The organism is Cyclobacteriaceae bacterium, from assembly GCA_025808415.1.
In the GTDB taxonomy this organism is placed as follows: domain Bacteria; phylum Bacteroidota; class Bacteroidia; order Cytophagales; family Cyclobacteriaceae; genus UBA2336.
In genome coordinates this window covers 634,387-685,000 of record CP075525.1, presented here as the reverse complement: position 1 = coordinate 685,000, position 50,614 = coordinate 634,387, and the positions used below count along the sequence as shown (strand labels likewise).

At 43.6% G+C, this 50,614-nt stretch carries 58 protein-coding genes (2 of these 58 running past the window's edge); 23 read left to right on the top strand and 35 right to left on the bottom strand.

Annotation, left to right across the window (positions count from 1 at the left end):
- The 7 genes from KIT51_03215 to KIT51_03185 form a co-directional block, all read right to left on the bottom strand.
- On the bottom strand, positions 1-743 hold the 5' end (the start) of the coding sequence (locus KIT51_03215) for a S41 family peptidase (GenBank protein UYN87301.1). It extends 907 nt beyond the left edge of the window; only the first 743 of its 1,650 coding nucleotides appear in the window; its start codon is at positions 741-743; its stop codon lies off the left edge, out of view.
- Positions 727-1,098, bottom strand: coding sequence for a ribonuclease P protein component (gene rnpA, locus KIT51_03210; protein UYN87300.1), 372 nt, complete (start codon positions 1,096-1,098; stop codon positions 727-729). Before rnpA ends, KIT51_03215 begins: the two co-directional genes overlap by 17 nt.
- A gap of 65 nt (positions 1,099-1,163) precedes the next feature.
- Positions 1,164-1,325 (bottom strand): 50S ribosomal protein L34, encoded by a 162-nt coding sequence (rpmH, locus tag KIT51_03205; protein UYN87299.1) that lies wholly within the window; start codon positions 1,323-1,325, stop codon positions 1,164-1,166.
- Positions 1,326-1,421: 96 nt separating this feature from the next.
- Complete coding sequence (locus tag KIT51_03200; protein ID UYN87298.1) at positions 1,422-2,417, bottom strand: adenosine kinase; 996 nt, start codon at positions 2,415-2,417, stop codon at positions 1,422-1,424.
- 43 nt (positions 2,418-2,460) lie between these two features.
- Positions 2,461-3,396 carry a glycerophosphodiester phosphodiesterase gene (locus tag KIT51_03195; protein UYN88483.1) on the bottom strand — a complete coding sequence of 312 codons (936 nt, stop codon included), beginning with the start codon at positions 3,394-3,396 and terminating at the stop codon, positions 2,461-2,463.
- A 74-nt stretch (positions 3,397-3,470) separates the two neighbouring features.
- Positions 3,471-6,272 carry a TonB-dependent receptor gene (locus KIT51_03190; GenBank protein UYN87297.1) on the bottom strand — a complete coding sequence of 934 codons (2,802 nt, stop codon included), beginning with the start codon at positions 6,270-6,272 and terminating at the stop codon, positions 3,471-3,473.
- Positions 6,273-6,300: 28 nt separating this feature from the next.
- Positions 6,301-7,077 carry a GLPGLI family protein gene (locus KIT51_03185; protein UYN87296.1) on the bottom strand — a complete coding sequence of 259 codons (777 nt, stop codon included), beginning with the start codon at positions 7,075-7,077 and terminating at the stop codon, positions 6,301-6,303.
- A gap of 183 nt (positions 7,078-7,260) precedes the next feature.
- On the opposite strand from KIT51_03185, the gene KIT51_03180 reads away from it, so the two are divergent.
- The 4 genes from KIT51_03180 to treF are packed head-to-tail and all read left to right on the top strand — an operon-like array spanning position 7,261 to position 12,146.
- The gene (locus KIT51_03180; protein UYN87295.1) at positions 7,261-8,679 is read left to right on the top strand and encodes a HAMP domain-containing histidine kinase; all 1,419 of its coding nucleotides are present in this window, start codon (positions 7,261-7,263) and stop codon (positions 8,677-8,679) included.
- Positions 8,676-9,362 carry a response regulator transcription factor gene (locus KIT51_03175; GenBank protein ID UYN87294.1) on the top strand — a complete coding sequence of 229 codons (687 nt, stop codon included), beginning with the start codon at positions 8,676-8,678 and terminating at the stop codon, positions 9,360-9,362. The genes KIT51_03180 and KIT51_03175 overlap by 4 nt, the downstream gene beginning before the upstream one ends.
- 41 nt (positions 9,363-9,403) lie before the next feature.
- Positions 9,404-10,666: an MFS transporter gene (locus KIT51_03170; GenBank protein ID UYN87293.1), complete on the top strand. Its 1,263-nt coding sequence runs from the start codon at positions 9,404-9,406 to the stop codon at positions 10,664-10,666.
- 1 nt (position 10,667) lies between these two features.
- On the top strand, positions 10,668-12,146 hold the full coding sequence (gene treF / locus KIT51_03165) for an alpha,alpha-trehalase TreF (protein UYN87292.1): 1,479 nt from the start codon (positions 10,668-10,670) through the stop codon (positions 12,144-12,146).
- Positions 12,147-12,198: 52 nt separating this feature from the next.
- On the opposite strand, the gene KIT51_03160 is transcribed toward treF, so the two are convergent.
- Entirely contained in the window at positions 12,199-12,801 is a 603-nt protein-coding gene (locus KIT51_03160) for an outer membrane beta-barrel protein (GenBank protein UYN87291.1), read from the bottom strand.
- Between the two features lie 2 nt (positions 12,802-12,803).
- The gene (locus tag KIT51_03155) at positions 12,804-13,442 is read right to left on the bottom strand and encodes a DUF4136 domain-containing protein (GenBank protein UYN87290.1); all 639 of its coding nucleotides are present in this window, start codon (positions 13,440-13,442) and stop codon (positions 12,804-12,806) included.
- A 187-nt stretch (positions 13,443-13,629) separates the two neighbouring features.
- Between KIT51_03155 and KIT51_03150 the strand changes: the two genes are divergently transcribed.
- Entirely contained in the window at positions 13,630-14,904 is a 1,275-nt protein-coding gene (locus tag KIT51_03150; GenBank protein UYN88482.1) for a hypothetical protein, read from the top strand.
- A 23-nt stretch (positions 14,905-14,927) separates the two neighbouring features.
- Here the strand turns inward: KIT51_03150 and KIT51_03145 are convergent, their stop codons facing one another.
- The 10 genes from KIT51_03145 to KIT51_03100 form a co-directional block, all read right to left on the bottom strand.
- Positions 14,928-16,031, bottom strand: a complete 1,104-nt coding sequence (locus KIT51_03145; protein ID UYN87289.1) for a beta-lactamase family protein — start codon at positions 16,029-16,031, stop codon at positions 14,928-14,930.
- A 33-nt stretch (positions 16,032-16,064) separates the two neighbouring features.
- Positions 16,065-16,493 carry a (4Fe-4S)-binding protein gene (locus KIT51_03140; protein UYN87288.1) on the bottom strand — a complete coding sequence of 143 codons (429 nt, stop codon included), beginning with the start codon at positions 16,491-16,493 and terminating at the stop codon, positions 16,065-16,067.
- A 196-nt stretch (positions 16,494-16,689) separates the two neighbouring features.
- On the bottom strand, positions 16,690-17,103 hold the full coding sequence (locus tag KIT51_03135; protein UYN87287.1) for an OsmC family protein: 414 nt from the start codon (positions 17,101-17,103) through the stop codon (positions 16,690-16,692).
- Between the two features lie 70 nt (positions 17,104-17,173).
- Positions 17,174-17,776 (bottom strand): nitroreductase family protein, encoded by a 603-nt coding sequence (locus tag KIT51_03130; GenBank protein ID UYN87286.1) that lies wholly within the window; start codon positions 17,774-17,776, stop codon positions 17,174-17,176.
- A 91-nt stretch (positions 17,777-17,867) separates the two neighbouring features.
- Positions 17,868-18,737, bottom strand: a complete 870-nt coding sequence (locus KIT51_03125; GenBank protein UYN87285.1) for a pirin family protein — start codon at positions 18,735-18,737, stop codon at positions 17,868-17,870.
- Between the two features lie 71 nt (positions 18,738-18,808).
- Positions 18,809-19,519: a pirin family protein gene (locus tag KIT51_03120; GenBank protein UYN87284.1), complete on the bottom strand. Its 711-nt coding sequence runs from the start codon at positions 19,517-19,519 to the stop codon at positions 18,809-18,811.
- Positions 19,520-19,631: 112 nt separating this feature from the next.
- Entirely contained in the window at positions 19,632-20,249 is a 618-nt protein-coding gene (locus KIT51_03115; protein UYN87283.1) for an NAD(P)-binding domain-containing protein, read from the bottom strand.
- A gap of 23 nt (positions 20,250-20,272) precedes the next feature.
- Entirely contained in the window at positions 20,273-21,205 is a 933-nt protein-coding gene (locus KIT51_03110; protein ID UYN87282.1) for a hydrogenase, read from the bottom strand.
- Positions 21,206-21,211: 6 nt separating this feature from the next.
- Positions 21,212-21,991 carry a DUF481 domain-containing protein gene (locus KIT51_03105; protein UYN87281.1) on the bottom strand — a complete coding sequence of 260 codons (780 nt, stop codon included), beginning with the start codon at positions 21,989-21,991 and terminating at the stop codon, positions 21,212-21,214.
- Between the two features lies 1 nt (position 21,992).
- Positions 21,993-22,751, bottom strand: a complete 759-nt coding sequence (locus KIT51_03100; protein ID UYN88481.1) for a type 1 glutamine amidotransferase domain-containing protein — start codon at positions 22,749-22,751, stop codon at positions 21,993-21,995.
- A 159-nt stretch (positions 22,752-22,910) separates the two neighbouring features.
- On the opposite strand from KIT51_03100, the gene KIT51_03095 reads away from it, so the two are divergent.
- The gene (locus KIT51_03095; protein ID UYN87280.1) at positions 22,911-23,273 is read left to right on the top strand and encodes a helix-turn-helix transcriptional regulator; all 363 of its coding nucleotides are present in this window, start codon (positions 22,911-22,913) and stop codon (positions 23,271-23,273) included.
- Here the strand turns inward: KIT51_03095 and KIT51_03090 are convergent, their stop codons facing one another.
- A complete protein-coding gene (locus tag KIT51_03090) occupies positions 23,274-23,975 on the bottom strand; it encodes an SDR family oxidoreductase (protein ID UYN87279.1) in 702 nt (233 codons plus the stop codon).
- A 12-nt stretch (positions 23,976-23,987) separates the two neighbouring features.
- The gene (locus tag KIT51_03085) at positions 23,988-24,968 is read right to left on the bottom strand and encodes a helix-turn-helix domain-containing protein (GenBank protein UYN87278.1); all 981 of its coding nucleotides are present in this window, start codon (positions 24,966-24,968) and stop codon (positions 23,988-23,990) included.
- 111 nt (positions 24,969-25,079) lie between these two features.
- Between KIT51_03085 and KIT51_03080 the strand changes: the two genes are divergently transcribed.
- Genes KIT51_03080 through KIT51_03050 form a run of 7 tightly spaced genes read left to right on the top strand, consistent with a single transcriptional unit; the run spans position 25,080 to position 28,450 of the window.
- Positions 25,080-25,505 carry an SRPBCC family protein gene (locus KIT51_03080; GenBank protein UYN87277.1) on the top strand — a complete coding sequence of 142 codons (426 nt, stop codon included), beginning with the start codon at positions 25,080-25,082 and terminating at the stop codon, positions 25,503-25,505.
- A 28-nt stretch (positions 25,506-25,533) separates the two neighbouring features.
- Positions 25,534-25,926: a DUF1801 domain-containing protein gene (locus tag KIT51_03075; GenBank protein ID UYN87276.1), complete on the top strand. Its 393-nt coding sequence runs from the start codon at positions 25,534-25,536 to the stop codon at positions 25,924-25,926.
- Positions 25,927-25,929: 3 nt separating this feature from the next.
- Complete coding sequence (locus KIT51_03070) at positions 25,930-26,532, top strand: dihydrofolate reductase family protein (protein UYN87275.1); 603 nt, start codon at positions 25,930-25,932, stop codon at positions 26,530-26,532.
- Positions 26,533-26,570: 38 nt separating this feature from the next.
- Positions 26,571-27,005, top strand: coding sequence for a VOC family protein (locus KIT51_03065; GenBank protein UYN87274.1), 435 nt, complete (start codon positions 26,571-26,573; stop codon positions 27,003-27,005).
- 6 nt (positions 27,006-27,011) lie between these two features.
- A complete protein-coding gene (locus KIT51_03060; GenBank protein UYN87273.1) occupies positions 27,012-27,848 on the top strand; it encodes a VOC family protein in 837 nt (278 codons plus the stop codon).
- A 5-nt stretch (positions 27,849-27,853) separates the two neighbouring features.
- Positions 27,854-28,066: a hypothetical protein gene (locus KIT51_03055; protein ID UYN87272.1), complete on the top strand. Its 213-nt coding sequence runs from the start codon at positions 27,854-27,856 to the stop codon at positions 28,064-28,066.
- A 15-nt stretch (positions 28,067-28,081) separates the two neighbouring features.
- Positions 28,082-28,450 carry a DUF1801 domain-containing protein gene (locus KIT51_03050; protein ID UYN87271.1) on the top strand — a complete coding sequence of 123 codons (369 nt, stop codon included), beginning with the start codon at positions 28,082-28,084 and terminating at the stop codon, positions 28,448-28,450.
- Here KIT51_03050 and KIT51_03045 read toward each other — a convergent pair whose 3' ends face one another.
- On the bottom strand, positions 28,451-29,272 hold the full coding sequence (locus KIT51_03045; GenBank protein UYN87270.1) for a hypothetical protein: 822 nt from the start codon (positions 29,270-29,272) through the stop codon (positions 28,451-28,453).
- Between the two features lie 125 nt (positions 29,273-29,397).
- Between KIT51_03045 and KIT51_03040 the strand changes: the two genes are divergently transcribed.
- Both KIT51_03040 and KIT51_03035 read left to right on the top strand, forming a co-directional pair.
- Positions 29,398-29,967, top strand: coding sequence for a Crp/Fnr family transcriptional regulator (locus KIT51_03040; GenBank protein ID UYN87269.1), 570 nt, complete (start codon positions 29,398-29,400; stop codon positions 29,965-29,967).
- A gap of 64 nt (positions 29,968-30,031) precedes the next feature.
- Positions 30,032-31,462 (top strand): NAD(P)/FAD-dependent oxidoreductase, encoded by a 1,431-nt coding sequence (locus KIT51_03035; GenBank protein ID UYN87268.1) that lies wholly within the window; start codon positions 30,032-30,034, stop codon positions 31,460-31,462.
- A gap of 6 nt (positions 31,463-31,468) precedes the next feature.
- Here the strand turns inward: KIT51_03035 and KIT51_03030 are convergent, their stop codons facing one another.
- Positions 31,469-32,125 carry an NAD(P)-binding domain-containing protein gene (locus KIT51_03030; protein ID UYN87267.1) on the bottom strand — a complete coding sequence of 219 codons (657 nt, stop codon included), beginning with the start codon at positions 32,123-32,125 and terminating at the stop codon, positions 31,469-31,471.
- Positions 32,126-32,268: 143 nt separating this feature from the next.
- On the opposite strand from KIT51_03030, the gene KIT51_03025 reads away from it, so the two are divergent.
- The gene (locus KIT51_03025; protein UYN87266.1) at positions 32,269-32,655 is read left to right on the top strand and encodes a helix-turn-helix transcriptional regulator; all 387 of its coding nucleotides are present in this window, start codon (positions 32,269-32,271) and stop codon (positions 32,653-32,655) included.
- Between the two features lie 8 nt (positions 32,656-32,663).
- Positions 32,664-33,098: a hypothetical protein gene (locus KIT51_03020; protein ID UYN87265.1), complete on the top strand. Its 435-nt coding sequence runs from the start codon at positions 32,664-32,666 to the stop codon at positions 33,096-33,098.
- Between the two features lie 134 nt (positions 33,099-33,232).
- On the opposite strand, the gene KIT51_03015 is transcribed toward KIT51_03020, so the two are convergent.
- The 5 genes from KIT51_03015 to KIT51_02995 all read right to left on the bottom strand — a co-directional run bounded on the left by KIT51_03015 (position 33,233) and on the right by KIT51_02995 (position 36,200).
- Entirely contained in the window at positions 33,233-33,592 is a 360-nt protein-coding gene (locus tag KIT51_03015) for a cupin domain-containing protein (protein ID UYN87264.1), read from the bottom strand.
- Positions 33,593-33,690: 98 nt separating this feature from the next.
- The gene (locus tag KIT51_03010; protein UYN87263.1) at positions 33,691-34,482 is read right to left on the bottom strand and encodes a helix-turn-helix domain-containing protein; all 792 of its coding nucleotides are present in this window, start codon (positions 34,480-34,482) and stop codon (positions 33,691-33,693) included.
- A gap of 271 nt (positions 34,483-34,753) precedes the next feature.
- Positions 34,754-35,548: an RNA polymerase sigma factor gene (locus KIT51_03005; protein UYN87262.1), complete on the bottom strand. Its 795-nt coding sequence runs from the start codon at positions 35,546-35,548 to the stop codon at positions 34,754-34,756.
- A complete protein-coding gene (locus tag KIT51_03000; protein ID UYN87261.1) occupies positions 35,545-35,715 on the bottom strand; it encodes an alpha/beta fold hydrolase in 171 nt (56 codons plus the stop codon). Before KIT51_03000 ends, KIT51_03005 begins: the two co-directional genes overlap by 4 nt.
- Positions 35,709-36,200 (bottom strand): alpha/beta fold hydrolase, encoded by a 492-nt coding sequence (locus tag KIT51_02995; GenBank protein ID UYN87260.1) that lies wholly within the window; start codon positions 36,198-36,200, stop codon positions 35,709-35,711. The genes KIT51_03000 and KIT51_02995 overlap by 7 nt, the downstream gene beginning before the upstream one ends.
- A 191-nt stretch (positions 36,201-36,391) precedes the next feature.
- On the opposite strand from KIT51_02995, the gene KIT51_02990 reads away from it, so the two are divergent.
- Both KIT51_02990 and KIT51_02985 read left to right on the top strand, forming a co-directional pair.
- Positions 36,392-36,877, top strand: a complete 486-nt coding sequence (locus KIT51_02990; protein ID UYN87259.1) for a hypothetical protein — start codon at positions 36,392-36,394, stop codon at positions 36,875-36,877.
- Between the two features lie 192 nt (positions 36,878-37,069).
- Complete coding sequence (locus KIT51_02985; protein UYN87258.1) at positions 37,070-38,161, top strand: serine hydrolase; 1,092 nt, start codon at positions 37,070-37,072, stop codon at positions 38,159-38,161.
- 19 nt (positions 38,162-38,180) lie between these two features.
- Here the strand turns inward: KIT51_02985 and KIT51_02980 are convergent, their stop codons facing one another.
- The 6 genes from KIT51_02980 to pxpB all read right to left on the bottom strand — a co-directional run bounded on the left by KIT51_02980 (position 38,181) and on the right by pxpB (position 43,206).
- Positions 38,181-39,341, bottom strand: coding sequence for a beta-lactamase family protein (locus KIT51_02980; GenBank protein ID UYN87257.1), 1,161 nt, complete (start codon positions 39,339-39,341; stop codon positions 38,181-38,183).
- Positions 39,342-39,554: 213 nt separating this feature from the next.
- Entirely contained in the window at positions 39,555-39,929 is a 375-nt protein-coding gene (locus tag KIT51_02975; GenBank protein UYN87256.1) for a hypothetical protein, read from the bottom strand.
- A gap of 141 nt (positions 39,930-40,070) precedes the next feature.
- Complete coding sequence (locus tag KIT51_02970) at positions 40,071-40,712, bottom strand: hypothetical protein (GenBank protein UYN87255.1); 642 nt, start codon at positions 40,710-40,712, stop codon at positions 40,071-40,073.
- Between the two features lie 45 nt (positions 40,713-40,757).
- Positions 40,758-41,501, bottom strand: coding sequence for a LamB/YcsF family protein (locus KIT51_02965; protein UYN87254.1), 744 nt, complete (start codon positions 41,499-41,501; stop codon positions 40,758-40,760).
- Positions 41,498-42,478, bottom strand: coding sequence for a biotin-dependent carboxyltransferase family protein (locus tag KIT51_02960; protein ID UYN87253.1), 981 nt, complete (start codon positions 42,476-42,478; stop codon positions 41,498-41,500). Before KIT51_02960 ends, KIT51_02965 begins: the two co-directional genes overlap by 4 nt.
- Entirely contained in the window at positions 42,475-43,206 is a 732-nt protein-coding gene (pxpB, locus tag KIT51_02955) for a 5-oxoprolinase subunit PxpB (protein ID UYN87252.1), read from the bottom strand. Before pxpB ends, KIT51_02960 begins: the two co-directional genes overlap by 4 nt.
- A gap of 180 nt (positions 43,207-43,386) precedes the next feature.
- On the opposite strand from pxpB, the gene KIT51_02950 reads away from it, so the two are divergent.
- The 3 genes from KIT51_02950 to KIT51_02940 are packed head-to-tail and all read left to right on the top strand — an operon-like array spanning position 43,387 to position 48,999.
- Positions 43,387-43,725, top strand: a complete 339-nt coding sequence (locus KIT51_02950) for a PadR family transcriptional regulator (GenBank protein ID UYN87251.1) — start codon at positions 43,387-43,389, stop codon at positions 43,723-43,725.
- 7 nt (positions 43,726-43,732) lie between these two features.
- Positions 43,733-46,327: an ABC transporter permease gene (locus tag KIT51_02945; protein UYN87250.1), complete on the top strand. Its 2,595-nt coding sequence runs from the start codon at positions 43,733-43,735 to the stop codon at positions 46,325-46,327.
- Between the two features lie 56 nt (positions 46,328-46,383).
- Positions 46,384-48,999 (top strand): ABC transporter permease, encoded by a 2,616-nt coding sequence (locus tag KIT51_02940; protein UYN87249.1) that lies wholly within the window; start codon positions 46,384-46,386, stop codon positions 48,997-48,999.
- A gap of 93 nt (positions 49,000-49,092) precedes the next feature.
- Here the strand turns inward: KIT51_02940 and KIT51_02935 are convergent, their stop codons facing one another.
- Positions 49,093-49,938 (bottom strand): alpha/beta hydrolase, encoded by an 846-nt coding sequence (locus KIT51_02935; GenBank protein UYN87248.1) that lies wholly within the window; start codon positions 49,936-49,938, stop codon positions 49,093-49,095.
- A 16-nt stretch (positions 49,939-49,954) separates the two neighbouring features.
- Between KIT51_02935 and KIT51_02930 the strand changes: the two genes are divergently transcribed.
- Positions 49,955-50,614, top strand: the 5' portion of a protein-coding gene (locus tag KIT51_02930; GenBank protein ID UYN87247.1) for an AraC family transcriptional regulator. It continues 222 nt past the right edge of the window; only the first 660 of its 882 coding nucleotides appear in the window; it begins with the start codon at positions 49,955-49,957; its stop codon lies off the right edge, out of view.

The window sequence follows — 50,614 nt, the reverse complement described above, 5'->3', positions numbered from 1 at the left end:
ATAAACAGGTTAACAATATTGACTGCCTCGTGCAACAAACCTCCCGGATTATCCCGAAGGTCGAGGATAATTTTCTTTGCGCCCTGTTGCTTCAGTTTTGTTATTGCATCGGCTACTTCCCTGGAGGCTCCCGGTGTAAAATCATCTAATTTTAAATAACCGATATCCGTCCCTATCAGTCCGGCATAGGCAAGATTATTGATTGAAATTTTTTCGCGTTTGATTTTAAAGATCAGGTCGTTCTTTTGTCCGTACCTTCTTATTCTAACTTCAACTTCAGTTTTTGACGGCCCCTTTAATAGTGCGCTTGTCTCTGCTGTTGTTTTTCCCTGAACAGAAACTCCGTTTACCGCAATCAACTCATCGCCAACCTTGATTCCTGATTTATTTGCGGGAAAATTTTTATAGGGATGTGTTATGACAATCTTTTTATTAATTACACCGATAAGCGCGCCAATGCCAGCATATTGACCTGTAGTTGCAATCCTGAAATTATCGAGGTCTTCTTCCGGAATAAAATCTGTATAGGGATCTAACGATTCCAACATGCTGTCAATACCATGTCGAATAAGTTTCTGTGGATCGACTTCATCGACATAATAAGTATTAACCTCTTTAAAAAGTGTGGCGAAAATATCCAGGCTTTTGGCTATTTCGAAATAATTCTCAGCTGGCTTTTTGAAGGCAAAAAAGCAAACCGACACTACCACTATCCCAACAACCCATTTAACCTTTCTCTGCATACTGATGTAAACGCTTAATTGAGTCTATTAATTTCTCTTGAATGGTATGAAAATCCAGTATTTCCCTGGGTGTATAAATATACGCCATTTGCAACTTTGGCGATTCCGGTAGCAGTGCCTTATTCAAACGGTATGCTTCCCTTATCCTTCTTTTGATCAAATTCCGGTCTACTGCCCTTTTAAAATTGCGTTTGGATACAGAAAAAAGGGCCTGGTGCTTACCTGACAAATCTTCACTTTTTTGCACCAATACCTTAAAAGGGTATAAATAAAAAGAGGAACCCTTGGTAAAGAGTTCCTGAATGCTATTGCGTTTGGATAATCTTTCGGATTTAGGAAAGCTGAATGAACCCATGTTACGAGGTTAATCAATCCCTGCCCTCGCGGCAGTAAAGCCTTCCGGGAAACTCCGCAAGGGAATTATTTCTTTTTAAAAGTAGTTTCGTCAGAAACCGTTAACTTTTTTCTTCCTTTTTTCCTGCGCGAAGCCAAAACCCTACGACCATTGGCTGACGCCATCCTTTCGCGGAAACCATGCTTATTCTTGCGCTTTCTTTTCGATGGTTGAAATGTGCGTTTCATGCTAAATATCGTTAACCCCACATCTATAATGGGGGCTGCAAAAATAATGAAGATAAAACGATTTACAACCCCTGAATTAAGAAATTAAGGGTGAAATCAGGCAACCAAATCGGCCAAAACCTTTTTAACCTGATCAGGCTGTAGGCGAGGGCCAAACTGCGAAACCACGCGTGATGACGCTAAAGAAGCCATTTTACCAGCCTCAGCATAGCTATGGCCATGGGTAATTCCATATAAAAAGGCTCCGGAAAACATATCTCCTGCCCCATTCGTATCAATAGCGCGTACCTTGTAGGGTTCAATTTCTATAAAAGTATCGCCATCAAAAATAAGGGCACCGTTAGCACCTAAGGTAATGGCAAATCGCTTGGCGGATAATTTGAGTTTTTCGCGAGCATCTTCCAATGTATTGGTGCCTGTAAAAATCAAGGCTTCTTCTTCATTGCAAAACAGTAAATCTACACTTGCCCCTACTATCTCCTCCATTTGTTTTGCGAAGTACTTTACCATGCTTGGATCAGAAAATGTAAGTGAGGTAAGCACCCTGCTTCGTTCAGCCATTTTTTTTGCCTCTTTCATAGCTTCAAATCCTCTTGGGCTTGCTACCAGGTAGCCTTCCAGGTACAAATAGGTCGAATTCTTAATTGCTACTTCATCCAGGTGCTCAGGTGCCAAAAATGAACTCACGCCCAAAAAAGTATTCATGGTACGCTGCGCATCGGGGCTGGTCATTACCAGGCATTTTCCGCTGTGTCCTTCCGGACATTTATCGTGTGTAAGGTTGGTATCCACACCGTTTCGTTTCAGGTCTTCCAGGAAAAACTTACCCAATTCATCTTTTGCAACCAGGCAGGATAAAAATGTTTTGCCCCCAAATTGATTTACCGCAACAATGGTGTTACTGGCAGAGCCTCCTCCTGACATGCGACTTTTCTTCATATCAATAGCCTTCAGCAACTCCAACTGTCGTCTTTCATCCACCAAGGTCATCACGCCTTTTTCAATGTTGTTCCTTTCAAAAAAGTCGTGTTCGACTTCTGTTACTATGTCTACAATGGCATTTCCTATGCCATAAACATCATATTTGCTCATACTGGTTTGGTAAGCCTGGTTATTTCAGGCTGCAATGATATAACTATTTTTTGTTTGAACCATTTTGGTTGGTTCCGTTTCGTTTCAGGCCTAAGCCAATTTCAGCAGCGCGGTTTGGATAGTCTGTAATTAGTCCGTCAACTCCCATGGTCTTTAATTTTTTCATGTCTTCTGTCTCGTTAACCGTCCAGGGTATTACCCTTACCTTGGTGTTTGAAGGTACTGTACCATTTGTAGGTGGTTTTGAAAATGAAAGGGTGTGCAGGTAATCAACCTGTTCTTTTGTAAGAAGTTTAAAATATGGGCTATATACCGATGGAATAAATCCCAGCTCTTCAAGATTTTTCTGAGGTGACTTTGCATTTTCTATTAAAAATGCCAAGCGCACATGCGGATAAGTTGTCTTCCAGTACTTCAGTACGCGTAAATCAAATGACTGTACAACTATGCGTTCCCACGGCAGATACTGGTCCACCAATTGATATACCTTATCAGAAAACTCCTGTGGTGTTGGATGGTAGATGTTGTCGCCATCCTTGCGGCTTTTAATCTCTATATTATAGTCAACCTCGTACCGTGAATTATTTTTTATGTAATCCTCAACTGCTATAATAACATCACTTAACAATGGTTTATGTGCCGATCGCTTTTCTTGCTCTGGAAAACGTGAATTCCCTCTCGATCCGCAATCAAATTTTTCCACTTCATCGTAGGTAAGCTGATAGATATTAAAATTCATTTCATCAGCTTTTGCAATTTCACTTCCATCGGGTTGTAAGCAAATTTCAGCCGACATCCAGGGTTCATGCGAAACGATTACTCGTCCATCTTTTGTTACGGCTAAATCAAGTTCAATAGTAGTCACGCCATAATCCAGTGCTTTAATAAAAGCTGGTATTGTGTTTTCAGGCAGGAGACCTCGCGCTCCGCGGTGACCCTGAAGATCGAATTTTGGAATGTACTGAGCAGTGGCGGCCATGGGTACAATTACTATAAAAAAAAGAAGGTGCACGAAAAACTTCATGCACCAAAGATAAAACGTTTCTGCAGTTGTCAGCGAATAATCTGCATGCGCATACCACCCCCACGTGGCCCTGCGCCCATCGGATTGAGATGCTTATTAAGGGCATAGGTGAAACTAATCATATAGTACCGGCCCAATGAGTTTTGAACCTGACGTTCGAAGTAGTTGCTCGAAGCAGTTTGTGAAATGCCCAAATTTTGATCGAGCAGGTTGTTAACTGAAAATTTGAACTCACCCTTTTTATTCTTTAATAAGAACCGTGATAACGATAGGTTTAGCAGGGGGATTGCCTCTTTGTAATTGGCTGATTGGCTGGTGTAAACCAGGTAATCAAATGCCGCGTTAAACTGATAGTTTTTCAAGAAGCTAACATTTGATTCAGCCGTATGGGTCTGGTTAAAGAATTCCTGTTCGGGTTGATCAAACTCATAGCTGGTTTTTTGTCGGCTCAGTTGTGTTGATAGACTCAAGTCTAAAATTTCCTTGTACCTGAAATTGTAACGGATATTCCCACCAACAATGAACTGATCAATTTGGCTTTCGATATCATTCAATAAATTAATGGTTCGCATATTGCGGATGTTGCTACCTATATTGAAGCGACTCTTCAGTTTTGTAATCGGGAAACTCAAGGTAGCATTAGCCATCATGCTCAGGTTATTGTCAACATTGACCGGTGTGGTGGTGCGTATACGCTGCTCATCAATATACTGGGCGTTGGTAATGGCGTTGGTGGTGTAGTCAACATCGGCAAACATAAAAAAGCTTACAAATGAAACCGGGTTAAATGTGGTGAAATTTGCCCGCCAACTTTGCTGATAGGAAGGCCGTAAAGATGGATTACCAACATAAATATTTAACGGATCGCTGTTGTCGATTACCGGCTGCAATTGCTGTATAGAAGGCTCACGTACCGAGGTTTCGTAATCAAAACGCAACCTTTTGGTGCTGGAAAATTCATAATTAAAACGCGCTACGGGTAATACATTGATAAATGTGCGGTCAATAGTAGCGCCCAACGTTTCCAGGTTACCCTTTAGGTTTGTGTGTTGGTAATTGCTACCGATAGTTATACTGTATTTAGGTTTATTCATTCGGAAGTTCAATCCAGCCCGTTGGTAGAGGTAGTCGCTGGAAAATTTGTTGCTCAGTGCAGTATTAAAAATCAACTCTTCGTTTTCAACATCATATACTTCGCGGTTAACTGCATTGCTGTTGACATTGACATTATAATTTGCCTCCAGGTATTTCCTGTTACCCAAAGGTTCGGTATAGGAAACCGTAGCTCCATAACTTGTGTTATCGGTGGTTTGTGAATTGCGCTGATCAATAACTTGCTGCTGAAACATGGGCGTATAAAACGTATTGGTAGCGTTAAGCGTGCCTGAACGTTCGGTGTTGCTAAGGTTTAAGGCCAGGTTGGCAGAAACAGTCCTGCCCTTCTTTTTGAAACGATGACGATAAAGAAAATTGGAATTAAAATTAAGGGTTGTCCCCGAGGCTAATGAGAGGTTTTCACTTTCGTTCTGAATTGTTCCGGCTGCAGTGTATGTTTCGCTGTTACTTACCTGGCGTGAATCTGTTTCATTTAATGTAAATCCGTTCGTCCACCGGAACGAGTTGGCCGAATCGATTTTATGATCAACAATCAGGTTGGCACGGTGGTTATCGTTTGTGTTGTTCCGAAAGCTGTTTTGTTCAAAATTGAAATTGCCAGACGGCAAAAAGTTCTCACGAAACATATTTTGGCTTAAGGTATGATCCAGGTAATTGTAGAAGTAGTTACCATTTACACTTGATTGCCCTTTCTTACCATAATTTGAGTTAAAGTTAACACCACCGGCATAGTTGGTCATAATGCCATTATTGCGGCCCCCACTATTAATGGATGGGCCGCCTTGGTTTGCCCCCCCCTGATTGATTTGTATGCTCACACTTCCACCACCAATCATTTGCTGCGATCCCCCGGTAAAGTTCATATAATCGGCAATGGAAAAACCTTGCTCGTTGGTATTATTGCCCATAGCCAAAAAGGAGAGTTGATTTCCTTTGGTAAACCGGTTAATGCTTGCCCGTCCATTGTAGCGATCATCGGTACCTGCACCTCCTGTAATGTTTCCGAAAGCACCATTACGCTTTTCTTCCTTCAACTCCAGGTTGATAGTTTTTTCGCGTTGTCCATCATCAATCCCGGTAAATTGTGCCTGATCAGATTGACGATCAAAGACTTGCACTTTATCAACTGCATCTGCGGGTAGATTGCGTGTGGCTAATTTTGGATCACGGCCAAAAAATTCCCTTCCATCAACGGTAACGCGCTGCACCTGCTCACCCTGAGCGCGAATGGTGCCATCATTATCAACTTCAATGCTAGGCAATTGTTTGAGGAGATCCTCCACCATGGCATTGGGCTTTACACGGAAAGACTCCGCATTAAACTCAATGGTATCCTTCTTCACTACAACAGGGGCACGTTCAGCACGAATGGTTACCTCATCCAGTATTCTTCTTTCGGGCTGCATTTTTAACAATCCCAAATCAACTACTAATTCATCAGGTTTTGGGGAAACTTTTACCGTAAGCGGAGCATACCCGACATAAGTTACTTTAAATAAATACTCGCCACGGTTTACATTCCTGATTTCAAAAAGTCCCTGGTTATTGCTCACACCAAAGTTTACCAACGATGAATCCTTTGGGTTTAGGATAAGCACTGTTGCCGATGGTAATGCTGTACCGATCGAATCGGCCAGTTGTGCCTTGATGGATAATTTTTGTGCATAAGCCCCTACGGCCCAACCGAAAAAGACTATTGTTACTAGTATCCGCATGTGATGTGCTTGTGGTGATTAAAAAAGATCAATTACGGATGATCACATTGCCACCACCTTGGCGCATTTTTTCCATTTGCTCATTAACAAGCTTGCGATACTCTTCCTGCGTAACTTTTGTACCGGCTGAGGGCACCTTTAATTCATTCTTCTTTAATGCACGGGGCTCAATTTTCGTTGCCAGTATTACGCGTTCACCACCATTGATATCCACCGCTAACACGGTTCCCGGTAAGGTGTTAAATCTTTCGGGACCTAAAAACGGCCTGACCTGATCGGTATACCACGCTGTTATTTCTGCTGTGCGTGTTTGGGGTTGCACGCCACCCGGGCCGCCCATCATTACCTGCATCTCTTCAGTGAAATAGGCTTGTTTGCATACATAACCTAAAATGGTTTTTGTCTCCGATCCGAATTTCCAGGGCAACATTTTAAGTGTGTCCTCAATCAAATATTTCTTGCCCATAAACTCCTGCGAAACAGTTCGCAATTGCGTTTCGGTATTAATATATGTTTCACTTTGCGGTGTAGCCATACGAAAACGCATTCCGCCCGTATTGACATCTTCTTCTTCATCCTCAATTACCGGTTTATAAATGGTTTCAGAAGCATTGAAGTACAACTGGTTTTTCATGGTGCGAAACTCGGGAATCATATTTTTCATCCCTTCCCTTTCAGGCGGAATGCTGCGGTGCATGTTAATTTTGGTTTCATAATGGATAACACCCTCCTTGGTTTGGCCAAACACAAAATGGGCGGCCGTCAGGGAAACCAATACCCCGATAATGAGTATAATTTTTTTCATGGTAGTTGAGCTTTTCATTAAGGGTTTGAAAAATTCTGATGTAAATGTACGGCTAAGGATAAACGGGTAGGGTTAATTGTTCTAAAAGCAATGTTAATTAATGTTAAAACACCATCCTTCGGGGCTGTTCGCGCGTTACTTTTGTACATGCAATCGTCCAAGCTTCGTTTAACAATAATTTTGATGACTGTCAGCATCATTCTGCTGTTGGTTTTGCAAGGGCTTTGGCTACGAAGTGCTTACAACGAAGCATTGGAATCGTTCCGTAAAGAAACCAATTCATTATTTCGTTCAACAATTATCGGTTTGCAAGATTCCTTGATCATGAAAGGATTGCAACCCATTGTAACGGGCGACAGTATGGAGTATAAACGACCAGCTGACAAGTCTTCACAAATAATGATCTGGAACACACGGATTAAACGAGACTCCATACTGTCGAAAATCCCGCCCGAAAAAGCATCACGCATAGAGGTTCGTGATTCGGCCATTCAGATTTTTTTGTCTATTAATCGTCAGGGCGACAGTATCAAACAAGTGCTGCGGCCCATCGTTTCTGAATTTCGCAGAAAACGGGAACCCGGCAACTTCATTCTCCGCTTTGGAAACGACTCACTTCGTATTGATGACATTCAGCGCAAGTACAGTGATACGTTAAAAGCAACGGGCATTATGCTTTTACCCACAGTGCGAATGCTGCCCGTAGGTATGGACGAGCCAAAAGCATCAAGCCTGTTTTTAACAGAACCATTCTTTCTGCCACACACACCCGCTTACCTTGCACAATTTGAAAATGTTAAGCCCATGCTGTTGGCCAGGATTAGCCCACAAATTGCATTTTCTTTTGTACTGACTGGTTTGATTGTAACAGCTTTCGTTTTGATGTACAGGAGTATACGGTCACAACAAAAGCTGATGCAATTAAAAAATGACCTGATCAGCAACATCACACACGAATTAAAAACACCAGTGGCCACCGTAAGTGTTGCCCTGGAGGCCTTACAGAACTTCAAAGCCCTTGACAATCCCGTACTTACTGCGGAGTACCTGACCATCGCCCAGCAGGAACTCAAACGACTCACCTTAATGACCGATAAGATTTTAAAAACATCAGCTTTTGAAGAAACCGGATTGGAGCTAAAAACGGAAGACACTGATGTTGAAAAAATTATTGATGAGGTATTGACATCGTTAAAACTTGTTTTTGAAAAACACCGGGCCCGGGTTTCGTTTGAAAAAGAAGGCGATGACTTTATTATACGGGCTAACAGCGAACACTTCACTAATGTGGTTTATAACCTTCTTGACAATGCCCTGAAGTACAGCCAACCGGGTTGCGATATAAAAATCAGGTTAGTAAAAAATCATCATAACATTCAATTATCCATTCAGGACAACGGCATCGGCATTCCAACTGAACATCAATCGAAAGTATTTGATAAGTTTTTTAGAGTACCTACCGGTGATGTGCACAATGCCAGGGGATATGGTTTAGGCTTAAGCTATGTGGCCAATGTTGTAAAAAGCCTGAAGGGAACCATTGAACTAAAAAGTGAAGCAGGTAAAGGAAGTATATTTACCATAACCTTACCGGCCCGATGAGCAAAACCAAAATCCTTTATGTTGAAGACGAGCCCTTCCTCGGCCGGATTGTAAAAGAAAGTTTGGAGAGCCGGGAATTTGAAGTGACTATGGCAGCGGATGGTAAGCTCGCGGTAAGTTTGTTCAAAGAATCCAATCCTGACATTTGTGTTTTCGACATCATGCTTCCGCAGAAAGATGGTTACACCCTCGCCAAAGAAATCAGAAATATCAATGCACTCGTACCCATTATTTTTGTAACGGCTAAAACACAAACCGAAGATGTGTTAAAAGGATTTGATGTCGGGGGGAATGATTATTTGCGAAAACCTTTTAGCATGGAAGAGTTAATTGCCCGGGTAAATAATCTGCTTTCCATCTCACGCAATAAAAATTCAGGATCGAAGGAGGTTATCGAAATCGGTTTATATGAATTCTCAGTTTCACGGTATGAGCTCAAAATCAACAACCAGGTTAAAAAGCTATCGCATCGCGAAGCCAGCTTACTGAAAATGCTTTGTGACAACCGCCATGGTACCATATCTCGAAAAGATATATTAATGAGCCTTTGGGGCGATGATTCTTTTTTCAATTCCCGCAACCTGGATGTGTACATTACCAAACTCCGCGACTATTTAAAAGATGATCCCACTGTACAAATCATTACCATCAAAGGTATTGGCTATCATTTTTCGGTAGGATGATCTCTCAAAAGTGTTAGATTTGTTTAGTAAGCCCACTACTCATGTCGCACTGGAAAATCAAACTTTCTCTATTTCTTAATTATTTTGTCTTCGCTATTCTCCTGAACAGTGTTGGCACAGTAATTCTTCAGGTACAAAGTACGTATGGTGTGTCCGAATCATCGGCCAGTGTACTGGAAGCTTTCAAGGATTTAAGTATCGCTGCTGTTTCGTTTTTAATTGCCTCCTACATTGCACGCATCGGGTATAGAAATTCTATGCTCATCGGCTTAGGATTAGTTACGTTAGCTTGTCTGCTTATGCCATCACTCGGCAGCTTTGCCATGACCAAAGTACTGTTTGCCGCTACCGGAACTTCGTTTGCGCTTATTAAAGTTTCTGTTTACGCTACCATCGGCATTGTCACCACTAATAAAAAAGAGCATGCCAGCTTCATGAACTTCATTGAATCATTTTTTATGATTGGCATCCTTACAGGCTATTTTATTTTCAGTGCCTTTGTTGATGACCTTAATCCGCAGTCTTCTTCCTGGCTAAAGGTGTATTACCTGTTGGCGGCTATTAATGCTGTTGCTTTTCTACTGTTGTTATCAACTTCGCTTGATGAATCCGCGGTAAAGCCTGCCGAAGCAAAACCCTTTATGGAGGATTTCATTGATATGGTAAAGCTGGCCATTAAACCCCTGGTGTTGGTTTTTATTTTAAGTGCCTTCACCTACGTACTCATTGAGCAAAGCATTATGAGTTGGCTACCCACCTATAACAGTAAAGTACTCAGCTTGCCTACAACACTAAGCATTCAAATGGCCAGCATACTCGCGGCATCAACGGCTTTAGGCCGGTTTCTGGCAGGCATCGTGTTGCGAAAAGTCCAATGGTTTAATGTGTTGGCAATATGCTTGCTAGCAGCAGCCTCATTGGTATTGGTTGCCGTTCCGCTGGCCAAACAGGGCGCGGGCACCCAAGTTACCGGTTGGGGCAATGCACCCCTGGCGGCATTTGTTTTTCCCATCATCGGACTTTTCCTGGCACCTATTTACCCGGCTATCAACTCCGTTATACTTAGTGCGCTTCCACCACGCCAGCACGGCCCCATGTCGGGTTTGATTGTGATTTTTTCTGCGCTTGGCGGAACAACAGGATCTATTATTACCGGGCATATATTTGAGGCGTATGACGGCCAGACAGCTTTTTATTTTTCATTGATCCCGATCACAATCCTGCTGACAGCGCTCTTCTTTTTCAATCGTCTTCAAAAAAAATCAGAAGCTCCAATAGCGTTTACATCAACCGGAGGGCATTAATATGGTAGCTCAAATCCATGAACTCGGAGAATTATTTGAGGTTGTGCAACTTCAGAATATACTGGGCGATGGAAAAACTTTCCCGGATTGTGTGCCTAAACGATCTCTGGAAGAGATTAATAATGACTTTAATCGGACAAAAAAAGAAGAAGGCTTTGATCTGCGGAAATTTCTCGAACAGAATTTTGAGTTACCCGCTGCTTATTCAACCGGATACCAAAGTGATTTAACAAAATCGGCACAGCAACATATTGAAAATCTGTGGCATGTACTGACACGCACCCCCGATGAAACCGGGGGGTCACTCATCCCGCTTCCGCATCCTTACATTGTACCGGGTGGTCGCTTTCGTGAGATTTATTATTGGGACAGTTACTTTACCATGCTGGGCCTGGAGGCTTCGGGTAAAATTGATATGATCCGAAACATGGTCGATAACTTCGCGTTCCTTATTGACATAATCGGTTACATACCCAATGGAAACCGAACATACTTTATTGGTCGTTCACAACCACCATTTTTTTCGTTGATGGTGAAACTGCTTCACCGTCATGAAGCAGACGCATTGAGTCGTTACCTGCCACAACTTGAAAAGGAGTATACATTCTGGATGTATGGAGCTGATTCACTTCGCAAAAATCAGTCTGTCCACCGTGTAGTGAAGTTACCTGATGATAGTGTGCTTAACCGTTACTGGGATGAACACAACACACCCAGACCTGAATCGTATAAGGAAGATGTTGAACTGGCCCACCAATCCAAACAAAAGCCTGAGGTTCTTTTTCGACATCTCCGGGCTGCTGCCGAATCGGGTTGGGATTTTAGCAGTCGTTGGTTTAAAGACATAACGCAATTCAGTTCCATCCACACAACAGAAATAATTCCTGTGGATTTAAATTGCCTGTTGTATCATTTGGAACAGACCCTGTCGGATGCGTATCGCGAAACAGACAACAACACTAAAGCTACCGAATACTTTCAACGCGCACTGATCCGGAAAAATGCCATTCAGAAATATTGCTGGAGCTATTCACAAAACTTTTTCTTCGACTTTGATTTTATTGCGCAGCAACAAAAACCAACCTATACATTAGCTGCAACATTTCCACTGTTTTTTGAAATAACCACACCGGAACAAGCACTGGCCATTGGACAAGCACTGGAAGAAAAATTTTTAAAGCACGGTGGGCTCACCACAACACTTGAATCTAGCGGCCAGCAATGGGATGCGCCAAACGGGTGGGCACCCTTGCAATGGATTGCTTACAAAGGATTGTTAAACTACAGCATCAACAGCTTAGCCGCTAAAGTAAAAGCCAATTGGTTGGCTATAAACGATACCGTATATGCCAACACCGGTAAAATGACTGAGAAGTATGATGTGTGGAGTGAAAGAGGAGAAGCCAGTGGTGGTGAATACCCCAACCAGGATGGCTTTGGCTGGACTAACGGAGTTTACATGGCAATGAAAAATAGTTAAGCGCTAAGCCTAATTGGCATTTATGGGAGGGTGCTGGCCAAACACTTAGCCATTAATCGTTGAACAATACAAAGCCGATCTGAAAACTGAGTGCAGAGAAGTTTTTTAAATCGAAATATTCACTTTTGTTGGTTACGTAATCATAGCTGATGACAGCTTTCATACCAAGTGTTGAATATTTTTGAAAGCGGTAAAACGCGCCAAGTTCGGGCCGAAGGTTAAAGCTGGTTTTGGTGTCGGAATCGGAATAGGCATTGTAGAAGATGGTGTATTCAGTGAAGGCCGCCCCAGCCGAAAGCGATGCATAGGGAACAAACAATCCTTCGGTTTTGAAATAGTACTGCCCATTAGCCGTGAGGGTATAGAAGTACATATAGTTGAAAATATCGGTTGTGATGGCCCCGCCCGGAAACTCGTACGTTTGCCGAGGCACATAATCATCCAAAACGGAATAACTACCGGAAAGTCCGGCACCAAAACGCTCATTGATAAATTTCGTGAACCCCACGTTAAACCCGCGCGAACTTGTTTTGCCTACATAATCGGTATACATGGGCTTCATGGTAACCCAACTTACATGAAAAGCCGACTCAGCTACCTGGGCAACGGCTGCTGGTGTTATAGAGAGCAGTAGAATTATCAGTTTCAACTTCATGGTTAATTTTTTTGGATATAAGGCGATTGAACAAAGGCCTGATCGATGGCTTCGAGCGTTTTACCGCGCAAATCGAAGGTGTTGTTTAAATCACCGATAAATGCTTTCCAGATAACCTTATATTGATTACCGGTTGCGTTTTTAACGTCTACAATTTCAATAACCAGGGTGGTGTAGTTGGAATAGTAGGTGTTTACAATGGGAAAATAGTATCCATAAAATCCATAATATCCTCCCGGGTAAAAACCAGGGTACTGAATGGTTTGAAAGAAACTGAAATTATCCAGTATAACAATGTTCACAGCAAAGTCTGGATTCTCATCTTCCTCTACCCGATCATAACCCCGCGAAGCCAGGTTAAGTCCTACTAAATTAATGATGGGCTTTACATAACCGTTAGCAATGTTCAGGTCCGATTCAATCAAATACTTTCTGTTGCTTCGGTTAGATACAAAACCAATGGTATCGTGGCGTAAAACAAATGTTTCATATTCGGTAAAAACGTTAAAAACCCCTGTTACAGACTGCTGGTCATATTGGGTCTGTACCACCATGTCGCGGGCCAATTCGCCCGATTGGGGTTGTAAATTGCACCCTGCCAATGCCACCAGCGCAGCAATAATTATTAATTTACCCTTCATATACATTTAGTGAACGAAAAATAACAGTTCCATCGTGCATTAGACACATAAAAAACACAAATCGTTTAATTCTGGTTTCGGTTTATGACTTACACCAAACAAATTGGATATTCCGTATCTTAAACCTGCATAAAAGGAGAGGTCAATATTAAACATCAACAGTACTATGAAACAACATAATTTTCTACTGACAGGCTTTTTATTTCTTTCCATAACCTTATTTCAATGTCAGCCGAAAGCGACCGGAAGCAAAAATCCATCTTTTGTTCTCACACCAACAGAAAAATTTGTGTTCAATTCTTTTGTCGATTGCAACATGGCTGAGGCGTGGATTGGTGACACGCTTCGCATCTTTCCCGGCAAATATGGTGAAGACCCGGTATGGGGTGATGCCAATGAACTGATGTACGCTGATGGACTACATGCCGATGAAGTTTTTCTAACACCCCATGAAAAATTTAAACGGCCGCTGATGCCCACCAACGCCCCACCCGGAACACCAGGGCTACATGGAGCCGTGTGGTTTGAAACCATGTACCAGGATACAAAAGATGCTACCGGAAAAACATTGTACGGTATTTACCATAATGAAAACTACCCGGAAACTTTGCCGTACGATGAACGCACCGGCCTGGGTTATAAAAGTAAAAATTGGCCACAGGGCCTACGCGGCCCTGAGTCTGCAGCCGCAGTGTGCCGGATTGGCGTAATGAAATCTACCGATGGCGGCAAAAGCTGGAACAACCGGGGTATTTTTATTGAAGACCTGCAGCCGCGCATGATTTTGAAACCGCACAACACTTCGAATACGTTTGCCGGTGGTGTGGGCGATCCATCAGCCGTGGCCAGTGGTGAATACTTGTATTTATTCTTTGGTGAATACAGTTATCCGGGTGTTTACGATTCAGCAACTTATAATCCTGACACCGAAGCCAGCGGTCAATGCATAAGTGTGGCACGAATAAAAATCAGTGATCTTGAAAATCCCGAAGGCAAAGCCAAACGCTGGGGCGGAAAAAGTTTTGACGTTCCGCACGATGGCACAGGTGTACCCATACCATCCCTTCAAATACCCAAGCATGAAGGAGGAGGCCCGGCTGCACAAGCGGGTCAATATCATTGGGGGCCCTCAGTAAGCTGGAATTATTACCTGAACTGTTGGGTAATGATGATGGGCAAAGTGGAAGAAGAATCGTGGCGGGGAAGCAGCATTTATATTTCGTTTAACATGAACGAAAACTTAGGTGAAGGCTTAAACGCTATGGCGTGGAGCAAACCACAGGCTGTGTTAACAAAGCCTGGCCGTGTGTTGTGGTACCCATCGCTACAGCCTATGAATACTGAAGAGGATATTACAAACAAAAACACATGTTTGAAATTAGGCAAGCGTGCGCGCTTATTTGTAAAAGACAGTGAGGCCAATGAATATAGTTCGGAATATATTATTGAGTTTGAACGTTAGCTTTTGGTAGAAGTCATTGTTGGCTACTCAACAAGCCTATACTTCCCCAAAATGGAAAAAACCTCTTCATAGTCGCTCTCGCGATTGTACGGACGGTTTGCCAAAACAATATATAATATGTCTTGGTCAGGAACGGAAACAAAGTGACAGTAAAAACCACCCTGTGTGCCGGTGTGGGCTACGATTTTATCTCCGGCCTTGGTACTATCAATAAACCACGATGTTGCAATAAACGGTTCATGATCACCTTTCCAGTTGTTTGGCTTGTAAACCTGTTGAGACTCGGTTATGGTTTCAGGTGAAATGAACAACGCCTTCTCCATTGCCCGCTCAAATAAAATCAACTCATCAACCGAACTCCACACACCACCGTTTCCGGCTGCGGCAAACGTTAGCTCTTCGCCATAATCTTTCTCCGTCCATATACCATTTATATTTATGTAGCCATGCGAAACACCGGTTTCCGGATGTGGCCCATCCGTTATCGTGCTTGATAGCATACCGGCAGGTTTAAATATTCTCTCCTCAATAAACTTCTGCCATTTCATTTCACTTACCTGTTCAATAATCAAAGCCAATGCATTAAAAGCAGGATTAGAATATTCGTAGTACTCACCAGGATTGAACAGCAACGAATCGGCTTGCATAACAGGCGCCAAGTTTTCTTCATCTTTTGCCGTAAGGTAAAACACAGAATCCTCCCTGACTTTTCGGATGTCAGGCAAACCTGAGGTATGTGTAAGCAAATGCCGAATCGTTACGGAAGCCGCTATGCTCTTATTCTTGAAATCCGGAAAATATTTTCCGATAGGATCATCCAGCGAAAGCTTGCCCTCATCACGTAAGATCAAAATTCCATACGCCACAAAAGGTTTGGAAATGGAGCCAAGATTAAAAAGTGTTTTGGAAGAGATTGACTCATTCGTTACAAGATCAGCAAGTCCATACGATTTCAGAAATAATGTTGAATCTCCCTTTAGCACCAACACACATGACCCGGGTTCACCGGATTTGAATTCGGATGAAAACAAGTTGTCAATTTCTTCAGAGAAAGCAGAAGGTTTTTCTTTTGTTGTGCATTGCGCAAACAACAATGTAATAAGGACGGGAATTAAACGATGCTTCATAATTCCCTTAAGGTAAAAAAAGATACAAAACGCTTATCCCTGAAAGTTGATTTTCTTGTGGGTGCCATCGCAGTATGGCTTGTTGGAGGAGCCTCCGCACCGGCAGAAAGCCGTGGCATTGCTTTTATGGGTGAGTGTGCCGCCAGAGTCTTTAACAGTAACGTTACCATATACCATAAGCGGGCCATTAGGCATGGTTTCAACAATAGTCTCGGCTTCAACCTTTACCGGACTCCCGCCAGCTTCTTCATTCATATAATAACTCAATGCTCCACTGGGGCATTTTTTAATCTGCACTACAATTTGCTCCGTGCTGGCGCCTTGCGGGTTTACCCACGGGCGCTTTTGCGGATCGAACACATTGCCCAATCCGCGAAAGCAAATGGCGGAATGAATACACTGATCGGGTTTCCAGACTATGGTTACTTCACCGTTGGTGTATTTTTTAGTGATGTCTTTCATTTGATAAAAGTTGTTGGTTGGTCGTTATTAGTTATTGGCAAAATCTTACTAGAACCCATCTCAAAAATACTCACGTCATTGCGATCCGCCACAGGCGGAGAAGCAATCCCGATTTCTTGAGCAAGATAAGGGGATTGCTTCGGTCGTTCCTCCCTCGCAATGACGTAAATTATATTTTTGAGATGGCTTCTAATGACTAAGAACTAACAACTGACAACAACGTATCAATTTCAATCGGGTTAGTGAGCGCCTTATGCACAGGGCAAAGCTTTGCGATTTGCAACAACCGGCTGCGCTGGTCATCATCAAGCGTACCGGTAATTTCTACTTCGGTTTTGTAGGAAGTCTTTCCTTCAAAAGGACCATTAGATACGCTTACACGGATTTGCTGAACATCCCAGTTCTTTCGGTTGGCATACATGCGCAGGGTAATGGCTGTACACGAAGCAAGGCCCATGCGGATAAAATCCCCGGGGCGGGGACCGAGATCCTTTCCTCCAACGTCCAGGGGTTCATCAGCAATAATGTTGTGACTTCTTGCAACCAGTTCGGTTTTATAAACATCGTTGCCGATGATTGCTACGGCTGTTTGAATTCCCTCATCGTGCATGTTAAACCGGGTTTAAATATTTCTAATCCCCAACTCATTAAAGGCTGACGAATTTAGACGCAAGTTTCAGTTAAAAACTTTTATTCATCACAAAACTTTCCTGTGTATAACGAACCCTTGGTGAAGTCTCGCGTTGCTTCAGGTTTTCTGGAAGTTTTTCCGCATCACCCGGATAACCTATTGCCATCACCACAACCGGTTCGTACTCTTCTAAAGGTACGTTTAAATTTTCAACCAACTTTGCTTTATCAAAGCCTCCCATCTGGTGAACATTTAAACCGAGTGCTGTTGCCTGCAACGATAGAAATGCGTTGGCACCACCAAGGTCGTAGCGTGCAGCGTTATTGGGCACGCCATTTCGAATGTGTTTGGTACGAACAAAACTGGCAATCAGCAACGGTGCATCAACTGCCCATATTTTATTTCCTTCCGATAAGGTTTCAAATACTTTACTCCACAGTTCGGGTTGCTCTTTGGTGGCGTAAAGGTAAGTCCACGGTTGTTCGTTCATGCTGGAAGGCGCCCAGCGAGCCGCTTCAAAAAGCGATTTAATTTTTTCTTCCTCCACCGGCCTAACCGAATAGGCCCGTAAACTTCTCCGGCTTTCAATGATATCAAGTACAGGAGATTCAATAGTTGAGGTTGTTTGCATTTTAATAAGTTGTGCTTCCATGCCTAATTTATTTCAGATTCCTTCTATAACAGAAAAATCTTCCTTTAGTTTAATTCTAAGAGTCCTGAGCACACATACGGTTTCAGAGGTGCTAATCTTCAATAAGCACACCCATTTTCCCCATCTGGTAATCGCGCATGGCTTCCATGATCTGAGTTTGAGTATTCATCACAAAAGGACCATGAGCTACCACTGGCTCATTCAGCGGCTCGCCACTTAATAAAAGAACACGCGTATCCTCAAGAGCGGAAAGCGAAATTCCATCACCATCATTATTAAAATGAATCAGGTGCAATTCTTCCACCATACCAAACCCGTCAACATTAAGCTTTCCATCGAGCAGGTAGAGTAAAACATTATGATGGCTCGGTAACGGAATAGATATTTTACCTCCCTTTTTTAGTTCTGCCGTAGCAGCATTCACAACCGCTTGTGATGGAACAGGGCCTTTAACACCAAGCAGTTCGCCCGCAAAAATTTTTAAGGTTATCAAACCATCATCCGATTTAATAGATGGAACATCTGATGATGCCAGTGGGAAATAAGCCGGTTGATCCATTTTATTTTTAGCCGGTGTATTTATCCAGAGCTGAATAATTTCCTGTCGACTGCCAATTTCATGAATATCATGTGGAGGGCGTTCGCTGTGAATAATACCCATACCGGCATTCATCCACTGTGCACCGCCTGCATAAATGGTGCTGTCATTTCCGCGGCTATCACGATGATGAACACCGCCCTGAAAAATAAAGGTTACCGGTGAAAACCCGCGATGCGGATGTGGACCAACACCAGCATGATCGGTTTCAATGTGTGTCGGAACTTTTATGTTGGCATGATGCAGTAACAAAAAAGGATCAATTTGCTGTACCTGTTGTGTAGGCAGGGGTTGCCGAATGGGCAGTCCACCCATGTCGGCCTGATGTGCGTAAAGTAAATGGGATACTGTTCTGGATTTCATGTTTGTTCTTGGTGATAGTTGTTGGTTATTCGTCTGTTATACAATAGGGAATAACCAACAACGAGCAACCATTAATTCATAGGTACTTCGATTAGCAATACTTCGGCATCCTGACCAGCGGTGATGACAATTTTCTCCACATCCCAAATACCGAATCCATCACGCTTGTTCAATTTCTGATCATTGATGTTCACATCGCCTTCAATAATAAAAGCGTAAACTCCATTTCCGGGTTTATTAATTGAATACTCAGTGCTTTTCCCTTTCTCAAATTTTCCAAGCGAAAACCAGGCATCCTGGTTAATCCACAGTGCACCGTTTTTCTTTTCAGGAGAAACGACCGTTTGAAATTTGTTCAAGCGATCCGTTGCCGGAAAGAGTTTCTGATCGTAGCGCGGTTGAATGTTGCGTTCTTTCGGAAAAACCCAGATTTGTAAAAAATTTACATCTTCTGTTTTTGAAGCATTCTTCTCGCTATGCGCAATGCCGGAGCCTGCGCTCATAATTTGTACCTCCCCCGATTGGATAATGCCATGACCCCCGGTGTTGTCGCCATGCTCTAGCGCACCGCGAAGCGGAATGGAAATTATTTCCATATTATCGTGTGGGTGCTGGCCGAAGCCTGCCCCACCCTTCACCACATCATCATTGAGTACCCGAAGGGCACCAAAGTGAATGCGGGTCGGGTCGTGATAACCGGCAAAGCTGAAGGTATGGTAAGAATCAAGCCAGCCGTGGTTGGCATGGCCGCGGGTGTTGGCTTTATGCAGAACAGTTTTCATTGTGTTTTTGGATCAAAGGTTAACAAATTTATATACAATTGTTGTATATACAACAATTGAAGCGAAATTGTTCCCGAAGAGAAAAAAGTCAGGTAAAAGGAAACGTGAAGGGTTACCGCTTCAGCAATTTGAAGCCAATATCCCTCCCCTGCCCGCGCATCATGGCCAGGTTAATCCAGAAAAAAGCGAACTGCTCCATCAATTGAAATTTATCGTTGCCGCCCACATCGTAGCACTCGGCAAAGCCCGCATCCAGTGCCAAATGATGTACAATCTTCTTTCCCTTTTCGCTATCGCCAGCCATAAACATGTCGATGGCCATGTTCCCGTACGTTGGGTTTTTCATGTTATTAAAACCGGTAGTATTGAAACTCTTCACTACATCGCGGGTAGCTGTGTTGGCCAGTATGGCATCAGCCGTGTTGGAAAATCCTGCCGGACCGCGGCCCATTACTACATTCATCGCATCAATGATAACTTTGCCAGATGTATCACCCAAAGATTTAGCCACTTCCCCAGCAGCAGGTGCCGGTGTTGCAATGAGTATAATCTCTGCCTCGCGTACAGCTTCGTGAATGCTATGAGCCGAAGTGTTGCTGTTATTCAGCAATTCTTTCCCCTTAAAATTTTTTATGTCTTGAGTACCTAATAAAATAGTATGCCCTGCTTTTGACCAGGCAGTGGCCAACGCCCCACCAACGTTACCGGTTCCGATAATGGCGATTTTCATAATGAATAGCTGTTGATGTTCCCCTAATATATAAATCCATTTTCTGGTTTAACGGATGGTGGTAAGTTCTTCTCCCCCAGCATTTCTTTCAAGTCGCGTTCAATGGTAGTACAAAGGGCAGTTAAGGGCACATCGGTAATCCGGTTTTCAAACGGATCTTCATTTACCTCGCCTACTTTGGCCAGTATGGCAAACACAAAGCAGATGATGAGCGATACTGGTATCATCAGGTAATCCATTCCCATACGACTGAAATCGCCAATCAAAGAAAGGGGCAGTAACAACATAAAAGCGTATAGAAATAATCGCGTGAAATAATCATACTGTCGTAACAACGGTGTGTTTTTAATACGCTCACATCCGCCTTGGTAATTAGCCAGTGCTAACAATTGACTCTCCATCTGAAAAGAATCAAAACCACCTAATATGCCATTGCCCATCGCTGTATAAATTTTCTTCCCCATCAGCAGGTGCAAAAAGTTGGGTTTATTTTGACTTTCTTTCAGGGATTGAAAATCCTCATCGCCAACAATTGATTTCAGCGCATCCCAATCTTCCTGCTTGCGCAAATGCAATCGCAGGGCATGTGCCCATGCAACACAGGCATACACCATTTGTTTTTTAAACGATTCACTTCGCGCCACATCGTAATTGGTCTGGTGCGCGTGGCTATCGGCAAAAGTAATGATGAGACGGGCCAATACACGGCTTGAGTTAACAATGCCGCCCCACAGTGTGCGCGCTTCCCACCACCTTCCATACGCACTGTTGTTGCGGAAGGCAATGAAGATCGCCAACGCACTGCCTAAAATGGCTGCAATGGAAAAAGGCAATGACACCTGAGTGAAATTACGGTAGATCAACCAAACCGTAAAAGCAATGACCAGCGAAAATACTACTTCGTATTTTACATAACTGATTACGCGAATGGGATTGAAATTTCTCTTAATGATCATAGTCTGTTATTTTTTAAACTGATAGCTGATACCAAACGTGAAGATGCGGTCGTGTTGCTTTACGCTTGCTGTTACCACCTGTTCATACGTGAAATTGTATTGCGCCAGAAAACTCAGGCCCTTCCACACCGGAAAATCCAGGCCGACATCGATTTGCGCCCGGCTGTTTGCTACTTCATCCAACCCGGGTTGCCAGTAAGCGGTGTAAAAAAGTTTAAGCCGGTTATTCAACAACCGGTGCCAGCCAGCCAGGTAAGCGGTAGCCCGCCAAAGACTAATCACATTATTTCCATTGTAAAAAACTTCATTGAATTGTGTATCGCTAAACCCGGTTTCTTCATACACCATGCTGGCCGAGAGCTTCATATTTGTTTTTAACTTTTGTACGAACTGCCATGTAGCACCTACTCTGCCAAACCAGCGGAAGTCAACCTGCCTGCGGTAATTAGTCTGTAAATAGATCATCGCAAACGGATACACGCTCCGGAAAGGTTGATGATAGAAATAATTGCGGCTGTTGATATCGTTGTCGGCTTTATAACCACTAAACGACTGATACAAACTATTGCTTTGGGATTTAAAGACAATCGCTCTATTACTGTTTGTTACAAGTTCCAGTCTTCCGCGCAGCACCAGCAAATCAACATTTCCCTTTTGCCATGCACCGGTTGCACCTGCACGCAATTGAAAACTGGCTGTATCGCTCTCATTCAATTGTGCAACAGCAGGAATGCATCTAAGCACTCCTGCTAATCCTACGATTAAATAAAAAGCAATCAGCTTCATGTTACTTTCCAAGTAACTCCACCACCATTTCAGCAGCAGCCGCCCCGGAGTTTTGTTGCTGACCGGTTACCAGATTGCCATCGGTAATCGCATACGATGAGAAGGGAGCAGCGACTTTGAAGTTTGTACCAGAAATTTTTCTTGCTTCACTTTCGATACGATAAGGTTGAATCTTCATACCTACCGCCTGATCAGCAAATTCTTCTTCGGCATCGGCAAAGCCTGTCCAGGTTTTGCCTTTCACCAGCAACTCGCCATTGGATTTTTTTGCTTCCAGCAACAGCGTAGTGCTGTGGCATACAGCGGCACTGGGTTTCCCAGCTTCATAAAACGAAACAAAAAGTTTTTCCAATTCCTTGTTGCCACGGAAGGTGTACATCGGGCCCTGACCGCCTACCAGAAAAATTGCCACGTAATCAGCAGCTTTTACTTCAGTCAGCCTCTTCGTGCTGGTTAGCATGGCTGTAAACTCTGGCTTTTGCAAATAGCCGAGCGATATCACATCGTGTGCTGAATAACCACTGGCATCCGTTGGATTGGAGTATCCATCCATTTCCAATTTACCGCCTTCCGTTGACACGAGATCCACTTCATAACCCGCTTCCTGAAATACACGCAGCGGGTGCGTTAACTCAGCCGCCCAGAAGCCAATTGGCCAACCGGTTTGTTTTGAAACGGAAGGTGAACTGGCCACCATTAAAATTTTTCCTTTCGTGGGTGCACCGTGAAAATGCACATAGCTTTGTCTTTCTTTTACCATTTCCATCCTCTTTTTGATTTAGTTGTTCGTGTTGAACACAAAGATTGGTGCGGTATGATGCCCGAAACAACATATTAACTTTTAAGTAGGATACTACCTTTTTGGAAAGTATTGGTAATTTCACCTTGGGATGTCTGAATTTTAAATCATTGAATTGCCATGCCCGATTTCATTTACGATAAGAAGGTCTATTATAACCCGGTAGAGTTTGCCATGGATCGCATTGGGGGCACGTGGAAGATGCCCATTTTATGGCGCTTGCGCGAAAAGACATTGCGCTACAGCGACCTGAAAAAAGAACTGCCACACATCACGCACAAAATGCTTTCGAGTGTTTTGCGTAGTTTGGAAAATGAAGGATTTATTACGCGAAAAGTTTACCCGGTAGTTCCACCAAAAGTGGAATACTCTATTACTGCACGGGGATTAAAAGCCATCCCAATCATCGAAGTGATCCGAAAGTATGGCGTTGAATTAATGAAGGAGTTTGGAGTGAAGGCAAAGGAGACGGAAAAGAAATAGCTACCACGGAATTATTTTCCGGTCGCGAAAAAATTTTCCGGTTTGATTGATTGCTGCAGTTGCCAGCCAGACAGCCGTATCAGCACCTTGCTCAACCGTGCGTGGGGCCGACTTCCCGCCCATGTCGGTTTTAACCCAGCCGGGGCAATAGGCATTTACTGAAATATTCCACGATGACAGTTCAGATGCCAAATGGCGCGTAATCGCATTGAGCGCTGATTTGGAAACACAATATACAGGCGACCATCCGCCTACCGGGTCAGTCATGCTGCCTCCGCCACTGGAGGTGTTGATGATCCTTCCGCCAGAAGGAATCAATGGAAGAAAATGCCGAACCATCTGTACCGGACCAAACACATTGGTGCGCATGGTTTTATGAAATACTTCGGCTGTTCCTTCTGATAAGGACTGGTCTTCGCGAAGCAACACAGCCGCATTATTAATGAGTACATCTACTTTGCCAAACTGCTCCTTAACCTGTTTTGCCGCTTGTTTGATGCTTGCTTCATCGGTCACATCCAACAAAAGAAAATGCACAACAAGCCCTTCTTCTTTTAACCGATCAACCGCTTCGTTGCCTTTTGCTCTATCCCGTGCACCAAGAACTACGTTGTGCTTCAGTTTGGCCAACTGGCGCACGACTTCCAAGCCAATGCCTTTGTTGGCACCGGTAACAACAATAGTACGTGCATCGGTATTCATGTATGGATATAACTAGTTCAGGTGTACTTGTTTGTTATACTTGTTCCGGTATTCAACGGGCGTAAGGCCGGTAACCTTTTTGAACGTGGTCCGAAATGCTTTGGTGTCCGTGTAGCCTACATCATACATTACTTCATTAATATTCTTACGACTGGATTCAAAATTTCGCTTGGCAGCTTCCATTTTTATGCGCTGCATATACTCCAGCACCGAATTGTTGGTGGCTTGTTTAAATCTTCGTTCAAAGGTTCTGCGACCCATACCAAACATCATGGCCAGTTCTTCAACGGTCGGTCGTTGCTCAATGTGTTGCTCAATAAATTCCTGAGCTTGCTTTACCACAGCATCGGTGTGAGCTTTCTGTCCCTGAAACATCGCAAAAGCTGTCTGGCTGTTACGATCGATATCGATGGCAAAATATTTAGCCGCCACAATAGCCATTTGCCTATCGGTATATTTTTCTACCAGGTGCAACAGCAAATTCCAATATGAAATCGCTCCGCCACTGCTGTAGAGGCGATTCTCTTCCGTAACAATGCGCCCATCAGCCAACGCTACTTCCGGAAACATAGAGCGGAACTGATTGGCAAAACCCCAGTGGGTAGAACATTTCTTTCCATTCAGCAATCCGGTAGAAGCAAAAAGAAAAGCCCCCATGCAAAGCGAAGCTACTTCGGCTCCTTGCTGGTGCTTTTCAACAATCCAGGGAATCAATTTTTTATTGAGTGAAATCGCATGCTCCATATCACCAAACAGGGCGGGTATGATTATCAGGTCGGTTTGTTTTACATCATCTATCAGCACCTCGGTATGAACAGAGTATAGTCCATCATTAAGTATTATTTCTTTTTTCGCACCCACTAACCGAACATCAAACAAAGGCTTTCTACCCGACTGGATCATGAAGTGATTAACCGCGGAAAACAAATACTGAGGATCGGCAATAGACTGCAGCACCGAAGATTCCGGAACGAGTATAGATACGTGTTTCATATTGGAAAATTACAAAATATATGTGTCGCAAAACGCCCCTAAAATGTCGTTTTTACACATACATGATCGACTAAAATCTATACTAACTTTGATCTATATTATTTGAAAACCATGGAAACAGCAACCAAAATCACCATCCGGGCAACTATTCATGCTTCGATAGAAAAAGTATGGAAACTCTGGACGGGGCCGGAGCACATCATGCAATGGAACACCGCTTCCGATGACTGGCACACGCCCCATGCCACGAATGATTTACGCGTAGGCGGAAAATTCCTTTCGCGTATGGCTGCAAAAGACGGCAGTATGAGTTTTGACTTTGAAGGGACATATTCAAAAGTAGAACCTCACAAAGCCATCGAATACACACTAACGGATGGACGAAAAGTAAAAACAACATTTATTACTGAATCTGGCAGCACTTTCGTTGTAACTGTTTTTGAGGCCGAGAACACAAATCCGGTTGAAATGCAACAGGCCGGCTGGCAGGCCATATTGGATAATTTTAAAAAGTATACTGAAGGCTCCACAGAATAGTGGTGGGGTAGGCTGATCAGAAAAAGCGATGAATAAAGAAATAGAAACATATAACAATAACCAGTCTGCCATTGACAGAAAAATTTGTGATTTGCTGTGTACGATTATTGACAACGAACTGGCACAAGCGGAATCAAAAATCTGGCATTCACACCCGGTCTGGTTTTTAAACGGTAACCCTATTGTTGGCTACAGCAAACAGAAAAAAGGTATCAGGCTTATGTTTTGGAGCGGTGCCGACTTTAACGAAGAAAAACTGAATGTTAAAGGAGAAAAATTTAAAGACGCTTCCATTTTCTACAACATACCAGCAGACATTGATGCTTTTGACGTGAGGAGATGGCTCAAAAAATCACAGCAAATACAATGGGACTACAAGAACTTAGTTAAACGAAAAGGAAAACTTGAACGGCTAAAATAGTTCATGGAAGAAAGAAAAATAATCGTTATCGAATACATGAGCCTTGATGGCGTCATACAAGCGCCCGGAGGACCAACCGAAGACACTTCGAACAATTTCACTTATGGTGGATGGTTAGCACCTTTTACCGATGATGTGGGCGGAGCTTTTGTCCAAGAACTGATGCAACCTTCTGATTTGCTGTTAGGCCGGGTGACATTCGACATCTGGGAAAACTATTGGCCGGCTCATTCCGAAAACTGGAAAGGAATCAATGACATGAATAAATATGTATTATCCACAACAAAATTTCAATCCAAGTGGAAAAACTCATTCTTTATAAAAAATCTGGAGGAAATTGAGATCCTAAAGAAAACCGAAGGCACCGACCTGAAAGTGTGGGGCAGTAGCAAACTGGTTCAGTCCCTCCTTAGAAAAAATCTGGTGGATGAACTCTGGCTATTGATTTGCCCTGTACTTCTTGGCAAAGGCAAAAAATTATTTTCAGACAATGTCCCACCTGGTGAATTTGAACTGGTGAAAAGCGTAATAACTCCCACGGGGGTATTTATTGCTAACTACAGAAGAAAAGGAAACATAAAAACCGGCACCGTTGGAGATGCCTGATAAAAACCAATCCATAAACAAACATTAACCCACAAATTATGGCACGTGTAAGCACCTATCTCAATTTCGATGGTAAAACAGAGGAAGCGTTTCTGTTTTATCAATCCATTTTCGGTGGCGACTTTATGGGCGGTATTCAACGCTTTGGCGATATGCCCGCACAGGAAGGTATGCCTCCACTACCCGAAAAAGATAAAAATCTTGTTTTGCACATGGCTCTACCCATTCTCGGAGACTACTTGCTCATGGGGTCAGATGCACCTGAATCGATGGGCTTTCATGTGAACTTTGGAAACAACATGCACCTTAACCTTGAAACCGATACACGCGAAGAAACGGAACGGCTGTTCAACGCGCTGGCGGCCGGAGGTAACATTACCATGCCCCTGCAGGATATGTTTTGGGGCGATTACTTCGGCAGTTGCACCGACAAATTTGGCGTGCAGTGGATGGTGAACTGCGCATCAAAATAACAGTCTATGTCAAAATCCATTTACCCATGCCTGTGGTTTGACGGTCAGGCTGAAGAAGCAGCAAAATTGTACTGCTCTGTTTTCCATCATTCAACCATCACAGAAAAGAATCCAATAGTTGTTCGGTTTGAATTGGATGGCTTCCGTGTGATGGCGTTGAATGGTGGCCCGAAATTTAAAATCAATCCATCCATTTCGCTATTTGTTTATTGTACCAGCGAAGAAGAGACCGAACGCATCTACACCGCCTTGATTACGGGCGGCACCGCCATGATGCCGTTGGATAAATATCCATGGAGTGCTAAGTATGGCTGGTTGCAAGACAAGTTCGGCATGACCTGGCAGGTTTCGGTAGTGGATAAACCGGGCACGCCCTTTTCCATTACGCCTTGCCTTCTGTTTACATCGGCACAATTTGGGAAAGCCGAAGAAGCGATTGGTTTTTATTCCTCTGTTTTTAAAAATTCCACAACAGATATGCTCTTCCATTATGAACCGGGTAATGTCAACGCTGGCAACGTATTATATTCCGAGTTCCGGCTAAATGACTACCCTCTCATTGCCATGGACGGACCGGGTGAGCATGGCTATACCTTTGGTGAGGGTGTATCGCTAGTGGTGGAGTGTGAAACACAGGAAGAAATTGATCATTACTGGCAGAAATTAACGGTTGGTGGCCGTGAAGATATGTGCGGCTGGCTGAAAGATAAGTTTGGTGTCTCGTGGCAGATTGTTCCGAGCATATTGGGTAAGTTAATGAACGATCCGGAAAAAAATCAGCGGGTAACACAGGCCGTTCTGCAAATGCGAAAGTTTGATATTGAAAGATTATTACAAGCCTGAAGTCTATGATTGAGGTTTTTAAAACCAATATTACGCAGGCCGATCTTGCCGAAAGACTAAAAGTAGAGTTGAACGAGCATTTGCCAGCAGCCAGGATAAACTTTGACCTGGAGGATTGTGATCATATCCTCCGCGTAGAAGTTGATGCACCGCAAGCGGTAATTTTTGTTCAGCGCCATCTTCAACAGCACGGTTTTAGTTGCGAAGCTTTAGAATAATCAACACGATTATAAATGAAATCAAATTTTGAAGATATGGATTCCTATATCGCTATGTTTCCCAATAACGTACAGGACCTACTTCAACAGCTTCGCCAAACCATTCGCAAAGCGGCCCCGCAGGCCGAAGAAACCATCAGCTACCAGATGCCTACCTTCAAACTGAATGGCAACCTGGTTCATTTTGCCGCCTACAAAAGTCATATTGGCTTCTATCCTGCCCCTTCCGGATTAAAGGCTTTTGAAAAAGAAATTTCGAATTATACGCATTCAAAAGGCGCGGTTCAGTTTCCGCTGGATAAACCGTTACCAAAAAGCTTAATTTCGAGAATTGTAAAGCACCGGGTAAAGGAAAACCTTAACCGAACAAGGAAGCAGAATTGATCACTTACAGCCGCTTTTCCGTCCATCTACCCGCGTAACCTGCGCATCGCTGTTGGCAAAAATCAAGAAAGGTGTTCGATCAAATTCTTCCCATTCGCCTTCCAGCAGGCATTGCCGCTCGCCATTATCAATTTCACTGATGCGCACTTTTGAAGCCACCTTCAGTGCACCATCACGATACGTCCAGATGGTTCGGATAAAGGCCTCCGTGTTTTCACCGTCTGAAGTTTGTTCTTCCTTACGGATCAACACCGGTTTAGCATTTTGCCAATCCAGTAAACCCGATTCATACCAGGCTCCGCCAAAGCCGCCTTTATTATAGAAACTCAGCGTTTGATCTTTTTCATCCAGCGTGATATTCGGATAATCACTCAATTCTTCATCGAAGTGCCAGCGCTTGGTAGTCGGGTCGTACAGGTGATAATCGGACCAGCCGTTGGCTACTCCCAGCGAACGCAAAAAAGATATGTCGGCATAGCCGTCAAAATTCACATCCTGAATGGCAAACAAGGCTTGCGGTTCTTCGAGGTAGTAGCCAGCTTCCAAATCGATATCATTACTTAAATCCATTTCCTGGATAACCGGGCCGCTGTGTTGCGGGTAAATGCGCGCCTTCCGATCGGGATAATGGAGTTGTAACGAGTAGATCAGGTCGTGTTTTACAGGATAATCAAAAAAATAAATGCCATAATCGGAATTATGGAGTTCTTCATGCGCAAGCGTGTCATCTTCCATCGCTTGCAATTCCATCACACGCTCCTGATGAGGGGAAGGTTTGCATGCGGCCAACGCCAGGCAAATGATAAAAGCCCATTGCTTCATGCTTGAATTTATAAATAATTCAGTCTGTACGCGCCATTTGTTCCGTTATGTTTTTATTACCTTGGTCTGTTGGGAACTAGAAATTCCAGTCTGATGTGATTAAAATTGAAATATTCATGCGCTGAATGGACCCCCTGTTTACAATCTTCCTCGACCGTTTCGCAACTGATCCACCGCTCACCGAACATACCCGTTCAGAAATCAGTCAATACCTTTCGGTGCTCCATCGTAAAAAGAAGCATATCCTGTTTTGCGAAAATGATCGGCATGACTATGCCTATTTTGTTATACAAGGCGCAGTGAGAAGTTACTATTTGAAGGATGGAGTTGAGGTAAATACCTGGTTTGCCCTTGAAAAGGATATGGTGGGTTCGCTGCACACGTACCAGGGCAAACCTTCCCGGGTAACCCTTGAATTAGTGGAAGACACTACCCTGGTAGCCCTTCAGGTAAAGCCAGTAAAGTCGCTTGCGCAAACCAACCTACAGGTGGCTCATTTTATTGCGGCCATCATCGAAGAGCATGCCTACTTCCTGGAAGACCGCCTCTACTTTTCGCAAATGATGAATTCGATGGATCGATATGCCGCCATGCTCGAAAAAGAGCCTCAACTCCTTCAAAGAATTCCGCTCACCTATATTGCCTCCTATCTGGGTATATCACGGGAAACCCTTAGCCGGCTTCGCGGAAAATGATTTTGTGATATTTGTCAAATGACATAGTGGTGCGCATCGCCACCTTTGCTCTTACCAAAGAGCGATGAAACGAATCCAATTTTTAAAAACAACATCGGTTGGTCTTGCTGCCCTGCCCCTTACCTCCTTCGCTGACTTACTTTCTGAAGACGAACCATATGACGTGGTGATTGTGGGGGCCGGGCTAAGTGGATTAACTGCGGCTAACCGACTGGCGGAGGCAGGCAAGAAAATTTTAGTAATGGAAGCACAGGACCGCGTGGGTGGCCGAACCTGGTCGCAGCCCGTGGGAGAAAATGATTTTATTGATATCGGTGGGCAGTGGATAGGAAAAGGCCATGAAAAAATGTACCGGTTGGTGGAAGAAGCCGGTTTAAAAACATTCCCTACCTATACGGACGGAAAAAATATTTTAAGAACCAACGAGGTAAATCAATTCTATCGGGGTGAAACGCCTCCGCTGGGAATATTTGCCTTGGTAGCCGCCCAAAAGGCAATTAACCGCTTTGACAAAGCCGCGGCCGCACTCGCTGTTGATACCCCGTGGCTAGCCCGGGATGCGCAGGCGCTGGACGAAATCAGTTTAGGCAACTGGATTGATCGGACGATTTCCAATACGAAGGCCCGAAATCTGGTGAAGCGTATAGCGGAAGGAGAACTGTGTCAATCGGTGTATGAAATCTCCATGCTGCAAGCACTCGCCAGTGCGCGGGCAACGGGTTCGTTAAAGCAAGCTGAAAAAATAGAGGGTGGTGCCCTGCAAGATCGTATTGATGGTGGTGCGCAGGGCGTAAGCAATTATCTTTATCGAAAGGTAAAGCCGTGGGTTCGATTGAACTGCCCGGCATCTTCTGTTCAACAATTTCAGGACTATCTGCTGGTCAGCAACGATCACTTTTCTGTCAAGACGAAAAAACTCATCCTCGCAGCGCCATTGGCAGCCATAAAGAGAATCCGGTTTACGCCTTCGCTCTCAAAGGAGAAACTACAACTGATCAACTCCATGACCATGGGAACTGTGGTAAAAACACATTCCGTTTATGCGCGTCCCTTTTGGCGACTGCAGGGTTTGAGCGGTGCAAGTCTTTGCCTGGACGAAGTTGTGGAACTCACCCTCGACAATTCAGTACCCGGCTCACAGCAGGGAATTCTCACATCCTTAGTTCATGCCGACAGGGCCAAAGCGTTATTGAACCTGTCTGCCTCAGAAAGGAGAGAAAAAATTTTAACTACGTATGCCCACTTGTTCGGGACCGAAGCTTCACAACCCCTGATGTTCCACGATTACTCGTTTACCAACAATCCCTGGATTGGCGGAGCCTACTCCGGCTACTATAAGAAGGGAATATTCGCAACCTATGGTGAGCACATCGCAAGGCCCGAGGGCAACATACATTGGGCAGGCACAGAAACCTCGACAAAATTTAAAGGATTTATGGAAGGTGCGGTATTGTCCGGGGAGCGAGTGGCTGCCGAAATCCTTGCAACCCCATGACCGGAATCAACTCACCACTTTGAAATTAAACGCCCCGTTTTGCGTAGCGCCCCACACCCGCAGCCAGATGGGCAATACCGCTTCGGTGCCGCGCGCATTGGTGATATCGCCCAGGTCAAGAATATTCTGCTCCTTCCAGCCAAACTCTTTTATTAGCGATTTCACTTTTGCTTTGGCATCCGCATCATTACCACAAATGAAATTCGTATGATCACCTCCGCCAATCATATTCGGGTTTACCATCAGCCCACACCACATGGTATTGAGTGTTTTTACCACCTTTGCTTTCGGGAATGTCTTTTGAATTTCTTCCCCTAATGAATTCGTATTCGATAATGCCGGAAGCAAACTGGCCGGCTGACCTTTACTAAAATCGAGCGGGTTGGCCACGTCAATGATAATTTTTCCATTGATATTCTCACCGGCCAACTTAATAGCATCAATGGAAGCATCACCTTTTGTACAATTGAAAATGATTTCACCAAAGGCAGCAGCTTCTTGAAATGTGCCTGCGCTCGCTCCGGCCTTATGCTTCGATACAAAGGCCAAAGCCTTTTCATTAGACTTACTTCTGGACCCCATCATCACCTGGTGACCCAGTTCGACTAATCGTGAACCGATGGTATCGCCTACCATACCCGTTCCCAATACTGCTATTCTCATTTTGATATATCGTTTAGTTATTTACTTTCAAAAGTATAGCTTTGCATAGCATCAGGCAACAACATGTCGGATTTGAAAGGTACTGTCAACATTGACGGAAATGGAGAATTGGCTTTAGAGCCCAGAAAAAAAAGAAAAAATTTATGAAAATTAATGACGAGCAGTACAAGTTTATCATCGATGGCGAGGATTATCATTGTGCCCTGGATATTACTTCGGCCTTTATCGGTGGAAAGTGGAAGACCGTGGTACTGTGGTACCTTCGTAATACCAAGCGAAGGTTCAGCGAATTGAAAGAAGTCATTCCTGATATCACCGATAAAATGCTTTCACTACAACTGCGCGCATTGGAAGATGATGGCCTTGTGAAGCGCACGATTTTCCCTGAAGTTCCTCCCCGTGTCGAATATGAACTGACCAAAGAAGGTCAATCGTTGCTACCCGTATTGGAAGCCATGGCCGCATGGGGACGAGCAAAAGCCCGGAAAGATGGAAAGATGGTGAAAGTTGAACGTGCAATAAACCGGTAAAAATTGCCATGCCAAGGAACCTGATCATGCTAATGCTTTTTCTTTGCACAGCAACAGCTTGCAACCAACGGGAAGAGAAAAGTAATGACTACTTCATCGGGATATCGCAGCAATTTGCCCGTGCTGTCGCGGAGAATAAAGGAGGCACTTATTTTATCCAAATCGCATCGCCCGATTGCTTCTATTTGGATAAATCAGGGCATTATCAGGATTATGAGCAACTGTATAACTGGTATGCATCCGATACCACTGCCTACGAATTTATCACCCCATTTAATTACAGGGTATTGCGGCAGAAAAATACCGTTTATGTAACGTACACCGAGGCGGTAAAAAAGCGCTATTCGACTCAGGTTGACTCTACCCGGTATCTTGAAGTTTACTATTTGCACAACAACAATTGGAAGTTAGGCGCCCTCATCGCGCAGGGCATTCAATATTAAGGCACAATCCCAAAAAGGACTTAGCTCCGGTAGGATACCTTAATCCCTTCACTGGCGAATGATATCAAATCCGAGGTGTTCCCATCGCCTGTTAGGCGTATGCAGTAGCACGCGAAACAGGAGATTGATTATCTTTATTTTTCAAGTATTTCCACCTCTTGAGGAATAACAAGCATGAGGGTACAACCGGTTTCCGTTGTAACTGAATGCTTAAACCCGGGTGGGGTGTAAAGATAATCACCGGCTGAAAGTTTTTGGCCCTCAATGATCGCAGTACCTTCCATTACAAATATTTCCTCTCCGGCCGGGTGATTGTGGTAGGGATATTTCGCCCCAGGCTCAAAGCGCAGCAAAATGGAGGGCGAACGATTTTCTGCCTCATCCCTCCGAAGCGATTTCACATAGATCCCCTTGGTGTTGACATTCTTTTCAACGAGCGGTAACCACTGAACCGATTGGCTTTTGACAATGTAGTCCGAAATTGAAGTTTTCATACAGTTGATTTTTGTTCGTGTTATTCGATTTGATGAGTCAAAAGTAGTACGGCATGCATGGCCCGGGAATAGACGATTCTCAGAAAAGCATGTAAATTTTAGATCGCGTGCTTATCGTGAAATGCTGTGGGTGAATACCCGGTGTGTTTCTTAAAAAAATTCGAAAAATAAAACGGGTCTTTGAACCCGAGCCTGTATGCCACTTCTTTTACAGAAAGATTTTCGTACATCATCAGGCGCTTGGCTTCAGCCACCACTAATCCATGTATCACCATTTGCGCTGTGCGACCCGTATGCAACTTTGCCTGTTCATTGATTTTTGCAGGAGTCGTGCTCAGCAACCTGGCAAAATGACTCAGCGGATAGTTCAATTCAAAATTTCCCCGCACCAATTCAAGAAATTTCAAAAAAAGCGCATCGGGTTTATAGATCTCATCCCCGCGCTGCACTTTCGCACGATTGATGTGAATGAGGATCAGCTGAATACGCGCATGTACAGAATGCAGGTATTGATAGGGTCTTGCACGAAGCTCCCGGGCAATCTCCTTGAGTTCGTTTTCAATGATGGTGTACTCTTTGACGGTGATTACCTCATTCAGGTCAAAATGACAAAACAACCCATTATGAAAAACCAGTTCGAGATCGGCATCATCTTTACTGAAAAAATCGAGGCTAAAATCCAGTATAACCCCTTCTGCGGTTGTTATATCTTTAAAATAATGTATCTGTCCCGAAGTAACCGTTACTACTTCGCGCTGTCGCAGCGTCAGTTCTTTATCATCCAGTACAAGGGTCGCTTTTCCTTTCGCACACCAAATCAGCAGGTACCGCAGCAGCCGTCTTGGCTTTGTGATACCTCTTACCTGCTTAAAAGTCGAGATATTGACCATTTGATGTCCCTGATTTGCGTTGCACAAGTTACTGATATTTTTAACCGAATACTTCTTGCGGCCTTGTCATTCGATCATTTCGCAGGACACCTCACGGGTGGCACCAATGCATGGAGGTTGTAATCCCCTGACTGAACTGCGGTTGAACTAATCCGTTTATCAATAAGAATAGCTTCGCTGGCGAAGAAGAAACAGGAAAAGCATTGAACATTGGCGCGGGCAATACACCGTGGGCGGTAGATATTAGTGTGGGGTATCGCTTCTCATGTCACTATTGTTCATCCATAAGCAATCTGGCAAGTTCACTGCGCATACCTTCGGGTGTCTTGTACTGCGGATGCTGTTTATACAATGCCGCCTCATCGTGAAGTGCTTCCACCTGGGAAAGGGTGAGCAGCACTTCACCTTTATCAGCAAACCGAAGATTGTCTTTTGCAATCCTGCCGGAAACTAATCCCAAGGAAATACGCTTGTTGCACCGGCACGCGTTAACCGGATTGACAATGCCGCAATGCCCTTGCATAAAACTGCGGATGCGGTCGCGCGCAATCGATAAGCGTTTTCGAAAATTTTCGGGCGTGGTTTCGCAAACTTCAGCCCCGGTATCGCTGTCCACCTCAAACACTTCACCCAGCAAATACGCCATGCGCTGCTCGCGGTTTAGGCACAGCAGCAAGCCGGTAGAACACGATAACTTTACTTCCTGCTCGAGCACATTGCGATCAGGACCGTGATAGTCGTGCTCATCCAAATCTGATTTTATGTACTGCGAAAAATCATCGAACGACACCTGCCGTTGCTCTTGCCGGCTGGCTTTGCAATTCAGTAAATAGTTTACGGCAATGCGATAGACCCAGGTGCCAAAAGCACTTTTACCCTGAAAGGAAGAAAGATGGGTGATTACCCGAATCATGATTTCCTGTGTGGCATCCTGCGCATCGGCCGGCTCCCACAAGTACCGAACAGCCAGGTTGTAAACTTTTTCCTGTAGGGGCTCCATCAGCAGTGTCAGTGCCTTTTTGTCGCCCTGTAAAGTTTGTTCGATCAGGTATTGCTCGTTGCTCATCGAAAAAATAAAGTTACTTCTTTTACAAATGCTTCCTCGGCTTCCAGGAAAGGAAAATGGCCAACTCCGGGAAACGCTACCAACAGGGCATGCGGAAAGACTTTCTTCATGCGCTCAAACTCACTTGGTGGAAAAAAGGGATCGCGTTCACCGTAGTAAATCAACACGATAGGATGACGTTGCGCGATACCGCTCCTATTACCGGCCAGAAGGCTGAGCGCATCATACCATTCAACTTCGGGTCGGCCAGCACATTGCCGGAGCCAATCATTAACGCTTTCACCCGCTCTGGATGCCGGGCCGCCACCATCACACCAATGGACGTACCCAAATCGTGACCTATCACATAGTACGATTTGATTTTTAAGGAATCAACCAAGGCTGTAATACGATCGGCCTGAGATTCAACCCATAGCTCATGGAACGAAGCATTATTTGTTTGCGAGTGGTTGAACCCCAGCAGATCGGGTACAATTACCCGGTAGCGCTGACTAAGCCGTTCGGCCATGTGATACCAATCGGTGGCATTACCTGGAAATCCGTGAATAATAACGATGGCGGGCTTACTTTCTAAACCAAAAATCCGGTACTTAGGTAATGTCGCTTGTGCCGTTCCGGCCGTCAGACCGGCTGCCAAAAGAATGCTTTGCATGATGTTCATAGGTTTTGTTTACCCTTTGGACAGGTAGTTGAACCGATTGTGAACCGTTTAATCCACTTTATTTTGAGGTTCATCACCAGAAGGCCGCAGCACCACTCGCATGTGTCCGGTAGACTCTCGTCTATCGATGATTCGTATTTTTACAAGTAATTGCTTACTCCCAACCCTACACTTGTACCGGCATGACTCCACTCTTTAAAAAACTAAACCTGAAAGATCAAAAGGTGCTTCACGTCATTCAGGCACCCGAATCATTTATACCTGAATTGAACGCTATTCAAGCAAGTGTTGCGATTTCGACATCGGCAGAAGGCCGCGCGCCCATCGCATTCCTGCTGGCTTTCGTTACCCGGCAGAAGGAGGTTGATGCATGGGCAAAAAAGGCCAGCACCCGACTGGAAGGAGATGGAATTTTGTGGCTCGCCTACCCCAAAGCATCTTCTAAAAAATACACCTGCGAATTCAATCGCGACACGGGTTGGAAGGTTTTGGGTGAACTGGGCTTTGAGCCTGTGCGCCAGGTGGCGATTGATGAGGACTGGAGCGCCCTTCGCTTTCGAAGAGTGGAGTATATCAAAAAGATGACGCGGGGTTTTGCCATGACAAAAGTTGGAAAGGATAAAGTGGCAAAAGCTAAGCAGTCAACCGCAAAACGGTTCAACAAGTAGAAGTTGGTTAAGTCACATAAGCTGCTAACACATGCTGATAAGCTGTCCGTGTTACTCTAACAAAACTTAGTAGGAGTCACGTTGACATATTCACAGTCGGGGCAGCACTATAAAATGCACAATCGCCCGTCCACCACATGAACTTGTTATCTGTTTTAAACCTTTATTTTAAAATTAGTCTAACTGCCCATTATGCATCCGCTCCGTCTTTTACTGCTTATCGCTATTGTAACCGCTTGCAACAAGGATTCTGATCCGTCTCTACCCGCTTCACTATTATACTTTCCACCTATCAGTTCCGCTTCTTGGGAAACCACGGATCCTGCAAGCCTCGGTTGGAACACGGCAAAAATTGCCGAACTCGATGCCTTCATAACGAGCACCAATACGCGTGCTATAATCGTTTTACAAAATGGAAGAATAGTAATTGAAAAATATGCAGCTAAGCAACTCGTCAATACTACACTTGATTTTAACGCGAGCAGCAACTGGTATTGGGCATCTGCCGGAAAAACTCTGACGGCTGCAGTTATTGGTATAGCCGAAGCACAAGGAAAAATCAACCTGCAAACAAAAACTTCTACTTATCTGGGTACGGGGTGGACGAACCTTACCCTCGCTCAGGAAAACAATATTACTGTTCTTCATCAGCTCACCATGACTACAGGTTTGGATGATGGAGTAGCCAACCGCGATTGTACCGATCCATCTTGCCTGGTTTATAAAGCCGAGCCCGGCACCCGTTGGGCCTACCATAATGCCCCGTATACATTACTGGATGGCGTGATTGCCAATGCCACAGGCAAAACCTTGAACAACTACTTAACTGATGAATTGAAATCAAAAACCGGAATGGACGGACAATACATTCAAACCGGTGAAAACAACGTTTACTACAGTACACCCCGCTCCATGGCCCGTTTCGGATTGCTGTTGCTCAATAAAGGCAAGTGGGATCAAACACCCGTTGTTCCGGAATCATTTGTCAACCTGATGATCACTTCTTCGCAATCCATGAATCCTTCTTACGGATACCTTACCTGGCTCAATGGTAAATCTTCGTACCTGGCACCTGCTCCTGGTCAAATCAACATTAATAGTGCAATATCACCCAACGCGCCAACGGATATGTTTGCCGCCATGGGTAAAAATGGACAGCTCATTAATGTAGTTCCGTCAAAAAAATTGGTAGTCATCCGTGTAGGTGATGCACCAGACACCAGCCTGGTACCCTATACTTTTCAAAATGACCTCTGGGCAAAATTGAATGAAATCATTCCATAGGAATTTTCGTATTACTGATTTACTCTGTAATACTTAAAACCAACTCCTGCTCAAAATCGCGAAAGACCTGGCGAAGCGCTGTATCACCATCGGTCCCGTAATTGACAAAGAAAATCATCAGGTTATTGCCGCTGGTTGGAAAAGCGAACAAGTCGGCACTGTACCCCAGGTCGCGCCCGGAATGACCAACGCCTGTGTTGGTAGTGAAGTTTTTGAACTTCCGCATCATGCCCACGCCAAGATCGTTGACTTCATCTTCTACAATGAAGTCCATCATTGTGGCAAGGCTCTCTGCTGAAATTAAGGTATTGTTATAGTAAACAGCATCCATAAATTTTTCAAGATCAAGTGTGGTGCTAAACACACCCCCGTAACCATTTCCACTCCCGGTGATCAGGTTGGATACGTTTACAATCGTGTTATTATTATAAAGATCATAATAGCCCTGAGCAGTAGTGGCAGGAAGTTTTTCCTGACTTTGATAATACGTGTTGTTCATGCCTAACGGTTGCCAGATCATTTCACGCAATGCCTGGCCGTGCCTATAGCCTAATACTTTATCCAGGCACATGCCCACAAAAATGGTATTCGTATTACTGTACTCCACTCCCTGGTTGGGTGCAAAGTATGCTTCCTTACCGTACACAAATTTTAACAACTCTTCGGCATCCCAGTTTTTGTTGGGATTATTCAGCACGGCAAGGTAGAATTCTGAGTCAGTGATGAGATCGTAAAAGCCGGTGGTATGCTGTAAACAATTTCTTATGGTTACCTGATCGGCATTTTTAACTTTTGAAATAATTTTTGAATCAACATACTTGGAGATAGGGTCATCAATATTCAGTTTACCTTGTTCCTGCAACATAAAGGTTAACGTGCCCACCATAAACTTGGTAATGCTGGCCGCTTTGGAAGGATGGCAAGGCAGAAAGGGAATATTGCGATCGATATCTGCTTTGCCGGCATGCCCTATCCATGTTCCATTGTCATCACGTACCAACGCGGAAATACCGGGCAGTCCTTTTTTTACATACTTATCCAAAATACTCTGATATACTGCCGCGTTCGGGTGCGAAGGAAAACTTGTGTAACTACATTCACTTGTAGGGCCGATGTCCGCTTCCTTACAGGAGAAAACCAACACCGTTACTACCAACGAAAATTTTACAAGTGCTCTCATCTAGTTATGGATTTATGAACGCCCAACTGAATAGTATTGTAAGGCAGCAATGGAACATAGGACTTTACAAAAGGGCCCTGCATAATCACGCCATAATTCAGCGATAAACTGTAACTGCTGTTCACCCTGTACAAACCTGAAAAAGAAATTTTACCCATACCTTGAGCCCGACCCAGGTTTTTAATTTTCTCATACTCACCATCATCATTAAGTTCAAACCGGTCTGTACCGGGAATGCTGTGCAGATACCCTACTCCCAAATGCGCCCCGGAGCGCAAAATTTTTACCAGTGTTGAGGCGGTAAACCGTTTCTGTAAATAATGGAATGCTGTGTTGCACAAACCGGTGATAGATATAGCCAAGATTAAAGGTCTGCTCCCAAGCGTGCTTTCCTTTTTCGTTCCACACCAGCGCTGTGCCCACCGTTATATACGGATGATAATTGGAATAGAACAACTGAGGGGCTCCAAGAAAAGGGAGGGCTGTAACGGCATTACCGGCTTCAACAGAAATGGTTGATAACTTTCGTTGAGCCAGGCTATGGTATGAACCCGAGATCAACACGATGAGAAGAATAGTTTTAAACATGTTTATCATAAGCCATGAATGAAACCAAAAATAGTGCTAATCAGGGTTCTATTACAACCCCAACTACTGCAGTTCGGATTTATACAATGACTTGTGTTTACAGCAAATCATCGCTTATAAAAAAGTGAGCGCTAGTCCTGTCTACGTAAAAAATCTTTTTCGTACAGTAAAGAACAGGATAAATCCAATTAATCCTTCCAAAAAAGGAATCCCTAATTGCAAACTTAAGTCAGGGTAATAAATCGCCAGGCCGACAACCGTAATGAGCATAATGAATCCGAGCCAAATCCAGTAAGCGCTTTCCATCACTTTCAAAGGCACGCGAATAAGCTTCACATCGTCAACAAATAAAAACTGTAATGATCGTAGGTCCCAAACCAAAAGATAGGTAACGGCCAGTAGCATCAATCCCGTAATGATAGGCGTACCGGTAAATTTATAGGCCACCGTGATTAAGAAAATATTCAGGATGAGTCCGAAAAAAATCACCGCCCCAAGTCTCGCGAATCGCTGCGTCATCAATAAGGCTCCTGCAATAATTTGAGTCCATCCAATAAACTGCCAATACATTCCCGAATCGATCATCACCCGAAAAAATTGTTGTATGGGTTCCAAATCCTGAATGGGTTTATCAAGAGAACCCATCAGGCTTACTTTTTTAGCGGTAACCTTGCCCATGCCAAAAGCCGCAATCACAAACGCCCCGCCAATCAGGTAGCGCAGGTAAATGGTAAAAATCTGTAGAAAGGTTTTCTGCCTCCAGTGATCAATAAAATTCAGCATAGCCTGAGATTGTTTTTGAGTCGAGACGAACTGATATTATCTATGTTACAATTGCCGGGATGAAATTTTGAAACCTTTCTTCGTAAGTATTTTGTGCAACTGCCTGGTAAACTCAACAGCATGCTTACCATCGCCATGGATGCAGATGGTATCGGCCTTTATCGGGATAACTTCACCAGTAATTGTTTTTACCGAATTCTCCATGAGCATTTGCAAGACCTGGTTAATAGCATCTTCACTCTTTTCAATCAGGGCTTTTACCTGGCTACGGGGAGTTAATGTTCCGTCATCCTGATACGTCCGATCAGCAAAAACTTCATGCATGGTTTTCAAGCCAAGTGCACGGGCTTCCGAAATCATTATGCTTCCGCTTAATCCATAGTAAACCAAGTTAGGATTAAAGTCTTTTACAGCTTGTGCGATCGTGCGACTCATCGCATTATCTTTTGCCGCCATGTTGTACAATGCGCCATGCGGTTTAACATGATGAAGCTTTGCCTGCTTTTCTTTGCAGATTGTATCCATAATTTCCAACTGCTTCCAAACTAACTGGTACAGTTCATCTAAAGTCCACCGAACAGGCACGCGTCCGAAATTTAGTTTGTCGTTAAAACCCGGATGCACCCCAATCGCAACATTATATTTTAAGCACAAATCAATTGTTTTACGTATGGTGGCTTCATCGCCAGCATGATACCCACAGGCAATGTTGGCGCTGCTGATGTGCGGCATAATGGCCGCATCGTTCATCATGCCTTCACCCATATCGCAATTCAGGTCGATAGTCATAATTCGTGCTCTCTCAATTTAAATTTACACGCTTGCTGTAATTGACTTAAACTCTGCTCCTGTTTCAGGAGCAAAGCTTCTGCTTCTTTTATATCCACAAAGGAAAAAGAAATTTTTTCAGCTGGGCGACATTGCGCCAATCGCGACCGATCAGCGGTAATAACATGCGCTATTCTTGGATAACCACCTGTAGTTTGATGATCGGCCATCAACGCTATCAACTCACCGTTAGGCAACAATTGTATCGTCCCAAATGAAACGGCTGTTGAAAGTAATTCCTGTTTTTTGGATTGTTTCGATTCCGTTCCTTCCAACCGATAACCCATCCGGTCGCTTTGCCTGCTGACGATAAAATTATGCTTCAAAAAATCTTTCTGCGATCCCTTTGTTAACCAATCAAATTCATTTCCCTGAATACACCTCACTGGCTGCATTTTCATAGGTGCTGGCTCATAAAACTCCGAAACATCCGCGCGCCAGGGGAATACTTTTGTTACTGCTTCCTTGATCTGTTTGCTGAACGAAATTATATCGCCCTTTTTTAAAAATCTACCTTCCATTCCACCAGCTTTGGCTTTTGTGCTCGTGCTGTCGCTCCCGAGCCATTCGGTTAGTTCATATCCACCCTGCACAGCAAGGTAACACCATGCGCCATGCATCATCTTTGTAAACTTCAACTCACTTCCGGATGTAACAACAACCGGTTGATTTACTGGAATATTTCTACCATTGAGTTTTGGTGTAAAGTCAGCACCACTAATGCATATTACCGCTGGAGAATTAAACCGAAGCGCAGCAGCAGGAAAACTCATTTCAACAATCGCTTCATTCAATGGATTCCCAACCAACGCATTGGCAATCTTCATGGCATTCTGGTCCATGACACCACTTGGATTTATGCCCAGGTGCTGATAACCAAACCGCCCGGTATCCTGAACCGAATCGGCCATACCCGCTTTGATCACCTCAATGCTCATGCTGATAGCGGGTTAAAATTCTCTTGATCGAACGAATGAAATTCCTCTTTAGTGATAGAATAAAATTTCACTTCATCACCGGGTTGAAGCAGAGATGTGTCCGTGAGGACACTGACACGGGGATTAAAAATTTGCAGAGGCGTCCGCCCAATTATATTCCAACCTCCCGGAGAATCAAGTGGGTAAATCCCTGTTTGATTTCCGGCAATACCAACACTACCTGCAGGAACAAGTTTTCGTGGAGAAGACAATCGGGGTGTGGCGATTTTATCATTCACAATGCCCATGTAGGGAAAGCCGGGTAAGAACCCAAGCATGAACACACGATACGTTTGCGCGGTATGAAGTTTAATCACCTGATCAATGGAAAGTTTTTTTGCTTTGGACAGCGACTTCAAATCAAATCCGAATTCGGACTCATAACAAACGGGAATAGAAAGTTGTCGACTTGGAAGAATTCCAGCATCATCACATTGGTCAATTGCTTCTTTTAATTGCTTACTAACCCACTTAAATGCCGATTGACTGTGCTTGCGCATTTCTTTTATATCATATACTACCGTAAGCGTACAATATGCTGGAATCAGGTCCTTCCAAAAAGGATTGACTTGTTTGCGCAGGTGATTATAAAGTCTAAAGACCCTGTCATTTACTACGGCATTCAATTCGTTTCCCAAACAAATCGTCAGGGCACTTTCGCTAACCGGATAAATTGAAACAGCCTTCAAAATCTTCAATTTTAAGTCAAAAGATAAGGATTTCTAAAGTTCAGATTATTTACTTCTACAAAAATGAAACATATCTATATCTTTCACGTTCGTAGAACTAATTCATGTCAGGTTGAGCCTGTCGAAACCTGACTAATCATAAAACTCACCCTTCGACAGGCTCAGGGTGACACTATCATTATGAAAGGAACCTACCTGGGAGAACTGGAAGAACTCATTTTGTTAACCGTGGGCATTTTATATCCGGAAGCTTACGGTGTTGCCGTAATGGATGAAATTGAAAAACAAGCCGGCAGAAGTTTAAACATCAGTGCTGTTCATTCGGTACTTACTCGGCTGGAAGAAAAAGGATTATTAAAATCCAAAATGAGCGACCCGACTGAGGAACGGGGTGGGCGAAGAAAGCGGATTTTTGTTTTGACCGCAGCCGGAAAACGCGCACTGGAAGAAGCAAACGAACTGCGCACGCAGCTTTTCAATCAGATACCGAAAATGGCATTACAATTCAGACTTGCCTGATCGCAATATGAAAATTTCACCTCCGCGCTGGGCCGATCGATTTCTTGAGTGGTACTGCCATCCAGATCTACTTGAAGAAATTCAGGGAGATGCCTATGAACTTTACAATCGCACAGCAAAGAATAGCAAACGAAAAGCCGACTTCCTTTTCATCTGGAATGTGTTGCGCTTTTTTCGGTTTCGAAATATTCGTAAAAAACAAAAATATTCTTCATCCACTATCAATATCAGCATGTTAAAAAGTTACTTCATCTCAGGTCTTCGCAATATCAATCGCCAGCTTATTCATTCTGTCATCAATATTTCCGGCTTGGCCATGGCCATTTCTTGTTGCATCAGTGTGTTTCTGCTGGTCGATTCGTTTTATGATCTCGATTCGTTTCATGCAAATAAAGACAGGCTATACCTGGCAGTCAGTGAAGTAAAAACAGGCGATGAAACCGAAACCTGGGCACGCTCACCTTACTTGCTCGGGCCTGCATTGATTGCCGAACAATCATCCGTAGAAAATATGGTGCGGATTCAAAAGCTTGGTGATTTAAGCGTACGCCATCAAGACCAAGTGTTTAATGAAACATTGTGGTGTGCCGATAGCACATTTTTCGATATTTTCAATTACCCAATCATTAGCGGCCGACAAAATCCGCTCAACGAAAAACACGATATTGTGCTTAGTCGCAAAACGGCTGAGAAATATTTCGGAACAGATAATGCCATTGGCAAAGAACTATCCATAAAGTTTGATACCGGGCAGCCCGTGCTTTTTTACGTAAGCGCAGTGGCCGACAACATGATTGAAAAATCGAGTATGCATTTTACCATAATAATCCCGATGTCGTTTTGGGAAGAATATCGAGGAAGCGAATACGCAAATTGGGCAACATGGGCACGCTCAACATTCGTGCTCATGAAGGAGGGTCGGCAGCCTGCCTCACTTGCTACTGCCATTAATGAATATCAGAAATTGCAGAATCAGGCCAACGAAAAATTTCAGATGCAAGGCATCGACTGGGTCCCCATACGCGATGTTTCCGCAAGAAGTTATGAAATAGTGGATAGCCTTTCTTGGGATATACATCCCACTACCATTATCGTTATCAGTACCATTGTATTGTTTCTATTGGTGCTGTCGTGTTTCAATTACATGAACGTTTCTATTGCCTCGGTAACTTTACGGCTAAAAGAAATCGGCATTCGCAAAGTAATTGGCGGAAGCAAAGCCCAGGTGATATTGCAATACATGGTTGAAAATCTGGTATTGTGCTCTATAGCCCTTGCAGCCGGAACGGCCCTGGCTTACTTAATTATGGTGCCTGCTTTCAATTCGTTATACCCTATCAATGTGCCATTTTCATTTTCCTCTACCCAGGCCTTGCTGATCTTCTTTGGCGGAACATTGTTCTTAATCGCTATTATTTCAGGAGCATATCCCTCGCTGTATGTTTCCTCGTTTAATGCCATTTATATTCTGAAAGGCAACGAAAAGTTTGGGCGCAAAGGTTTCTTCAGTAAAAGCATGTTGGGTTTTCAGTTTGCTATTTCATTTACTACTATTATTTTCTCCATGCTTTCAATAAGTAACCGTACTTATTTCGAAACAAAAGATTGGGGCTATGATCATCAAGACATTGCCTATTTTCCTATTCACGGCAAAGATCAGTTTCAGGCGCTAAGTAACCTGCTATCGCAACAAAGCCAGGTAGTGCAATACGCAGGCTCGGCCAGCCATATTGGCGATGAAGATGAGCTCACAAGCGTTTCCAGTCACGACAAAGAAATACAAGTGACCCGTTTTCCTGTAGGGGTTGATTATGCGCAAACCATGAACCTTCGATTAAAAGAAGGCCGCTTCTTCAGCACAGCTTCAGCTTCCGATAAGCAAGCAGCTGTAATCGTAAACGAAGTGCTGGTAAAAAAGATGGGATGGAGTGAACCGCTTAACGAAATGCTAACATTTCATGGCGACAAATATTCAGTAATTGGTGTGGTGCAGAATTTTTATTACGAAGATTTTGACAAAAAACTTGCGCCCGCTTTGATGCACATCGTACCCGAAAATGAATTCACCTACTTTGTTGTGAAGAGTAAACCTGGACAGATTGAAACTGTAACTGAATTAATTCGAAAAACATGGCCATCTATTGCTCCCGATGATGCTTATCTGGGTAAAAATCAGGGCGAGGTATTCGGTAGCTTCTATCATAATACACGTTCTGACAGCAAAATTATGTATTTCATTTCCATGATGGCATTAATCCTTGCCTGTATGGGCCTGTTCGGATTGGTGTCTTACGATCTTTCAAGGAGACTAAAAGAGTTTAGTGTTCGAAAAATTTTTGGTGCCGACACGCTCACTATTTTTAAATTGATGAGTCGGGAGTACTGGCTAGTGATCTTGGGTGCATTTGTATTTGGATCCATTATCGGCTATTACTTGACGGCACAACTACACCTGGTCGTTTACCCCGATCCCATGCCATTACCACAATGGCCGCTGATTGTTACGTTTGGACTAATGGTGATTTCAGTATTTCTTACAGTGGCTACACAGCTGTATCGTATAGTAAAGGAGAATCCTGTGATTACACTTAGAAATGAGTAAGTCGATAAGAAAATAGCATCTCGAAATATTTGCCAACACCCATTCAAAAAACATATATGCACAAAAGTACTCCACCCAAATGGGCCGAACACTTTTTAGAATGGTACTGTCGTGCCGACCTGTTGGAGCAAATTCAAGGCGATGTGCATGAACTTTACAATCGCACAGCAAAGAATAACAAACGAAAGGCCGACTTCCTTTTCATCTGGAATGTCCTTCGCTTCTTCCGTTGGAAGAACATTAAGAAGAGAAAACCGAATCAAGAAAACACCATCTTCTACGCTGCTATGCTTAAAAACATTTTAACAGTTTCATTCCGCAATTTTTTACGTTATCCAGGGCACTCGTTTATTAACGTTACCGGTTTGGCTGCAGGTTTTACTTGCGCTTTCCTGATTTTGCTTTGGGTAAGTCATGAATATTCATTCGATCAGTTTCATAACAACAAAGAACAGCTTTATAAAGTACTTACCCATGTAGATGCCAACGGCACCATACAAACATACGATGTGGCTGGCAACAATATGGATGTTTCATCTGTTCCGGAGATTGAGAGCATGACGCGAATTTCATCCGGCAATCGTTGGCCGCATGAATTATGTTTTCGGCCTGAAGGCAAACCAAACGAGTGCATCTACTTTAACGGCATTTATAGCAATGAAACGCTGTTCAGTAATTTTAACTTTCCAATACTTTCCGGAGATACGAATCCATTGAACAAGCCTGCGCAGATTGCCATTTCAGAAAAAATGGCGCAAACGCTTTTCTCATCAGAAAACCCGATTGGCAAAACCATAAAAATTGATGATACCCGAGAAGTGATAATTGCTTCCATTTTCAAAAATATTCCAGGACAATCATCCATTCAGTTTGATTTTGCATTACCCTTTGATATTCTCAAAAAGCAATGGGGCATTAATGACGACATGCTTGCACAACAGTTTTTTAGCATTTACCTGAAAACAAAATTACCGGTTAAAACAAAAACGCTAACGGAAAAACTAAACAACGAACAAGTTATCAGTGCCGCATACAAGGCGCAAAATATCAAGTATGAAGCATACGCTTTCACCGATTGGCACCTGAAGAGCAAGTTTGAAAACGGGCTTAACAGCGGTGGTCGTATTGAATACGTAACCCTGTTTATCATTATAGGCATATTGGTGATGCTGATGGCCGTAATAAACTTTGTAAACATGGCAACTGCCCGTGCCGCTCTTCGTGCAAAAGAAATCGGCCTACGCAAAGTTACCGGGGCTTACCGCGGCAGCTTAATTGTTCAGTTTATGGGCGAAGCTTTCTTTATTGTTTTTGTAGCCTTTCTGATTTCAGCCCTGGTAACGCAACTCGTACTCCCCTTCTTCAGCCAGTTGATTGGAGAGCCGTTAACCTTGAATTTATTAAGCGAAAAAATACCACTGTATTTAGCCAGTGGGTTAATCCTTATTGCTTTGATGGCCGGTTTTTATCCTGCCTTTATCATCTCATCGTTTCAACCCGCAACTATTTTAAAAGGACAACTGTCAAACGCTACCACCGGATCACTTCGGTTAAGAAAGGCACTGATGGTTGTTCAATTAAGTGCTTCTGTGGGGATTATAATTTTTGGAAGCATTCTGTTTCGCCAATTGGAATTCATTACCCAAACCAACCTGGGTTTCGATCGAAGTAATACCATACGACTTGAGCCAACGTTTACACTGCTAAAAAATTACGATGCTTTCAAAAATGATTTACTCAGCAATCCCATTATTGAGAGTGTTGGCGCGTCCGATTCAAACCCGTTAAGCACAGGTGGAGGAAATGTAGGTGTTACCTGGCAAGGCAAATCGCCTGATTTACGAGTTTCTTTTAAAACAATTGGCTGTTTCCATGACTTTCCGGAAACGATTGGCTTACAGTTACTGGATGGAAACAATTTCCATGCTGAGCGACAAATTCATGATTCCCTCGCAACGGAGGTACTGATTTCAAAAAAAGCTGCGGCTATTATGGGTTTTGATAATCCGATTGGTGAAAAAATTACAATCGGAGATGCTGCGTGTGAAATAGTAGGTGTTGTTAACGACTTCCACACAGCATCACTTCACAATGCAATAGAACCTGTAATTCTTTACCGAAAAAAAATCTACAACGTTTCAGCTATCTACATAAAATACCAAGCTGGCATGGCCCAGCAAGCTCAGGAAATTGTGAATACGGCTTACAAAAAAATAGAGCCAACCTTTACCATGAAATATTGGTTTCAGGATGAAACATTCAACGAGTTATACAAAACAGAAATTCTGGCATCACGACTGGTCATAATTTTTTCCATTATTGCATTGGTGATCGCCATCATCGGAATAGCCGGTTTAGCTACTTTTAATGTGATGCGGAAAACAAAAGAGATTGGAATTCGAAGAGTCTTTGGTGCGTCCATTCCAGAAGTTTTAGGTGTGCTTTTTAAAGAATTCTCGTGGGTGCTTCTCTTCGCAGTTATCGTATCCACACCTATCGCCTGGTATTCTTCGAATCAATGGCTAAACGGATTTGCTTATCGTACGGCTATCCCCTGGTGGATATTTGTATCTACGGTAGTCGGAACGGCTTTACTCATCCTGATCATTATCTGGTTACAAGGGCGCAAAACAATTGGAACGAATCCAACCCTGGTATTGCGAAGTGAGTAAGTGCTAAAATCTTCCACCCAGGTAAACCGATATGGCGCCCGGATTAGCGGACAGTACCATGAGCTAATGGATACTAACCCAACTATCCTGTTATTATTTACTTCCCTGCGGCATAAGCTGCGCAGCAGCCTTCTTGGCCCACTCCACAGTTGAAGGTTTACTGAACGGCTTGTCAAAAAATTCTTTTAGCCAATACAACATCAGGCTGGGTTTTTCATCAGAAATAAAATGCGTGGTGGCCGGTACAATGCATAAGTTAGAATTCGGAATAGCTTTGAAAATCTTTACAGAGTGTTCGAGCAATACTGCATCACGATCACCCGCCATGACCATGACCGGTGCGGTGATTTTTCCAAGATCAGTAAAAGCAAGGTTAGGATGTTCCACCATTAACCGGATATGCTTTTGCATAAGTGTGTCAGGTATGGCTTTGTAATTTTTCATCATCTCCACAATGAAGGGCTCCAATGCTGTGTTGTCGGGCTGAACATTGGCACCCGTAGCCACCAGCTTTTTTACTTTGACAGGATATTGATAGCCCATAATCAATCCAATAATACCACCATCACTATGGCCCCAGATATAGGCCGAATCAATTTTCAGTTGATTCAATAACCCATTGATATCACTGGCCATCAGTTCATAGTTCAACTCTTTTGAACATCCACTTTTGCCATGGCAGCGATTATCAACGGCTATTACCCGATACTTCTTTGCCAGTTCAGGTATAAGATTCGCCCTTCCGGCTATCGAACCTCCATTACCATGTAATAACAAAAGGGGCTGACCTTCTCCATACACTTCGTAATAGAGTTGTATTCCATTAACATTCGCAAATTTTCCGCTTTGTGAATTCTTTCCATAAGCAACGCCCTGCGCCATGCTAATACATAGCCCAGCGATTACAATTCCGACAGCGATCAAAATGAGTCTTTTCATACTTTAATGTTGATTTGTGCACAAAACTATCCTCGGCACCGGTGGAATAATTGTAAATTTTGGACAAATGCATCCTGTACAGGTTGAAGAATTAAAACCCATAGACCCATTATTACTGGGCTACATTGAAATGTATAAATGGATATCGGCAAAAGAGCCATTAACTGTTCGGACTATTCCCAATGGGCGGCTGGATGCATGGATTACACTAACGGGTAGATTTTGGTGGCAGCATGATGCGACCGATGAATTTCAAGCTCTTCCTGACTCAGGTTTTTTTCCGTTAACCCGGTTGGGCAATCGGGCCAAAACAGAAAAAAATTTCTCCTGCATCAGTATTAAGATTTTTCCTCATGCCCTTACACTGCCTGTAATGGCCGATCAGCAACTTAACCAGCCTCTAAGTTTTCCTGAAATCTTTGATTCGGAAGCGTGCAGCACTTTAGCGCATCACTTGCATTCAACTTCCGATCCGCTTGAACACCGGAAATACATAGATCAATTTTTTGCACAAGAACTTTTTAGAAAAGGAACCCCCGATCAATGGATGCGTGATGTGATCACCGCCCTGGAAAAGGGTGCCGCTGCTCAAATGACCATGATGGAAATTGCGGAACAAAATCATGTTACCATTAAAACGCTTGAACGAAGATTTAAAAAGGTGTTTGGGATTTCC

Excerpts from the sequence above, each read along its gene's own strand:
- rnpA (UYN87300.1), bottom strand. The coding sequence starts at position 1,098 with ATGGGTTCATTCAGCTTTCCTAAATCCGAAAGATTATCCAAACGCAAT.
- rpmH (UYN87299.1), bottom strand. The coding sequence starts at position 1,325 with ATGAAACGCACATTTCAACCATCGAAAAGAAAGCGCAAGAATAAGCAT.
- KIT51_03200 (UYN87298.1), bottom strand. The coding sequence starts at position 2,417 with ATGAGCAAATATGATGTTTATGGCATAGGAAATGCCATTGTAGACATA.
- KIT51_03195 (UYN88483.1), bottom strand. The coding sequence starts at position 3,396 with ATGGCCGCCACTGCTCAGTACATTCCAAAATTCGATCTTCAGGGTCAC.
- KIT51_03190 (UYN87297.1), bottom strand. The coding sequence starts at position 6,272 with ATGCGGATACTAGTAACAATAGTCTTTTTCGGTTGGGCCGTAGGGGCT.
- KIT51_03185 (UYN87296.1), bottom strand. The coding sequence starts at position 7,077 with ATGAAAAAAATTATACTCATTATCGGGGTATTGGTTTCCCTGACGGCC.
- KIT51_03180 (UYN87295.1), top strand. The coding sequence starts at position 7,261 with ATGACTGTCAGCATCATTCTGCTGTTGGTTTTGCAAGGGCTTTGGCTA.
- KIT51_03175 (UYN87294.1), top strand. The coding sequence starts at position 8,676 with ATGAGCAAAACCAAAATCCTTTATGTTGAAGACGAGCCCTTCCTCGGC.
- KIT51_03170 (UYN87293.1), top strand. The coding sequence starts at position 9,404 with ATGTCGCACTGGAAAATCAAACTTTCTCTATTTCTTAATTATTTTGTC.
- treF (UYN87292.1), top strand. The coding sequence starts at position 10,668 with ATGGTAGCTCAAATCCATGAACTCGGAGAATTATTTGAGGTTGTGCAA.
- KIT51_03160 (UYN87291.1), bottom strand. The coding sequence starts at position 12,801 with ATGAAGTTGAAACTGATAATTCTACTGCTCTCTATAACACCAGCAGCC.
- KIT51_03155 (UYN87290.1), bottom strand. The coding sequence starts at position 13,442 with ATGAAGGGTAAATTAATAATTATTGCTGCGCTGGTGGCATTGGCAGGG.
- KIT51_03145 (UYN87289.1), bottom strand. The coding sequence starts at position 16,031 with ATGAAGCATCGTTTAATTCCCGTCCTTATTACATTGTTGTTTGCGCAA.
- KIT51_03140 (UYN87288.1), bottom strand. The coding sequence starts at position 16,493 with ATGAAAGACATCACTAAAAAATACACCAACGGTGAAGTAACCATAGTC.
- KIT51_03135 (UYN87287.1), bottom strand. The coding sequence starts at position 17,103 with ATGCACGATGAGGGAATTCAAACAGCCGTAGCAATCATCGGCAACGAT.
- KIT51_03130 (UYN87286.1), bottom strand. The coding sequence starts at position 17,776 with ATGGAAGCACAACTTATTAAAATGCAAACAACCTCAACTATTGAATCT.
- KIT51_03125 (UYN87285.1), bottom strand. The coding sequence starts at position 18,737 with ATGAAATCCAGAACAGTATCCCATTTACTTTACGCACATCAGGCCGAC.
- KIT51_03120 (UYN87284.1), bottom strand. The coding sequence starts at position 19,519 with ATGAAAACTGTTCTGCATAAAGCCAACACCCGCGGCCATGCCAACCAC.
- KIT51_03115 (UYN87283.1), bottom strand. The coding sequence starts at position 20,249 with ATGAAAATCGCCATTATCGGAACCGGTAACGTTGGTGGGGCGTTGGCC.
- KIT51_03110 (UYN87282.1), bottom strand. The coding sequence starts at position 21,205 with ATGATCATTAAGAGAAATTTCAATCCCATTCGCGTAATCAGTTATGTA.
- KIT51_03105 (UYN87281.1), bottom strand. The coding sequence starts at position 21,991 with ATGAAGCTGATTGCTTTTTATTTAATCGTAGGATTAGCAGGAGTGCTT.
- KIT51_03100 (UYN88481.1), bottom strand. The coding sequence starts at position 22,751 with ATGGTAAAAGAAAGACAAAGCTATGTGCATTTTCACGGTGCACCCACG.
- KIT51_03095 (UYN87280.1), top strand. The coding sequence starts at position 22,911 with ATGCCCGATTTCATTTACGATAAGAAGGTCTATTATAACCCGGTAGAG.
- KIT51_03090 (UYN87279.1), bottom strand. The coding sequence starts at position 23,975 with ATGAATACCGATGCACGTACTATTGTTGTTACCGGTGCCAACAAAGGC.
- KIT51_03085 (UYN87278.1), bottom strand. The coding sequence starts at position 24,968 with ATGAAACACGTATCTATACTCGTTCCGGAATCTTCGGTGCTGCAGTCT.
- KIT51_03080 (UYN87277.1), top strand. The coding sequence starts at position 25,080 with ATGGAAACAGCAACCAAAATCACCATCCGGGCAACTATTCATGCTTCG.
- KIT51_03075 (UYN87276.1), top strand. The coding sequence starts at position 25,534 with ATGAATAAAGAAATAGAAACATATAACAATAACCAGTCTGCCATTGAC.
- KIT51_03070 (UYN87275.1), top strand. The coding sequence starts at position 25,930 with ATGGAAGAAAGAAAAATAATCGTTATCGAATACATGAGCCTTGATGGC.
- KIT51_03065 (UYN87274.1), top strand. The coding sequence starts at position 26,571 with ATGGCACGTGTAAGCACCTATCTCAATTTCGATGGTAAAACAGAGGAA.
- KIT51_03060 (UYN87273.1), top strand. The coding sequence starts at position 27,012 with ATGTCAAAATCCATTTACCCATGCCTGTGGTTTGACGGTCAGGCTGAA.
- KIT51_03055 (UYN87272.1), top strand. The coding sequence starts at position 27,854 with ATGATTGAGGTTTTTAAAACCAATATTACGCAGGCCGATCTTGCCGAA.
- KIT51_03050 (UYN87271.1), top strand. The coding sequence starts at position 28,082 with ATGAAATCAAATTTTGAAGATATGGATTCCTATATCGCTATGTTTCCC.
- KIT51_03045 (UYN87270.1), bottom strand. The coding sequence starts at position 29,272 with ATGAAGCAATGGGCTTTTATCATTTGCCTGGCGTTGGCCGCATGCAAA.
- KIT51_03040 (UYN87269.1), top strand. The coding sequence starts at position 29,398 with ATGGACCCCCTGTTTACAATCTTCCTCGACCGTTTCGCAACTGATCCA.
- KIT51_03035 (UYN87268.1), top strand. The coding sequence starts at position 30,032 with ATGAAACGAATCCAATTTTTAAAAACAACATCGGTTGGTCTTGCTGCC.
- KIT51_03030 (UYN87267.1), bottom strand. The coding sequence starts at position 32,125 with ATGAGAATAGCAGTATTGGGAACGGGTATGGTAGGCGATACCATCGGT.
- KIT51_03025 (UYN87266.1), top strand. The coding sequence starts at position 32,269 with ATGAAAATTAATGACGAGCAGTACAAGTTTATCATCGATGGCGAGGAT.
- KIT51_03020 (UYN87265.1), top strand. The coding sequence starts at position 32,664 with ATGCCAAGGAACCTGATCATGCTAATGCTTTTTCTTTGCACAGCAACA.
- KIT51_03015 (UYN87264.1), bottom strand. The coding sequence starts at position 33,592 with ATGAAAACTTCAATTTCGGACTACATTGTCAAAAGCCAATCGGTTCAG.
- KIT51_03010 (UYN87263.1), bottom strand. The coding sequence starts at position 34,482 with ATGGTCAATATCTCGACTTTTAAGCAGGTAAGAGGTATCACAAAGCCA.
- KIT51_03005 (UYN87262.1), bottom strand. The coding sequence starts at position 35,548 with ATGAGCAACGAGCAATACCTGATCGAACAAACTTTACAGGGCGACAAA.
- KIT51_02995 (UYN87260.1), bottom strand. The coding sequence starts at position 36,200 with ATGCAAAGCATTCTTTTGGCAGCCGGTCTGACGGCCGGAACGGCACAA.
- KIT51_02990 (UYN87259.1), top strand. The coding sequence starts at position 36,392 with ATGACTCCACTCTTTAAAAAACTAAACCTGAAAGATCAAAAGGTGCTT.
- KIT51_02985 (UYN87258.1), top strand. The coding sequence starts at position 37,070 with ATGCATCCGCTCCGTCTTTTACTGCTTATCGCTATTGTAACCGCTTGC.
- KIT51_02980 (UYN87257.1), bottom strand. The coding sequence starts at position 39,341 with ATGAGAGCACTTGTAAAATTTTCGTTGGTAGTAACGGTGTTGGTTTTC.
- KIT51_02975 (UYN87256.1), bottom strand. The coding sequence starts at position 39,929 with ATGTTTAAAACTATTCTTCTCATCGTGTTGATCTCGGGTTCATACCAT.
- KIT51_02970 (UYN87255.1), bottom strand. The coding sequence starts at position 40,712 with ATGCTGAATTTTATTGATCACTGGAGGCAGAAAACCTTTCTACAGATT.
- KIT51_02965 (UYN87254.1), bottom strand. The coding sequence starts at position 41,501 with ATGACTATCGACCTGAATTGCGATATGGGTGAAGGCATGATGAACGAT.
- KIT51_02960 (UYN87253.1), bottom strand. The coding sequence starts at position 42,478 with ATGAGCATTGAGGTGATCAAAGCGGGTATGGCCGATTCGGTTCAGGAT.
- KIT51_02950 (UYN87251.1), top strand. The coding sequence starts at position 43,387 with ATGAAAGGAACCTACCTGGGAGAACTGGAAGAACTCATTTTGTTAACC.
- KIT51_02945 (UYN87250.1), top strand. The coding sequence starts at position 43,733 with ATGAAAATTTCACCTCCGCGCTGGGCCGATCGATTTCTTGAGTGGTAC.
- KIT51_02940 (UYN87249.1), top strand. The coding sequence starts at position 46,384 with ATGCACAAAAGTACTCCACCCAAATGGGCCGAACACTTTTTAGAATGG.
- KIT51_02935 (UYN87248.1), bottom strand. The coding sequence starts at position 49,938 with ATGAAAAGACTCATTTTGATCGCTGTCGGAATTGTAATCGCTGGGCTA.